Genomic DNA, 48,019 nt, shown 5'->3' with positions numbered 1-48,019 from the left:
GGTGGACAAAGAAAACCCCCCCCACGCCCGGGGGGGGTTCCCTGGCCCACGCCCCCCCCCGCGCCCCCCGCCGTTGCTGCCCGCCCCCCCCGGCCGTGACCTGCGGGGATCATTGCCCCGCAGGTCGGCCGACGGATGGAGGGCCGATCGGCGGGGGAGCGTCAGCGGGGGTCGAGACCCTTGCTCTGGAGCCAGGCCAGCGGGTCGATGTGGGAACCGCCGCCGGGTCGGACCTCGAAGTGGAGGTGCGGGCCGGTGGAGTTGCCCGAGTTGCCCGCGTAGCCGATCACCTCGCCGGCCTTCACCGTGCCGGACCGGATCTTGGCGCTGCTCAGATGGCAGTACCAGGTCTCGGTGCCGTCGGGGGCGGTCAGGATGATCATGTTGCCGTAGGCGCCGTTGTACTGCGTACGGACGGTGCCATCGGTCGCGGCGTACACATTGGTGCCATAGGGCACGGGGAAGTCGATGCCGGTGTGGCGCGCCATCCAGTTGACACCGGACTCGCCGTAGAAGGTGCTCAGCCCCTGGCTGTCCACGGGCACCGCGAACTTGGGGCGCAGCGCCTCACGCTTCTTGGCGTCCTCCTCGCGCTTCTTGCGCTCCGCTTCCTGGCGGACCTTGAGGTCGATCCGCTCCTGGGTACGGGAGGCACGGTCGCCGAAGTCGCGGGCCTCGGCGCTGAGCGCGGCGAGCTGGGTGTCCATCTTGTTGTTGGCGGTGGCGGACTGGGCCACGAGAGCGGCCGTGTCGGCGGCGCTCACCTTGGCCTCGGTCTTCTTGGGGGCCTCGTCACCGGTGAGATTGGAGACGGAGGCGGCGGCGATCCCCGCGACGCCCATCACACAGACGGACGGGACGGCGACGGTGAGCAGCGCCGACCGCTTGGCGGGAGTACGGCGACGGCTGCGGGTGCCACCGCCCGCGGCGCGGCGGGCGGCCCGGGGCGCGGCCGGAGTGGTCGCGGTGAGCGGGGCCAGCTCCGGGCTGTAGGCGTCATAGGCGTCCCCGTCGTCCGTGACGACGGGGAGGGCGGCGGTGTCACTGTGGCCGTGGCCGGTGTCCGGCGCGGCGGCGACGACATCGAGCGGGTCGGGCTGTTCCGCCTCGTGCACCGGATCGGGATCGAGGTCGATGCCGTCCGGGAAGCCGGGGTCGTACGCGTACGGGGCCTGGTAGTCGAACTCCAGGCCGGAGTCGGCGAGTTGCCCGACGGGCGCCGCCTCGGGGAGGGGGTCGGCCGTGAAGTCCGTGCCGAATTCATGCTCGGGGGTGAACTGCCCCGGAATGATGCCGTCCGGGGTTCCGGTGGCGAGGGTGCCGCCATCCGAGTTCCAGGCGGTGGCGTCGTACGCGCCGGTGTCGAAGGAGCCCGCCGCCCACTGGCCGGTGGTGTCGTAGCCGAAGCCGTCGGCGACCGAGGTGAACGCGCCGGTGTCCTGGGGCCGGTTCCAGGCCTCCGCGTCCCACTGGCCGCTGGTGTCGTAGGAGCCGGTGGCGAAGGGCTGCGCCTGCTCGGCGGAGGGGTCCATCGGATAGGCGTCGTGGCCGACGCCCTGGTGCGCGCCGGTGTCCCAGGCGGTGGTGTCGTACTGCCCGCTGTGACCGGCCTCGTAGCCGGCCGAACCGTCGGGAAGGGCACCGAAGAGCGGGTCGGTACCAAAGCTGCCGGTGGTGTAGTCGTCGTGGCCGACGTGCCCGGCGTGGGCGTGCTGGTCGTTCACCAACTTCTCTCTCGCCTCGGCAGCAGGACCTGGAATCCGGGGGCCGCGGAACGGTCGGAACCCGGATGGGGAGCCAGTGGGCGCGACTGTACCCGGCGGTATGCGACGGCCACAATCTTCCCGAGGTTTTGGAGAATCAGGAAAAGGGCATTCGAGCGTCTTTCGGAGGAGTGCGGGCACAGCCTTGGCGCTATGTTCGAAACTCGTTCGACGCCAAGTGACGGCCGTTCGGGTGGTGTTGGCGCCGGGCCGTCGGTCAGGCCACCGAGACGACTCCGGGGGCGGCGCCCGGCCGAGGGGCCTCCAGCGCCTCACGGATGGCCGCCGCGACGGCCGGATGGACCGGCAGTGCCAGATGTCCCACGCCGGTGACCTGCACATTCTCCGTGATCAGATCCGGGTGCTCCAGCTGGGCGGTCTCCACCGGGGCCATCACCCGGTCCAGGTCGCTCCAGAAACTCACGAAACGGGTGCGGCAGCCGGGCGCCGGACGGCGCAACTCCTCGATCACCGCTGATCCGGGGCGCATCTGGCGTACGACGGGGTGGGCGTCGGCCAGCGGGGCCACGGTGGTGCCGGAGTGCGGGGTGCCCAGGGTGACCAGGGTGCGTACCCGGCGGTCACCGCCGAGGCACTGTATGTAGTAGCGGGCGATCAGTCCGCCGAGGCTGTGCCCGACCACATCGACCCGCTCCCGTCCGGTGCGGGCGCAGATCTCCTCGATCCGGCGGCCCAGCGCCTCGGCGGCGGTGGGGATGTCGCAGGTGAGCGGGGAGTGGTTGAGGCATTCGAGGTGGCGCCAGCCGTGCCGGGCCAGTGAGCGGCGCAGCAGGACGAAGACCGAGCGGTTGTCCACGAAGCCATGGAGCAGGACGACCGGGGGGCGGTCGGCTCCGCCTGCGGGGAGGGAGGGGGCGGTCGCTCCCGCCGCTTCCTCCGCTTGACCCGCTCCCTCCGTCCCGGCCGCTTCACCCGGGGGCGCCTCGGCCGCCTCGGCCGCCTCGGCCGTGATTCCCGTGGGGTACAGCAGCAGATGCCCGGCGAGGATCGCCAGCTCCAGGGCGGTGGCCCGGAGCGCGGCGGGGGCCCGCAGATCGCGCAGGCCCGCCAGCCCCCGGACCGCCCAGGGATTCAGGGGGCTCAGCGGGTCGAGCGGGCTCAGCGGGAACCGCCCGGCCGGGCCGAGGCCGAGGGAGCCCAGGGTGAGTGAGCCGAGAGTGATGTTGAGGGAGTGCCGGGTGAGGGGGGTACGGCCGAGAGCGCACAGGCTCGGGTGGAAGCGGGGCAGAACCTTCATGGGCCGACCTCCGTATGACATGCGGAGGGCGCCATCGGCCCCCGTATGTCCTCATGGGGCCTCTTCTGTGCTGCCGGAAGGGTGGTGCGGTGGTGCTTCTCGGGCTCGGGCTCCCTGGTCCGGGCAGGCGGATCGGCGGCAGCGGCGGTGCCGGATCCCCGCGCCGCGCGGCTCCCGGGCACGGCGGATACGGCCCCGAAGGGGCTCCCTTGCGACGCCCCGCGCGGGCGGTGGGCCTCGGACGCGGATGCGACGCCAGCGAACATGTCCCATGTGTGATTTCCCCCTCCGGGCTCCCTGTGAAACGGGCGGGTGCGGGATGCTGGAGATAACGTTCGTTCACTTACGGCTCAGCCGGGTGTGTGGAGGCAGCGATGGGTGTGACGGGGCCGATCCGTGTAGTGGTGGCCAAGCCGGGACTCGACGGGCACGACCGGGGTGCGAAGGTGATCGCCCGGGCGCTGCGGGACGCGGGGATGGAGGTCATCTATACGGGCCTGCACCAGACCCCCGAGCAGATCGTCACCACGGCGATCCAGGAGGACGCGGACGCGATCGGGCTCTCCATTCTCTCGGGGGCCCACAACACGCTGTTCGCCAAGGTGATCCAGTTGCTGAAGGAGCGGGACGCGGAGGACATCAAGGTCTTCGGCGGGGGGATCATCCCGGAGGAGGACATCGCTCCGCTGAAGGAGCTGGGGGTCGCCGAGATCTTCACCCCGGGGGCGACCACCACGGCGATCGTGGCCTGGGTGAGGGCCCATATCCGCCAGCCCGCCGGGGCCTGAGCCGGCCCGGCGCCCATGCCCCTGCGCCACGGGGAGCCGTGACCCCGGGGCCGTGACCCCGGCGTCGGCGCGGTCCGGGCCCGGGGTGCGGACGGGCTGGAGCGCGGGGCGCCAGGTGCGAGGCGCGGGGTGCGGGGTGCCGGGGCAGGGGCGGGTCAGGGTGCGGTGCCGGTCAGCTCCCGGTGCATCGCGTCCCGCAGCCGCAGCGTCGAGACCAGCCGCTGGAACGCCTCTGACCAGTACCCGTCCGCCCCCGGGGAGGTGTCCTCCGACTCGGCGCGGGCCGCCGTCAGCGGCTCCAGCCGGTCCACCGCCGACGGATGCAGACAGCGCTCGGCGAGGCCCATCACCCCACTGAAGCTCCAGGGGTAACTGCCCGCGTCCCTCGCCATGTCCAGCGCGTCCACGACCGCGTGGCCCAGCGGGCGCGACCAGGGCACCGGACAGACCCCCAGCAGCTGGAACGCCTCCGACAGCCCGTGCGCCGCGATGAACTCCGCGACCCAGTGGGCCCGCTCGTCCCCCGGGAGGGCCGCCAGCAGCTCGGCCCGCGCCGCCAGCGAGGGGGTACCGGTGCCGCTCTCCGGCGGGACGCCGGCGGGGCCCAGCAGGGCCCGGGACCAGGGGGCGTCACCCTGCCGGACCGCCGCCCGGCACCAGGCCGTGTGCAGCTCCTCGCGCCAGCCGTCGGCCACCGGCAGGGCGACGATCTCCTCGGGGGAGCGCCCGCCGAACCGATGGGTCCAGGTCGCCAGCGGGGCCGCCGCCACCAGCTGGCCGAGCCACCACGACCGCTTGCCCCGGCCCGCCGGCGGAGTGGCGGCCACACCGTCGCGCTGCATCTCCGCGTCACAGCTGTGCGGCGCCTCCACGGCTATCGCCGCGCCGTCACCCTCGCGGTCCGGGGCGACACAGGAGACGGCCCGCTCCGCCATCCGGGCGGCCAGCGCCGACTCCGGCAGCGCGGCGAGCAGTTCGGCGGCGGTCGCCCGGACATTGCGGCTGCGGTCCCCCAGCGCCGTCTCCAGAAAGGGCTCGTCCGCGCGGGAGAGCCCGGTCCGCAGCGCGTCCAGGAACATCAGCCGGTCCTCGGCCCGTTCGGTACCCCAGGACCCGGTGAGCAGGGCAAGGCCGCCGGCCGGGTCCTGCCCCCGTACGGCGGTCAGCAGCGCCACCCGCTCCGCGAACAGACCCTCCTCCCACAGCGCGCGGACCTTCTCAGGCTCCGACAGCTCGGGCAGTGCGACACCGCCGCCCGAGGCACCGCGCAGCGCGAACCGCCACTCCGGGTTGAACCGCGCCAGCCACAGCGCCCGGGCCCCGGCGAAGGCCAGGGCGTGGGGCCGTAGATCGGTCCGTGCGCGGGCCGCGTCCAGCACGGCGGGCAGCAGCGCCGACGGCGCCCGGTACCCCTGCTCCTGTGCGGTGGTCAGCCACTGCGGCAGCAGCTCCGTCAGATCGGGCGCCACACCCCGGCGGCCCCCGGCGGACGGCGCGGCGCGATCGGCCAGCAGCTGCTCCAGTCGCCGGCGGGCGGCGGCGGGCAGCGGTGGCCGGGGGTCGGCCGGGGCGGGCTCGGGCCGCTCGGCGGCGGGCGCGGGCAGCAGCCCCGCCCGGCGGCGGACCGTGTGCAGCGCCGCCGCGTCGAGCAGCGCGGTCGCCGGGTCCCCGCCGGGGCGCCCCACCGGCGACAGGCCCGCCGGCGGGGTGCGGCGGTCGGTGCCGAGAAGGGCGGTGGTGACCAGCTCCTCCCAGAGCGGGGCGCCGGTGGTGCCGGTGGTCTCGGGGGTGTCGGTCGTGGTCATCACGTCGTCCTCCGTACGGACAGGTTCGGTCGGGTCACGCGGGGCGGACGGGGAGCAGATGCGCGGAAGGAAAGCGAGAAGGGAGCGAGAAGGGAGACAGGGGAGGCGAAGGGCCGGTGCGGGGCGAGGCCGGGGCGGGAACGGAGCACGGGCCCCGGAGCCGGGATCCCGCAGACCCGGGCAGCGGTCCCGGCGCCCGGCGCCCTTCACCACCCGGGCGCGGCGCGGTGCGGCACGGTACGGCGTCGGGTGGCGGGGCCTTCGGAACGTCCCTCAGAGCAGGGGCACCATCCCCTGTCCGCCCGGCGCCCACGCCGCCAGCGGTGTCACCCCCTGGTGGCCGCACTCGCCGAAGACGGTCACCGGATGCCCCCCGGAGACCGCGAGCAGCTTCCACAGCCCCGGGCGGGCCCGCGCCGCCGCCGTGAGCGGCAGCGCCGCCCCGCCGTCCGCGTCCGCCAGCTGCCAGCCGGTGGCGTCCGGCACCGGGACCACCTCCGCCAGCGTCACCGGCCAGGCGTCCAGCCAGGGATCGTCGCGGAGCGCCCGCCCGTACGCGTCGAGCGCCGCCGCCACCGGGCCGCCCGGCGGCGGGCCCCCGATCGGCACCGGCGGCCCGATCGTGCCGCCCAGCTCGGCCCGGAGCTGCCCCGCCCCCGGATACCGCGTCAGCTCCGCCTCGACCTCCGCCCCCAGCGGCAGCGCCAGCTGCGGCGCCCGCCCCGCCGCCCCGAAGGAGAGCAGCAGCGCGGTGTGCCCGGACGCCCGCCCGTGCAGCCATATACGGCGGGTGGTGAGCTTCCCCTCGGGCGAGTCGAACTGGGCGAGGACCATCCAGCGGTCCCGGACGGCCGGGCCCTCCGCGGCGGTGGGCAGGCCCACCCGGGCCCGGACCGTCGCGGCCAGCGGGTCCGGCAGCCGCTCGATCCCCAGCCAGGCCGTGTCCAGCAGATGGGTCAGCGCGCACTCCTCCAGGAGCCGCACCGGCCAGCCGGGCCCCGACCCCGGGAGGGCGCCCAGCTCCCGCACCCGCCCCGCGAGCCCGGGAGCCTGGGCGTCGACCATCCGGGCCGCCGTCTCCTCCCACAGCCCGTACCCCGACTGCCCGGCCGAGGCCAGCCCGCCGCGCACCAGATCCGCCAGCCGCCGCTCCAGCTCCAGGGCGCCCGCCGAGACCCGCGCGGCCCGCCGCTCCGTCCGCCGCCGGGCGGCCTCGGGATCGGCCGGGCCCTGGGCCGCACCCGTACCCCCGACCGCCCGGTCACCGGCCGTCCCGGCACGCCGGGCGCGGCCGTCGAGCCACTCCCGGGCCCATGCGGGGGCCTCGCCGGCGCCCACCCCCTCCTCCTCCCCGGCCGACCAGAGCAGCAACAGCCCCAGCGCGTGCTTGCACGGAAACTTCCGGCTCGGACAACTGCACGTGTACGCGGGCCCGGAGAGGTCCACGACCGTCTGGTACGGGCGGCTGCCGCTGCCCCTGCACAGCCCCCACACCACCCCCGGCCCGCTCGTGCCCGTCCCGGACCACGGCCCGGACACACCGAGCTTGGTCCCCGCCTTGGCCGACGCGGCGTCAGGAGCCAGTGCCCGCACCTGATCCGCCGTCCAGCGCGCCCCCTGCTCCAGGGGGTTCGGGGGCTGTCCCCCGTTCGATCCCAGCATGCAGACGACGGTAGGAGCCACCACTGACAACGGGCCCCGCCGCAGCCTCGCGACGGACCCCCGACGGGTCCCTCGGCCGACCCCTCAACTGGCCCCGGCCGGACCGGAGAACCGGCCCCCGCCTGCACGGACGGGGGATTGTCAGTGGGGTGGTGCACTGTGGAGACCACATCGGGCCCGAACGATGCCGAACGATCCCGAGGGGGATACATGTCTGTGCCCACCATCGCTTCGAGCGCCGGCGCCGAGGCCCTGCGCCCCCATGCGGAGGACGCCTTCGCCGATGAGCTGACGGCGCTCGCCGCCGCCGACGACCGGCCGCGCCCCGTCGGCTGGCGGCTCTCCCCGTGGGCCGTCGCCACCTACCTCCTCGGCGGCGCCCTGCCCGACGGCACCGTGATCACCCCCAAGTACGTGGGACCGCGCCGGATCGTCGAGGTCGCCGTCACCACCCTCGCGACCGACCGCGCCCTGCTCCTCCTCGGCGTGCCCGGCACCGCCAAGACCTGGGTCTCCGAACATCTGGCCGCCGCCGTCAGCGGGGACTCCACCCTGCTCGTCCAGGGCACGGCGGGGACCCCGGAGGAAGCCATCCGCTACGGGTGGAACTACGCCCAGCTGCTCGCCCACGGCCCCAGCCGGGACGCCCTGGTGCCCAGCCCCGTGATGCGGGCCATGGCCGAGGGGATGACCGCCCGGGTCGAGGAGCTGACCCGGATCCCCGCCGATGTGCAGGACACCCTGATCACCATCCTCTCCGAGAAGACGCTCCCCATTCCCGAGCTGGGACAGGAGGTGCAGGCGGTACGCGGGTTCAACATCATCGCCACCGCCAACGACCGCGACCGCGGGGTCAACGACCTCTCCAGCGCCCTGCGCCGCCGCTTCAACACCGTGGTGCTGCCGCTGCCCGCGACCGCCGAGGCCGAGGTCGACATCGTCTCCCGGCGCGTCGGCCAGCTGGGGCGCTCGCTCGATCTGCCCGAGGCCCCGGAGGGCCTGGAGGAGATCCGCCGGGTCGTCACCGTCTTCCGCGAGCTGCGCTCCGGGGTCTCCGACGACGGCCGCACCAAGCTCAAGTCCCCCTCCGGCACCCTCTCCACGGCCGAGGCCATCTCCGTGGTGACCGGCGGGCTCGCCCTCGCCGCCCACTTCGGCGACGGGGTGCTGCGCCCCGGTGATGTCGCCGCCGGAATCCTGGGCGCGGTCGTCCGGGACCCGTCGGCCGACCGGGTCGTCTGGCAGGAGTATCTGGAGACCGTGGTCCGTGAGCGGGACGGCTGGAAGGACTTCTACCGCGCCTGCCGTGAGGTGAGCGCATGACCGGTCCGCTGTTGCTGGGCGTCCGTCACCACGGCCCCGGTTCCGCCCGCGCGGTGCGGGCGGCGCTGGAGGCGACCGTTCCCGACGCCGTGCTGATCGAGGGTCCGCCCGAGGCGGACGCGCTGCTCCCGCTGGCGGCGGAGGAGGGGATGCGCCCTCCGGTCGCCCTGCTCGCGCACGCCGTGGACGACCCGGGCCGGGCCGCGTTCTGGCCGCTGGCCGAGTTCTCCCCGGAGTGGGTGGCGCTCCGCTGGGCGCTGGAGCGGGGTGTTCCGGTCCGCTTCATCGACCTCCCCGCCGCCCACTCGCTGGCCTGGGCCGCCGCCGATGAGGCCGCGGCCGCCGCAGCCGAGACCACTGAAGCCGCAGCCGCAGCCGAAGCCGCTGGAGGCGGCGCGGGCCCGGAGCCGGTGGCCGCCACCCATGCCGCTGTGGCCGCCGTCCGTTCCACCGTGCCCGCCCTCCGTTCCGCCGTGCTCGCCCCGGACCGTCCGGCTCCGCACCCCCTCCGACCGTCCGTCACCGACCCCGAGTGGGACGCCGTCCCCGCTGCCGCGACCCGGCCCCGGCAGCCCGTACCGGCCCCCGCGGCCCGCCGGATCGACCCCGAGTGGGATGTCGTCGCCGCCCTGCGCACCGCCGGCCCCGCCGCCGGGCTGCGGACCGCCGTGCTCGACCGGCCCGGCACCGGCCCGGCCGCCGACGGCGAAGGTGACGCCGACGGCAAGGGCTGCCCCGATGCCGCCGAGGTACGGATCGACCCGCTGGCCGTCCTCGCCCGTACCGCCGGATACGACGACCCCGAGCGCTGGTGGGAGGATGTCGTCGAGCACCGCCACGCCGGTGCCACCGGCGGCGGGGCGGACACCGCCCCCACCGCCCCCACCGACCCCACGGCCCCCTTCGCCGCCCTCGCCGAGGCCATGACCGCCCTCCGCGCCGAGTACGGCCATGGCGGTCATGAGCGCGACCTCGTCCGCGAGGCCCATATGCGCCTCAAGCTCCGTGCCGCGCGCAAGGAGTTCGGGGACTCCGTCGCCGTCGTCTGCGGCGCCTGGCATGTCCCCGCCCTCCAGGAGCGGACCACCGTCACCGCCGACCGGGCCCTGCTCAAGGGCCTGCCCAAGGTGAAGGCCGGGACCACCTGGGTGCCCTGGACCCATCGCCGGCTCGCCCGGCGGAGCGGATACGGCGCCGGAATCGAGTCCCCCGGGTGGTACGCCCATCTCTTCCACGCACCCGACCGCCCGGTCGAACGGTGGCTGACCAAGGCCGCCAGGCTGCTGCGGGACGAGGACCGCATGGTGTCGTCGGCCCATGTCATCGAGGCCGTCCGGCTCGCCGGGACCCTCGCCGTCCTGCGCGGCCGGCCGCTCGCCGGGCTCGGCGAGACCATCGACGCCATCCGGGCGGTGATGTGCGACGGCTCCGACATCCCGCTCGCGCTCATCCAGGAGCGGCTGATCGTCGGGGACGCCCTCGGCCAGGTCCCCGACAGCGCGCCCGCCGTCCCGCTCCAACGCGATCTGACCCGGATCCAGCGCACCTTGCGCCTCGCCCCCGAGGCGCTGGAGCGCGAGGTGGAACTCGACCTCCGCAAGGAGAACGACGCCGCCCGGAGCAGACTTCTGCACCGGCTGCGGCTGCTCTCCATCGGCTGGGGCGAGCCCGTCCAGGGCCGCGCCGGGACCGGCACCTTCCGGGAGAGCTGGCGGCTGCGCTGGGAGCCCGAACTGTCCGTACGGGTCGCCGAGGCCGGGGTCTGGGGCACCACCGTCCGCTCCGCCGCCGTCGCCCGCGCCGAGAGCCGGGCCGCCGACGCCACCGAGCTGGCCGAGGTCACCGCGCTCGCCGAGGACTGTCTGCTCGCCGAGGTCGGCGACGCCCTGCCCGCCGTGATGCGCGCCCTCGCCGAGCGGGCCGCGCTCGACACGGATGTCGGCCATCTCGCCGACGCCCTGCCCGCGCTCGCCCGCTCCCTGCGGTACGGGGATGTCCGCGGCACCGACACGGCCGCCCTCGCCGAGGTCGCCACCGGGCTGGTCGAGCGGATCTGCGTCGGTCTGCCACCGGCCTGCACCGGTCTCGACCGGGACGGCGCCGAGCGGATGCGGGCCCACCTCGACGCGGTGCACACCGCCATCGCCCTGCTGCCCACGGCCGCGGAGCTGTCCGGACGCTGGGGTGCCGTGCTGGACCGGCTGGCCCGGCGGGACACCGTGCCCGGGACGATCCGGGGCCGGGCCGTCCGGCTGCTCCTGGACGACGGGCGGCTCGGCGAGGACGAGGCGGCCCGGCTGATGGGTCTCGCGCTCTCCACCGCGGTGCCGCCCGCCGAGGCGGCCTCCTGGGTCGAGGGCTTCATCGGCGGCGCCTCGGGCGGCGGTCTGCTGCTCGTCCACGACGAGCGGCTGCTCGCCCTGGTCGACAGCTGGCTGACGGGGGTTCCGGCGGAGGCCTTCACCGATGTGCTCCCGCTGCTGCGGCGCACCTTCTCCGCGTATGAGCCGGGGGTCCGGCGCACCCTCGGCGAGCTGGTCGGGAGAGGCCCCGCACCGGCCGGGAGCGGCCGGCGCGGCAGCACCGCGGAGGCCTCGGGCTTCGGCGCGGGCATCGACGAGCGGCGGGCCGACGCCCTGCTGCCGGTGGTCCGTCTCCTCCTGGGCGCCATGGACCCACCGGGCGCCATGGATCCACCGGGCGGTGAGCCATCGGCCGGGGAGGCACCCGGCGGGGACAGGCCGGACGGAGGCATACCGGACGGAGGCATATCGAACGGAGGCGTACCGGATGGGCGCCTCCCCGACACGACACCGACGGGAGCGGGGAGATGAGCGCGACGACACAGGCCCAGGCGCAGGCCCAGCCTCAGGCACCGGCACAGCCCCCGGCACCGGCGCAGGTGCCGGCCCAGCGGGACACCGCCGCCGACGCCGCCGAGCGGGCCCGGCGCTGGCGGCTGGTCCTGGGCGGCGGCCCCGCCGACGGCACCGGCTGCGCCCTCACCGGCACCGACCGGGAGATGGACGCCGCCCTGACCGCCCTCTACGGCTCCCGGGACGGCTCCGGGCGCGCCACCGGCGGGAACCGCGGCGCGGGGCTCGGCTCGTCGGCGCCCTCCGTCGCCCGCTGGCTCGGGGACATCCGCACCTACTTCCCCAGCTCCGTCGTCCAGGTGATGCAGCGCGACGCCATCGACCGGCTGGGGTTGGCGAGCCTGCTGCTGGAGCCGGAGCTGCTGGAGGCGGTCGAGGCCGATGTGCACCTCGTCGGCACCCTGCTCTCGCTCAACCGGGCGCTGCCGGAGACCACCCGGGAGACCGCCCGTGCGGTGGTGCGCAAGGTGGTGGAGGACCTGGAGAAGCGGCTGGCCACCCGTACCCGGTCCACCCTCACCGGGGCGCTCGACCGCTCCGCCCGGATCAACCGCCCGCGCCACCGGGACATCGACTGGGACCGCACCATCCGGGCCAACCTCAAGAACTATCTGCCCGAGCACGGCACGGTGGTCCCCGAGCGGCTGATCGGTTACGGCAGGGCCGCGCAGGGGGTGAAGAAGGAGGTGGTGCTCTGTATCGACCAGTCGGGCTCCATGGCCGCCTCCGTCGTGTACGCCTCGGTCTTCGGCGCCGTCCTGGCGTCGATGCGCTCCCTCGACACCCGGCTGGTCGTCTTCGACACCGCCGTCGTGGACCTCACCGATCAGCTGGACGACCCGGTCGATGTGCTCTTCGGCACCCAGCTCGGCGGCGGCACCGACATCAATCGCGCCCTCGCCTACTGCCAGTCGCGGATCACCCGTCCCGCGGACACCGTCGTCGTCCTCATCAGCGATCTCTACGAGGGCGGCATCCGGGACGGGATGCTGAAGCGGGTGGCCGCGATGAAGGCGTCGGGGGTGCGGTTCGTGACCCTGCTCGCCCTCTCCGACGAAGGGGCACCGGCGTACGACCGGGAGCACGCCGCCGCCCTGGCCGAGCTGGGCGCACCCGCCTTCGCCTGTACGCCCGACCTCTTCCCGGAGGTGATGGCCGCCGCCATCGAGCGGCGCCCGCTGCCGATACCCGAGGCCTGAGCGGACCAGGGCACCCGTACCCCCGACCCCGTACCCCCTCGGGCCGGGGGGCGGGCCCGGCCGCCGGGTCACATCCGTACCTGGGGATCCTTGGTGCACCGGCCCTTCCGGATCTGTGACTGTTATCACCGCTCATGTGTGATCTGCGATTTAGGGAGCCACGGGCCACGGGGATACTCTGCGAGGCGGACATGCCGCGTGCCCGGACACCGTGCGCGCCTCCCTTGTGACATCGCAGTCACGTTGCCCTTCGCGGCACGCCCACGCAGACAACGAACCGCGATCACTCAGAAAAGGGACGGACGCGCGTGGACCTGTTCGAGTACCAGGCGAGGGACCTCTTCGCCAAGCACGGTGTACCGGTGCTGGCCGGTGAAGTCATCGACACGCCTGAGGCGGCGCGCGAGGTGACCGAGCGTCTCGGCGGCCGGTCGGTCGTCAAGGCGCAGGTGAAGGTCGGTGGCCGTGGCAAGGCCGGTGGCGTGAAGCTGGCCTCCAGCCCGGAGGACGCGGTCGAGAAGGCCGGTCAGATCCTGGGCATGGACATCAAGGGCCACACGGTCCACAAGGTGATGCTCGCGGAGACCGCTCCGGAGATCGCCGAGGAGTACTACGTCTCGTACCTCCTCGACCGCACCAACCGCACCTTCCTGGCCATGGCCTCCGTCGAGGGCGGCATGGACATCGAAGAGGTCGCGGCCACCAAGCCCGAGGCCCTGGCGAAGATCCCGGTCGACGCCAATGAGGGCGTCTCCCCGGAGAAGGCGGCCGAGATCGTCGCCGCCGCCAAGTTCCCGGCCGAGGTCGCCGACCAGGTCGCCGACATCCTGGTGACCCTCTGGAAGACCTTCATCGCCGAGGACGCGCTGCTGGTCGAGGTGAACCCGCTGGCCAAGGTCGCCGACGGCCGGGTCATCGCCCTCGACGGCAAGGTCTCCCTGGACGCCAACGCCGACTTCCGCCAGCCCGGCCACGAGGCCCTGGAGGACAAGGCCGCGGCCAACCCGCTGGAGGCCGCCGCCAAGGCCAAGAACCTGAACTACGTCAAGCTCGACGGTCAGGTCGGCATCATCGGCAACGGCGCGGGTCTGGTCATGTCCACCCTCGACGTCGTCGCCTACGCCGGTGAGAACCACGGCGGGGTCAAGCCCGCCAACTTCCTCGACATCGGTGGCGGCGCCTCCGCCGAGGTCATGGCGAACGGCCTGGAGATCATCCTGGGCGACCCGGACGTCAAGTCCGTCTTCGTCAATGTCTTCGGTGGCATCACCGCCTGCGACGAGGTCGCCAACGGCATTGTGCAGGCCCTGGAGCTGCTGAAGTCCAAGGGCGAGGAGGTCACCAAGCCGCTGGTCGTGCGCCTCGACGGCAACAACGCGGAGCTGGGTCGCAAGATCCTTTCCGACGCCAACCACCCGCTGGTGCAGCGTGTGGACACCATGGACGGCGCGGCCGACAAGGCCGCCGAGCTCGCGGCGAAGTAAGGGATTCACACCACCATGGCTATCTTCCTCACCAAGGACAGCAAGGTCATCGTCCAGGGCATGACCGGCGCCACGGGCATGAAGCACACCAAGCTCATGCTGGCCGACGGCACCAACATCGTCGGTGGCGTGAACCCCCGTAAGGCCGGTACCACCGTCGACTTCGACGGTACCGAGGTACCCGTCTTCGGTTCGGTGGCCGAGGCGATGGAGAAGACCGGCGCCGACGTCTCCGTCCTCTTCGTGCCGCCGGCCTTCGCCAAGGCCGCCGTCGTCGAGGCGATCGACGCCGAGATCCCGCTGGCCGTCGTCATCACCGAGGGCATCGCGGTCCACGACTCCGCCGCCTTCTGGGCGTACGCCGTCAGCAAGGGCAACAAGACCCGGATCATCGGCCCGAACTGCCCCGGTCTGATCACCCCGGGCCAGTCCAACGCCGGCATCATCCCGGGCGACATCACCAAGCCCGGCCGTATCGGACTGGTCTCCAAGTCCGGCACGCTGACCTACCAGATGATGTACGAGCTGCGGGACATCGGCTTCACCTCCTGTGTCGGCATCGGTGGCGACCCGGTGGTCGGCACCACGCACATCGACGCCCTGGCGGCCTTCGAGGCCGACCCGGAGACCGAGCTGATCGTGATGATCGGTGAGATCGGTGGCGACGCCGAGGAGCGCGCGGCCGACTACATCAAGGCCAATGTCACCAAGCCGGTCGTCGGCTACGTCGCGGGCTTCACCGCCCCCGAGGGCAAGACGATGGGCCACGCCGGCGCCATCGTGTCGGGCTCCTCCGGCACCGCGCAGGCGAAGAAGGAGGCCCTGGAGGCCGCGGGCGTCAAGGTCGGCAAGACCCCGACCGAGACCGCCAAGCTGGCCCGCGCCATCCTGGAGGGCTGAGGCCGTCCCACCGGGCGCCGTGCGGCGCCCGGCAGCGGTACCACGGTGATGGGCCCGCGCCCCGTGCAGGGGTGCGGGCCCATCCGCGTTCCCGGTCGGGGGCGCTCAGCGGGGCTGGGGGGCCAGCCGTCCCGGGCCCCCGGTGACCTCGGCGCGCAGCCGGTTCCGCAGCAGCTCGTCCTCCTGGCTCAGCCGCTGCGGTCCGGCGTGCGCGGGGACGCCCAGCACCGGCCGGCCCGCCGGAACCCCCGGTTCGTACTGCTGCGGGGCGGTGAGCAGGGTGAACCCGGTCGCCCCGATGATCAGCGCGGTGACCGTCAGGGTGGAGCGGGTCCAGAGCCAGACATGGCGTTCGCTGCCCTCCCGTACCGAGGGCGCGGGGGTCGGCTCCGGCGCCGGGAAGGCGTCGGCCAGCTCCGTCAGCCGCTGGTGCAGCGCGTCGGGGGAGGAGAGCCCGGGGAGTTGTTCCGCGATGGCCTCCCGGGCGTGCAGTACCCGGTTGGCCGTCGCCGGGGTGCTCGCCTCCGTCTCGGCGGCGGTCTCCGGCAGATCGAGCCCGAGGCCGTCGTAGAGCAGCAGGGTGCGGCGGTACGCGGGCGGCAGCGACAACAGCGCCGCCAGCAGCGCCGCCGCCTCGCCGGCCAGCTCCGGGGTGTCGGGGTGCCGATGGGCGGGGCGCAGCCGCTGCCAGGGCGACATCGCGAACTCGTACGCGGCGGCCCGTACCCAGCCCGCCGGATCCCCGTCCCGGGCGACCTCGGGCCAGTGCTGCCAGGCGAGCCGGAAGGCGCGCTCCACGGACTCGTGGGAGAGCCGCTGCCGTCCGGTGAGGAGATACGCCTGGCGTACGAGGGGCACGGCGGAGTGGTCGTACAGGGCGTCGAACACCTCCTCGGGCGTCGGCCGCCCGGCGGGTACGGCCACCCGGTCCGGTGCGTCCGGAACGGGCTCCGCTTCTGGGCCTGGACCTGCTTCCGTTACGGATTCCACTTCTGGTACGGGTACGGGGGTGGCTGCCGGTACGTCCGGCTCGGAGGCCTGTTTCTGGGCGGGTGCTGGGGGCGCATCCGTCATGGGGTCGCGGGTAGCTCTGGATTCCGCTTCGGATTCCTTCACCGCTCCGGATGCCGCTTCCGGTACGAGGACCGCCGCCGCCTCGGGAGCGGTCCCGGGAGCCTCGGCCGAGGCCGCCTCGGGGGCGGTCCCGGGAGTGGTCCCGGGTGACTCCAGCAGCCGTGCGTACGCCGCCCGCCGCCGCCCCCGGGGGTCGCTGCGCCCGGTCTCCCAGGCACGCACCGTCGCCCTGGTGACCCCGAGCGCCGAGGCGACCTCCTGCTCGCTCAGCGATCGGGCCTCGCGCAGCCTGCGCCGTTCCTTGGGGGAGGGGAGCGGGCGGTCCGCCGCGGAGTCGGGCCTGCTCTGGGTCATGAGGGGCTCCCCGCAGCACTGCACCCGGCATGAAAGTACATAAGAGTATTTTGAGCGACACAGCGGGTAATCGCCCGTTACATGGCAAGAGCGCGTGTCGTTGGCAGCATGGCGGCGTGACCCAGACCTCCCAGGACAGCCCCGGTCCGCCCTTCCCCCGGACCCCCGTACCGGTACAGGGCGGCCGCCGCCCCGCGCTCGTGGCCTGTCTGGTGCGCGGGGCCACCGCGGCGGGGCTCGGGCTCGGCACCCTCACCGTCCTGGTGATGCTGGTCTGGATCGGCGCCCCCTACCCCGATGACGGCCCCGGCGGGGCGCTGCACGCGGCCGCCGCGCTCTGGCTGCTCTCCCATGGCACCGAACTGGTCCGCGCGGACACCCTCTCCGGGCAGCCCGCACCCGTCGGTGTGGTCCCGCTGCTGCTGGTGGCGCTGCCCGTGGCACTGATCCACCGGGCCGCGCGGGACGGGCTCAACCCCGACACCCACGGCCGCCGGCCCCGGCCGTCGCCGCTGGGCGCGGTCTGCGCGGTCACCCTGGGGTATCTGCTGGTCGCCCTGCTGATCACGGTGTACGCGGCCGGGGGCTCACCCGGCCCCGACCCCTGGAGCGCGCTCGGGCATCTGCCCCTGGTGGCCGTGGCCGCCGCCCTGGCCGGGGTGTGGACCGCGCGCGGGCGCCCCCGGGGGCCCCTGCCCGGCTGGCTCCCGGAGCCGTTGCGGGTACGGCTCGCACGGACCCGGGTGGCGGTGGCGGCGCGCGCGGCCGTCGCGGGCACGGTGGTGCTGACCGGCGGCGGGGCGCTGCTCGTGGCCGCCGGTCTCGGCTGGCACGCGGAGGCGGCGGGGGAGGCGTTCCGGCAGCTCTCCCCGGGCTGGCCGGGACAGCTCGCCGTCCTGCTGCTCTGTCTCGCCCTGCTGCCGAACGCCGCCGTATGGGGGGCGGCGTACGGGCTGGGACCCGGTTTCGCGCTCGGTACGGGCGCCACGGCCACCCCGCTCGCGGTGACGGGCGAACCGGCGCTGCCGCCCTTCCCGCTGGTCGCGGCGGCCCCCGCGCCGGGGCCGGGGACCCTGCCCAACTGGGTGTGCCTGGCCGTTCCGGTGGTGGCCGGGCTGGTGGTCGCCGCCTTCACGGCGGCCCGTGCCGCACCCCGCTTCCAGGACCGGGGCAGTGCGTGGAGCATCCGGGACACGGCGCTGACCGCACTGCTGGCGGCGGCCGGCTGCGGGGTGCTGACGGCGGTGCTGTCGGCCGCCGCCGGAGGGCCGCTGGGTGCCCGGCGGCTGGCGGAGTTCGGTCCGGGGTGGGCGGCCGGACCCGCCGCGTTCTGCTGGGTCGCGGTGCTCGCGGTTCCGGTCGCGGTGGCGGTACGGATCTGGCGGGTCCTGCTGGCGCGGATCGCGGGGGCCGGGGCGGGGATGGGGGCCACGGGTCTGGTGGGCGCGGTGCGGACCCGGGTACGGAGCCGGTCGCGGGTACGGAGCCGGTCGGGGGTACGGAGCCGGTCGGGGGCGGGCCGTCCCCGGCTGTGGACCCGGCTCCGGACCTGGACGCGGACCTGGACGCGGGAGAGCCTGCGGCCGCGCTCCCGGCCCGGCCCCGCCCCGGCGCCCACCCCGGTGGAGGGGGCGCCGGTCCCCGGCGGCGGGGTCCCGGGTGGACGGTCCGCGCCGGAGGACCGCGCGGGGCCCGGCGCGGCCGAGGGTCCGTCCGGAGCCGGGAGCGCGTCCGGCGACCCGGCGGAGGCCGCCGCCACGGCACCCCCGGAAGAGCACGCCGGACGTACCGACCACATCGGAGGGGCTGGGCAAACCGGAGGGACCGGGCACACCGGTCGCGGGGAGCCCGGCGGTCGCGCCGGTCGTACGGGAAATGCGGCCAAGGCAGCCAAGGCGGCAAGGGAGGCAAGGGAGGCGAAAGCGGGACGCACCGGCCCCGGGGACCGTCACCCGGTGGGGCCTCCCGCGGACTACGACGTACTGCCGGAGCACCCGCTGGTGGTCGACGGGGACGAGAAGGCCGGGAACCGCCTGGCCCCCTGGGCCGCGCCCGCCAGCCCCTGGCCCAAGGCGCCGTCCGGCTGGCCGGAGCCGACCGCTCGGGCCCGGCCCGAGCCTGCCGAGCCCGCCGCGCCCGACCTCGTACCGCGACCGGAGCCGGTGGCCGGAACAGCGGAAACCCCCGGGCCGGAGGGTTCCGGTCCCGGGGGTGGGGCTTCCGCAGGTTCCGCAGGTTCCGCCGGTTCAGCTGGTTCAGGGGCGACCCGCTGACGAGGTCCGGCCCCCGGCAGTGCCGGGGGCCGGACCTCACCGGCCGCGCGGGCCCGCTCGCTCGCGGACGTTTGCTTACTGACGTCCGCTCGCCGCAGGCCCCCGCCGACGTCTACTTGCTGACGCCGAAGACATCCCGCAGCGGCTCCGGCAGCTTCTCGTTGCAGGAGATCTGCCCGTCCTTCGTCAGGGCGTCCCGCTCACAGGTGTAGAAGTCCCGGTAGACGATCTGGGCCGCGTACGCCACCGCCACGATCAGCAGGGCGACACCGCCGAGCACCAGTCCGGTCACCGCGGCCGTCCGCTGGGCGCGCCGGGCCGTCTGCTGCGGTCCGGCCGCGTTCCCGTTTCCGTTCCCCCCGGTGCCGGCGGGGGGTGTGATCGCGTCCGCGCCCGGACGCTTGTTCGCCGTGGCCTTCAGCGAGCTGACGCCCCAGTAGACCGAGAGGGCGCCCAGCAGCAGGGCGATCTCCATGAAGTCGAAGATCGTGAAGAAGAACGCCCACATGCCCGCGAGCAGCGCGTACCGCGCCCGCCGCTGTGAGGGGTCGGTCGGGTCCCAGCGCAGGCCCGGCGGGGTGCCGTCCTTGCCCTGCTGGCCGCCGGGCTTCCCGCCGAAGCCGCCGCCCGAGGAGCGCCCGGGCTGCCGGCTGCTCCACTGGCTGCCCCAGCCGCCCCGCTGGCCGGAGCCCTCGTCGGAGGAGCCGTCGCCGGAGCCCCCCGAACCGCCGGAGCCGCCGGAGCCGGAGGAACCACTGGAATCGCCGCCGGAGGAGCCGGAGCTGCCGGAGCCCCCGCTTCCGGTGGGCTGCCGGGGCTGCCACGGCTGATCCGGCCTCCCCTCCGGCGGCGGGGCGAAGGGATTGTTGCTGTCGTCGGTGGACTGGCGCTCCCGCGGCAACAGGAGGTCCGTACGGCGGCGTCGGTCCGGCATGTGGTGAACGTCTTCCCCTCAGACCCTTTCGCACGCGGGTCTTGTGTCGTGATGTACCCGCCATGGGACGAGTGGTGTCCCCTGACGCTACCTCCCATGACCGCCCCCGTCCCGTGGGGGCCGTCCCGTGTGCCGGTATCGTTGCTGACGGTCGGCCTCTTCGTAGAGTTCCCCGTATGGGGGAGGACGAGTCATTCGTACGACCGTACAAAATCGCACGCGCCGTCCCCGCTCCGGATCCCCGCACGGCCCGGTGGCGTGAGGCCACGGACGCGCCCGCGACAGAACGCCCCGCGACAGACCGGCGATCCGCACGTCCCCGCGTGTGTGATCCGTATGCGAGAAAAGAGACCCGCAGTGGCCTCCCCGCCCTCCTCCGCCCGCCCTCTCCGCCTGGTCGTCCTGGTCTCCGGCTCCGGCACCAACCTCCAGGCCCTCCTCGACGCGAGCGCCGCCGACCCCGAGGGGCTCGGGGCCGAGGTCGTCGCGGTCGGGGCCGATCGCACCGGGATCGCCGGTCTGGAGCGCGCCGAGCGCGCCGGACTGCCGACGTTTGTCTGCCGGGTGAAGGACCACGCCTCGCGTGACGCCTGGGACCGCGCGCTCGCCGAGGCGACCGCCGCGCACCGCCCGGACCTGGTGGTCTCGGCCGGATTCATGAAGATCGTGGGCAAGGAGTTCCTGGCCCTCTTCGGGGGCCGTTACGTCAACACCCACCCCGCCCTGCTGCCCAGTTTCCCCGGTGCCCACGGTGTGCGCGACGCGCTCGCGTACGGCGTGAAGGTCACCGGGTGCACCGTCCACTTCGTCGACGAAGGCGTCGACACCGGCCCGGTCATCGCGCAGCGCGCGGTCGAGGTCCGGGACGAGGACGACGAAGCCGCTCTCCATGAGCGGATCAAGGAAGTCGAGCGTGTGCTGCTCGTCGAGGTCGTCGCACGGCTGGCCCGCGACGGCCATCGCATTGAGGGACGAAAGGTAATTTTCCCGTGACTGTTGACGCCCATGAGGCCACTGTGACCGCCGAGTCCACCGCGACCGCCGAGTCCGCTGTGACCACCGAGGCGGAGCGCCGCCCCGTACGGCGTGCGCTGATCAGCGTGTACGACAAGACGGGCCTTGAGGAGCTGGCGCGCGGGCTGCACCAGGCGGGCGTGGAACTGGTCTCCACCGGCTCGACCGCCGGGCGGATCGCCGCCGCCGGGATCCCGGTCACCCCGGTGGAGGAGCTGACCGGCTTCCCCGAGTGCCTGGACGGCCGGGTCAAGACGCTCCACCCCCGGGTGCACGCCGGCATCCTGGCGGACCTGCGCCTCGACGCCCACCGTGAGCAGCTCGCCGAGCTGGGGATCGACCCCTTCGATCTGGTGGTCGTCAACCTCTACCCGTTCCGGGAGACCGTCGCCTCCGGCGCGGCCCCGGACGAGTGCGTCGAGCAGATCGACATCGGCGGCCCCTCGATGGTCCGCGCCGCCGCCAAGAACCACCCCTCGGTCGCCGTGGTCACCAGCCCGGCGCGGTACGCGGATGTACTCACCGCCGTCGCCGGCGGCGGGTTCGACCTGGTGGCGCGGAAGCGGCTGGCCGCCGAGGCGTTCCAGCACACGGCCGCCTACGACGTGGCCGTCGCCTCCTGGTTCGCCTCCTCCTACGCTCCCGACGGGGCCCCGCTCCCCGACTTCACCGGGGTCGCCTACCGCCGCGACCGGGTGCTCCGCTACGGCGAGAACCCGCACCAGGACGCCGCGCTCTATGTCGACGGCAGCGGTGGCCTCGCCGAGGCGGAGCAGCTGCACGGCAAGGAGATGTCGTACAACAACTACACCGACACCGAGGCCGCCCGGCGGGCCGCGTACGACCACGACGAGCCCTGTGTCGCGATCATCAAGCACGCCAACCCGTGCGGGATCGCGATCGGCGCGGATGTGGCCGAGGCGCACCGCAAGGCGCACGCCTGTGACCCGCTCTCCGCCTTCGGCGGGGTGATCGCGGTCAACCGTCCGGTGACCGTCGCCCTGGCCGAGCAGGTCGCGGAGATCTTCACCGAGGTGATCGTCGCCCCCGGGTACGAGGACGGCGCGGTCGAGGTGCTGGCCCGCAAGAAGAACATCCGGGTGCTGCGCTGCACCGGGGCGCCGGGCGCGGAGGTCGAGACCCGGCCGATCGACGGCGGTGCGCTGGTGCAGATCACCGACCGGCTCCAGGCGGCGGGCGATGCCCCGGCCGACTGGACGCTGGCGACCGGTGAGCCGCTGGACGCGGCCGGTCTGGCCGAGCTGGCCTTCGCCTGGCGGGCGTGTCGGGCGGTCAAGTCCAACGCCATCCTGCTCGCCAAGGACGGTGCCTCTGTCGGCGTCGGCATGGGGCAGGTCAACCGTGTGGACTCGGCCCGGCTGGCCGTGGAGCGGGCGGGTGCGGAGCGGGCCCGGGGGGCGTACGCGGCCTCCGACGCGTTCTTCCCGTTCCCGGACGGGCTGGAAATCCTCACCGGGGCCGGGGTGCGGGCCGTGGTCCAGCCCGGTGGTTCGGTCCGCGACGAGCAGGTGATCGAGGCGGCGCGGAAGGCGGGCGTGACGATGTACTTCACGGGGACCCGGCACTTCTTCCACTGATCACGCCCGACGGCGTGACCGCCCGACCGCGTGACTGCCTGCCTGACTGCCTGACCGCCCGGCCGTATGGCCCGGTGGCGGTGTGACCGTGCGGGGCCCCGGAGCCATGAACCCGGGGCCCCGCACGGTTCAGCAGCTGGGCAGCCACTTCACCGAGCGGACGGTGACCCTTCCGTTCAGATTGCGGCGCTCCAGGGGCTGAAGACAGCCCGCCGACTGCCTGAAGCCGGTGTTCCGGTAAAACCGGGCATGCGGCTGCTCGTCCCGGTCGCCGTTGTTCAGCACCGACTTCGGCGCCCCGAGCAGCCCCCAGACACAGGGGTCGGGCCCCGGCCGCCCGCGGTCCGCGCCCTTTCCGCGGCCCCCGCCCTCGTGCCAGGTGCACATCTCCCCCTGGCCGTCCGGCTCGGTGAAGAAACAGACATCGCCGCGGGCGCAGCGGTCGTACCCGGCCGCCTCCGCGGTCGGCGCGCCCCGCAGCAGCACTCCGGCGAGCACACCCGCCATGGCGACGGAGACCGCCGTGCCCCAGACCGTGGCCGTGCCCCAGGCCGCTGTGGAGCCGCTGCGGGAGCGCGGCCGGAGCAGGGTCTTCCGGGGCAGTGGGGGCGAAGGGGCGGTGCCCGCCGCGGCCTCCACCCGGCGCAGCAGCTCGCCGGTGTCGATCCGGGCGCGTTCCCCGGGGGTGCGGGCCAGACAGTCGCGGACGACATCGGCCCAGGCCGGCGGGAGTCCGGGGGAGAGCAGCAGGTCGCCCTCGCCCCGCGCGTACCGTACGGCGGCGTCCCGCCGGGCGCCGGGGGTGGGGCCGGGGAGCGGCGGCGACCCGGTGAGCACCAGATGGACGAGGACGCCGAAGGCCCAGAGATCGGCGGTGGGTGTCAGCGGCAGAATCCTTTCTCCGCGCGCTGAGCCGGTCGCTGAGCCGGTCCGTCGGCCGGTCCGCGGGCCGCCGCGCGGGCCACCCGGTGCGTCGCCGTGCGGCCGGTCGTGGGACCAGAGGAGTTCGGGCGCGGTGCAGTCGGTGATCCGCAGCGCGGGGGCGTATCCGGAGAGGGCCGACGGGCCGCCCCGGGCGCCGCGCCGGGGCTCGGTCGCCAGATGGAAGTCCCCGAGGCGTACGGTCCCGTCGGGCAGCAGCAGGACATTGCCGGGGTGCAGGGCGCCGTGCACCCAGCCCGCGTGATGGAGCTGGCGCAGCCCGGCGCAGACCTGGGCGAGCAGGGCGGGGCCGGCGGCGGGGCGGGCCGACTGCTGGAGCAGATCGCCGAGGGAGCGCTCGGCCCGTTCCATGACGAGGACGGTGGCGCCGTGCAGCAGGGGTTCGCCGGGGTCGTGGACGGTATGGACCGCGTGGGTACGGATCAGGCGGGGCGCGCCGGTGCGGCGCAGCACCGCCGGCTCCCGCTCGGCGACGGCGCGTAGCTGCCCGAGCTGGTGCTGGGTGCGGGTGCCGGGCGGCAGGAACTTCAGCACGGTGGTGCCGGGGGCACGGACCGGACCGGTGGGTTCCATGGGGCCGATGGGTTCCGCAGGTCCCGTATCGGCGCCGGTGTCCGCCGTCCCGGCCGGTTGGCTCGCCCGGGGGGCGGGTTCGGCGCTGTACACCGTGGAGAACGCGCTGGTCGCGAGGGGTTCGCCGACCTCCCAGGGGCCCACGCGATAGCCCGGGAGGACGGGCAGGGCCAGGGAGTCGAAGTCGAGGCTCACCGCCGACGCCCTGATGCCGGAAACAGAGCCGGAGCCGGAGCCGGAACCGGAACCGGAGCCGGAACCGGAACCGGAGCGGGTACGGGGCCCGGTGTCCCGGGGTCGTGCTTCCGATGGACCGGAGCGGTGCTCACCACGACGTTCGCCACGACACTGTGTTCCACGGCCGACCTCCCTGGACGCTCCCGCTCGCGGGGACAGTGGAACCAGGCTAGGAACCGGCGATAAACGTCTGCACAACGGCGGCGGATCGCACGGGCCGACCTGCGGTGTCCGGTCCTGGAGGGGAGCGGGACCGGTGTCGGACAACCGTTCGCATTCGCGTATGCGGGTGCCCCGCCGGGCGGAGACGGCACCGGAGAAGGCAGGGGAGAAGGCGGGAGCGGCGGCGGGGGAGGGAGCGGGCGGGACGGCGCGGGTGCGAAGGGGCCCGGCGCCGGGCGGGCGGGATTGGAACCCGGGCGGGTCCATCGGCCAGGATGGGGGACATGACCGCCCAGATTCTCGATGGCAAGGCCACCGCAGCCGCGATCAAACTCGATCTGACCGCCCGCGTGGCGGCTCTGAAGGAGAAGGGGGTGACCCCCGGTCTCGGCACCCTGCTGGTCGGCGACGACCCGGGCAGCCGCTGGTACGTCAATGGCAAGCACCGCGACTGTGCGCAGGTCGGCATCGCGTCGATCCAGCGCGAGCTGCCCGCCACCGCCACCCAGGAGGAGATCGAGGCGGTCGTCCGGGAGCTGAACGAGGACCCGGAGTGCACCGGCTACATCGTGCAGCTGCCGCTGCCGGACGGCATCGACGCTCACCGGGTGCTGGAGCTGATGGACCCGGTGAAGGACGCGGACGGTCTGCACCCGATGAGCCTGGGCCGGCTGGTGCTGGGGATCGAGGGCCCGCTGCCCTGTACCCCGTACGGCATCGTGCAGCTGCTCCGCCACCACCAGGTGGAGATCAAGGGCGCGCATGTCGTCGTGGTCGGGCGCGGGATCACCATCGGCCGTCCGATGCCGCTGGTGCTGACCCGCAGGTCCGAGAACGCGACCGTGACCCAGTGCCACACGGGGACGCGGGATCTCGCCGCGCATCTGCGGCAGGCGGACATCATCGTCGCGGCGGCGGGCGTACCGCATCTGATCAAGCCCGAGGATGTGAAGCCGGGCGCCGTGGTGCTGGATGTGGGCGTCAGCCGGGACGAGAACGGGAAGATCGTCGGGGATGTCCACCCCGGTGTGGCCGAGGTCGCGGGCTGGGTGGCCCCGAACCCGGGCGGTGTCGGGCCGATGACCCGGGCACAGCTCCTGGTCAATGTGGTCGAGGCGGCCGAGCGCGCCGCCGGGGCGAACTGACGCTTCCGGCCGGCCCGCCAGGGGAAACCCGGCGGGACACGGGCACGGGACAGGACGGAACACGGGGAATGAGGCGGCCCTGATGGGCGTACGGATGAACGACGACCGAGAGGTGAGGGCGACGGCCGGGACGGAGCCGGACGGCGCCGGTGCCATCGGTCCGGACGGCGTACCCGGCGACCCGGCCCCGGCACACGGCGGGACCCCGGACGGTGGCACCCCGGACAGCGGGGCCTCGGACAGTGGGGCCTCGGACGGCGGCACCCCCGCCGACGGGACCCCGGCCGACGGGAACAAGAGCGGTGACCGGGCCGACGGCGGTGGTACCGGCGACGGCGACGGCGACGCGAGCGGTGGCGGCACCGGCGAGGACGGCACCGGCGACGGGGAATCGGGCGACGGGGACACGGGCGAGCACCCGGCCCCCCGGGCCGCCGGGTCGCGCCGCCCGCCGACCCTCACCACCGACACGGCCCGCCCCGAGGGCGGCGGCCGTGCGGCGCCCGGTGACGCCCCCGCCCCCGCCCGTCAGTGGCCCCTGCTCTCCGTGCTCGGCCTCACCGGCGTCGGGCTGCTGATCGTCGGCCTCGACCTCTTCTCCGAGGCGTTCCGCGTCGGCACGATCCTCATCGGCGTGTCCCTGATCGCGGGCGGGGTGATGCGGCGGATACTCCCGTCGGTCGGCATGCTCGCCGTGCGGTCCCGCTTCACCGACATGATCACGTACGGCCTGCTGGGGGTCGCCATCACCCTGCTGGCGCTGGTGGCACAGCCGGAACCCTGGCTGGAGCTGCCCTTCCTGGAGACGATCGTGCGCTCCCTGGTCGGCCGCTGACCGACCCTCAGGGCCGCCCCGCCGGCCAGGGACCCGGGGCCCGGGTCCCCCGATCCGGAACCCCCGGGAACCGGCAGTTCACCTGATGTTGTCCCCGATGTCGTCCGCTCTTCCCGTCCGGGAGGGGCGGACGCTGTCGTCTGGCGGAGGCCCGGAACCCGGTGGCCGATTCCGGTATTCCGTCGCGGAATACGGGGTCCGCCCCGGTGCGTCCGGTGAGCCGCAGGCGGGTGACGCGAGCGGCGGCCACAGCGGCGCGCACCAGGACCGCGGACCGATTCCGCAAGCCCCCGTGCGCCCCGCCCCCGGGAACTGACATCCTGGCTCCGCGCATCTCATCCACTGATCCCACGAACCGTGTGGGTTCCGGGGAGATGTCCAGGGCGGTCGGTCGCGGGGCTCAAGCACCTACGGTCGGGGGACAGAGGGGGTACAACCACCATGGCTCGTTGGAAGGCGCTTCCGGAGGATCTGGATCCGGAGGTCCGGGAGTTCGCCGAGCAGCTCCGCCGGCTCGTCGACGGCAGCGGGCTGAGTATCGCGGCGGTGTCGGACCGTACGGGGTACAGCAAGACATCCTGGGACCGGTATCTCAACGGCCGCATCCTCGCGCCCAAGGGCGCCGTGGTCGCGCTCGCCGAGGTGACCGGCGCCAGCCCGGTCCATCTCACCACCCTGTGGGAGCTGGCGGAGCGGGCCTGGAGCCGTGCCGAGGCCCGGCACGACCGCACGATGGAGCAGATACGTATATCCCAGGCGCGGGCGGCGCTGGGGGTCCCCGAACCCGCCGGGCGGGACGCCGTGCCACCGGCGGGATCCACCACCGGTTCCACCGCCGGGACAGCCGGGACCGCCGGGGGCCGTACGCCCGGTGGGGACGGCCCGGAGTCCGTCACCGGTCCCGGCCACCGCCGGGCCGCCTCCGCGCAGGGGGCGGGCCGCAAGGACGGCGGCCGCCGCCGCAATGTCATGGTGCTGGCGAGCGTGGCCGGGGTGGTGGCGGTCGTCGCGGCCGCCGTGTTCCTCACCGGAGTCGGCGGGGGCGGCGGCGACCGCACCGAGACGGCGGCCAACACCGCCGCCGAGCCGTCCCTCGCCTCCTCGGCCGGCTCCGCCAAGGGGGCCAAGGGGTCCGCGGGGCCGAGCACCGGCACCGGCACCGGCACCGATGACGACGCCTATGGCGCCGACGATGACGACGACCTCGACGACGACGGCGACGACGCGGACGACGAGGCCGATGACGACGACGCCGCCGAGGCGAAGTGCACCGGGGAGAGCTGTACCGGGGGCAACCCCGAGGCCATGGGCTGCGGCGGCGACCTCGCCACCACCGTCTCCTCGGTGACGGTGGGCGCGGCCGAGGTCGAGGTCCGTTACAGCGAGGTCTGCCGGGCCGCCTGGGCCCGGGTCGCGGACGCGACGCCGGGCGACACGCTGGAGATCAGCACCGACGGCAAGGGCCTCCAGAGCGGGGTGGCCGACGCCGGGGGCAACGCGTACACGGCGATGACCGCGATGCCGGAGGGCACCATGGCGACCGCCTGTGCCACCGTCAAGGCGACCGGCGCGAAGACCTGCACCGAGGAGAACTGACCGGGCGCCACCCCGTACGACCCCGCGCACCCGACGGGCACCGCACCCGTACCGCCTCCCCTTCCTCCCGGGCCCCTCCCGGGGCCGTCCGCGGGGCACCGCACCCGCTGCCCCGTACACCCTTCAGTGGCGTGATCGGCGCCACAAGGACCCGGGGTCGCGGGGTGGACGGGGTCGGATAGCCTGACCGCTGGATGTCTCTTCACATCAAGATTCGTCCGTCCGCGTCACCGGAGGCCCCTGGGCCGTCTCCCCGGTCCGGACGGCACCGCGCGGGAGCGTGACCGGGTGCGAAGGGGCGTCCCCACCCCGGGGCAGGGACCCCCAACGCCAGCTGTCTTACGGAGATCGCCATGACCCGCACTCCCGTCAACGTCACCGTGACCGGCGCGGCCGGCCAGATCGGTTACGCGCTGCTGTTCCGTATCGCCTCCGGCCACCTCCTCGGCCCGGACGTTCCGGTCAAGCTGCGCCTTCTGGAGATCACCCCGGCCCTCGGCGCGGCCCAGGGCACCGCGATGGAGCTGGACGACTGCGCCTTCCCGCTGCTGCGCGGCATCGACATCACCGACGACCCGAACGTCGCCTTCGACGGCGCCAATGTCGCCCTGCTCGTCGGCGCCCGCCCGCGTACCAAGGGCATGGAGCGCGGTGACCTGCTGGAGGCCAACGGCGGCATCTTCAAGCCGCAGGGCAAGGCGATCAACGACCACGCCGCGGACGACATCAAGGTCCTCGTCGTCGGCAACCCGGCCAACACCAACGCCCTGATCGCCCAGGCGGCGGCCCCGGACGTACCGGCCGAGCGCTTCACCGCGATGACCCGCCTCGACCACAACCGCGCCCTGTCGCAGCTGGCCGCGAAGACCGGCTCCACCGTCTCCGACATCAAGCGTCTGACGATCTGGGGCAACCACTCGGCCACCCAGTACCCGGACATCTTCCACGCGGAGATCGCGGGCAAGAACGCCGCCGAGGTCGTGAACGACCAGGACTGGCTGGCCGACACCTTCATCCCGACCGTCGCCAAGCGCGGTGCGGCGATCATCGAGGCGCGGGGCGCGTCCTCCGCCGCCTCCGCCGCCAACGCCGCGATCGACCACGTCCACACCTGGGTCAACGGCACCGCCGAGGGCGACTGGACCTCCATGGGCATCCCGTCCGACGGCTCCTACGGTGTGCCGGAGGGCCTGATCTCCTCCTTCCCGGTCACCACCAAGGACGGCCGCTACGAGATCGTCCAGGGCCTGGACATCAACGAGTTCTCCCGCGCCCGCATCGACGCCTCGGTGGCCGAGCTGGCGGAGGAGCGCGAGGCCGTGCGCGCCCTCGGTCTCCTCTGACCTCTTCTTCCCCGGGCCTTTCCGCCCCGGCGACCCACCCGTGCCGGAGCCCCGGCCGGGTCGGTCATCTGTTCGTCCTTTCCGCCCCCGTCTGCCTTTTCGCTGGCAGCGGGGGCGGAGTGCGTGGGGGCCCGCCGGGTGCCCCCTCCCCGTTCAGGGAATCGGCCCCACCGCGGGCACCCCGATGAGCACACTGAGTACATGAATGAGTACGGTGAGGGAGCACCCGCTTATCTGACCTTCCGGGTGATGCCCCAGCAGGGACCCATCGCCGCCTTCGCCGAGGAGGAGGCGCTGCGGGCGCGGGAGCGCTATCCGGAGCTGATGGGCATGGGGTTGCCCACGTTCTACTTCACCAGGGAGTCCGAGCGGGGCGGCTGGGAGATCCTGAGCGAGGGCGGCACCACCCCGCAGAGCGCCCGGGACGGCCTCGGCACGCACTTCCGCCGGATGGCGGCCGACTCCGACAGCGGAAAGCGCGCCAAGGCGGCGATGGCCGCGGTGGACAAGCTCGAATGGGTCGCCGTGAACGAGATGACGGTGCTCCACCGCCGCTACCGGATCGTCCGCTCCGAACAGTTCATCCGGATGGGCCCCGACGGACCCGAACCGCCCCGCCCCTCCGACCCCGACCCGGGGCGGCGCACCCCGGGCGAGTCCCACGCACTGCCCAGCCGGACCCCCGGCTTCATGATCGACCCGTACACCGGCACCGGGCTCTCCGAGGGGCTGCTCCGCTACGACCTGGCGAACTTCGTCGTCGCCCCCGGCGCCGTCACCGAGGAGGTCTTCCGCGACGCCCAGCGGGCCCGGCACACCCACCCGGGGACGGTGCTGCTCCCCGCCGAGTTCGCCATCGCCGAGCGGGAGGCGGGGCGCTGGCGCTCGTACACCGGCTCGTGTCCCACCCCGCAGGGCGCGCGGGACGCCCTCACCACCCACTTCCGTATCGTCAAGCCCGCCCTCCAGGAGCTGACCGAGACGGCGGAACGGGCCTACGCGGAGGCCGCCGACCGCTTCGACGAGGGGTGCGGTACGGGGGTCTCGGTGCTGGGCCGCCACTTCCGGGTCATCCGTGTCGAACAGGTCGTACGGATCGGTCCGGACGGGCCTGAGCCGCCGCGACCCTCCGACCACGACCCCGAACTGCCCGCCTCCGCGCATATGAAGAAGATGAAGGAGGCGGGTCTGTGGGAGGAGCCCGCCGAGGACGACCCGCCGGTCGAGCTGACCCCGCAGCAGCGGCGGCTGATCACCCTGATGGAACGGGACCGCTCCCGCCGCCGCGCCCGCGCCGAGGCCCGGGAGACCCGGCTGCGGGAGGGGGGCGGCCACCGGCCCGGGGAGGACCGTTCGCCGGAGGCGCCGGAGTAGCGCCCCGCCCCGGTGCCGCCCCGGTCTCAGCGGTCGGTGCGCGGCCGGCCCGGGGTGGGGTGGCCCGGGACCATACGGGTGCTCACCGCGAAGCGGTTCCAGGCGTTGATGACGGTGATGCAGGCGATGAGCCGGGTCAGCTCGGTCTCGTCGAAGAGCGCCGCCGCCCGCGCGTACACCTCGTCCGGGACGAAACCGTCCGTCAGGACGGTCACCGCCTCGGTCAGTTCCAGCGCGGCGGCCTCCCTGGGGGTGTAGAAGTGACGGGACTCCGCCCAGGCCGACAGCTGGACGATCCGCTCCACCGACTCCCCGGCCGCCAGGGCGTCCCGGGTGTGCATCTCCAGACAGAACGCGCACCGGTTGATCTGCGAGGCGCGGATCTTGACCAGCTCCAGCAGGACGGGGTCCACGCCCTGCCGGGCCGCCGCGTCCAGCTGGACCATGGCCCGGTAGACCTCCGGGGCCCGCTCGGTCCAGGCGAGACGGGCGGGGTGTTCGGGATTCCTGGGTGCTCTCTCCGTGCTCATACGGCCAATCTAGAACCGTGGTGGCCTGGCGGTATGGTCCATTCCCATGATGGATTCCCGGTCCACTTCCCCCTGGTCCGGGCCCGGCGCCGACCTCCATCTGGAGCTGCGCGGCACCAGGCTGCGTGCCGGTTCGCACACGGGCCCAGGCACCGGTCCGCGCACCGGGCTGCGGGCCGGGCTGACGGACGCCCTCCGGGAGGCCGTACGCGACGGCCGGCTGGCCCCGGGCACCCGGCTGCCGTCCTCCCGCTCCCTCGCGGCCGATCTGGGCGTCGCGCGCAACACCGTCGTGGACGCCTACGCCGAACTCGTCGCCGAGGGCTGGCTCACCGCCCGCCAGGGCTCGGGCACCCGGGTCGCCGCCCAGGCCGTCACCCTGGCAGCGCCCCGTACCGCCCGTACCGCCCATCCCGCCCGTACCGCCGACACGGGCCGGACCGGGCCCGGCACCCCCCGGTACAGCCTGGTCCCGGGCTCGCCCGATCTCTCCTCCTTCCCCCGGACCGCCTGGCTCCGGGCCGCCCGCCGTGCCCTCACCGACGCCCCGAACGAGGCGTTCGGCTATGGCGACCCGCGCGGTCGCGTCGAACTCCGTACCGCCCTCGCGGGCTATCTGGCCCGGACCCGGGGGGTCCGCTGCGACCCGGACCGGATCGTGGTCTGCGCGGGCTTCGCCCACGGCCTGACCCTGCTGGCGGGGCTGCTGCGGGCCCGGGGCGCGGACGCGGTGGCCGTCGAGTCCCATGGCCTCGATCTGCACCGCGCCCTCCTGGCCGAGCGGGGGCTGCGGCTGCCGCCCCTGCCCTTCGACGCCCGGGGCACGGTGACCGGGGCCGGGGTGACCCCGCCGGGGACGGCGGCGGTGCTGCTCACCCCCGCCCACCAGTTCCCGCTGGGCAGCCCGCTCCACCCGGACCGGCGCACGGCCGTCGTGGACTGGGCCCGCTCGACCGGCGGTCTGATCGTGGAGGACGACTACGACGGCGAGTTCCGGTACGACCGCAGACCCGTGGGCGCGCTCCAGGGGCTCGACCCCGACCGGGTGGTCTACTGCGGTACGGCGAGCAAGGCCCTGGCGCCGGGGCTGCGGCTCGGCTGGCTGGTGCTCCCGGCGCGGCTGGTGGACGAGGTGCTCGCGCTCAAGGGGGGCGTACGGGCGAGCGACTGGGCGCTGAGCACCCCCGACCAGCTCACTCTCGCCGGGTTCATCGGCTCGGGCGCGTACGACCGGCAGGTCCGGGCGATGCGGCAGCGCTATCGGAGGCGCCGGGACGAACTGGTCGCCGCCCTCGCCGAGCGCGCCCCGGGGGTCGGGGTCAGGGGGATCGCGGCGGGGCTGCACGCGGTGCTCGACCTCCCGCCGGGCACGGAGGACGCCGTCGTACGGGCCGCCGCCCGGCGGGGGCTGGCGCTGGAGGGGCTGTCCGGCTTCCGCCACCCGGAGGTGCCCGCCACCGGTGACGCGCTGGTGGTCGGGTACGGCGGCCCCTCGGACAGCGCCTGGCCGGGGACGCTGGACGCCCTCTGCCGCGTCCTGCCGACAGATGACAGGTGACAGGTGAGGCGGTACGGCAAAGGGGGCGAAAGGTGTGATGTTCCTACCGGTGGACGGTGAACGGAGCGCCGCCCACTAGTCTGTCGGGCGATCCGGCATATGCGGACGGCGGGACACGACCGCCGGCCCGCCATGGAGCGGATCGGCGGACAGTGGCGAGCGACGGGGGCGGGGACCGCATGGCGGGGCGCAGACTGAGGTCGAGCACGGTGGTACTCGGCGGTATGGGGGTACTCGCGCTGACGATCACCTCCTGCGGTGGTTCCGAGCCCGACCGGCGCTGTGCCGACCCCCTGACCCAGGCCCAGCTGCCCAGCTACGAGTGCGGCACCTCCACCGGGTCCGGCAGCTACTACTACGGCGGCGATGTCACCGGCGGCACCGTCCAGGGCGGCTCCTTCACCAAGAGCGCGGTCGAGCGCGACGGTTTCGGCTGCTCCGGCTCCGGCGGCGGCTGAAACGTCACGGCACGGACAGGACCGCTACCCCGATGAGACGCCACACCATCGAGCCCCGCCCCGGCTGGCAGCAGATCGTGGAGGAGCAGGGCTGCGTCTATCCGCTGACCCGCTTCCCCGACGGCTCGCTCCGCCCGTACTGGGACGAGAGCGCCTACTACAGCTTCTCGCTGCCCGAGATCGAGGCGCTGGAGGAGGTGGTCGAGGAACTCCACGCGATGTCCCTGGCCGCCGCCGGGCACATCGTGGCCCGGGACCGCTTCGCCGAACTCGGCATCACCGACCCCCGGCTGGCCGCCCTGGTGGCCGAGTCCTGGCACCGCAGGGCGGAACTCCCCTCGCTCTACGGCCGGTTCGATCTGCGCTACGACGGCACCGGGCCCGCCACCCTCCTGGAGTACAACGCCGACACCCCCACCTCGCTGGTCGAGGCGGCCAGCCCGCAGTGGTTCTGGATGGAGGAACGATTCCCCGGCGCCGACCAGTGGAACTCCCTCCATGAGCGGCTGGTCGACGCCTGGCGGCGGCAGGCCGCGCTGCTGCCCCCGGGGCCGCTGCACTTCGCCCACTCCGCCGGGGACGAGCTGGGCGAGGACCTGATGACCGTCGCCTATCTGCGCGAGACCGCCCAGCAGGCCGGTCTGGAGACCGAGGCGCTGCCGGTGGAGCGGATCGGCTGGGACCGGATCTCCGGACGGTTCGTGGACGAGAAGCTGCGGTTCATCCGCTCCTGCTTCAAGCTCTACCCCTGGGAGTGGCTGACCACGGACCGGTTCGGTCCGCATGTCCTCGACACCCTCGACAACGGCGGCGGCACCGGTTCCACCTGCTGGATCGAGCCTGCCTGGAAGATGCTCCTCTCCAACAAGGCGCTGCTCGCGATCCTCTGGGAGCTGAACCCGGGCCATCCCCATCTCGTCCCCGCCTATCTCGACGGGCCCCGGGAGCTGGCGGAGCGGGGCGGCTGGGCGGCCAAGCCGCTGCTGGGCCGTGAGGGCGCGGGCGTCACCCTGCATCCGCCCGGCGCCGACCCCGTCGTCCGGGACGAGCCCTGCTGCTACCAGGCCCTGGCCCCGCTCCCCGACTTCGACGGCAACCGGGTCGTCCTCGGCGCCTGGGTGGTCGAGAACGAGGCCGCCGGGCTCGGTATCCGGGAGTCCGCAGGACCGGTCACCGACGGCTATGCCCGCTTCCTCCCGCATGTGATCCTCTGACACCCCCGGGCACCCCGACCGACACCCCGGGTGCTCCGAACGGCCCCCGGTGCTGCCGGGCTCACCCCGAGAGCACCGCCCTCAGCTGCTCAAGACCCCAGTCCAGATCCTCCTTCCCGATCACCAGGGGCGGCGCGAGCCGGATGGTCGAGCCATGGGTGTCCTTCGCCAGCACCCCCCGCTCCATCAGCCGCTCCGAGATCTCCCGGCCGGTGCCCAGCGCGGGGTCGATGTCGACCCCGGCCCAGAGCCCCCGGCCCCGTACCGAGGTCACCGCACCGGTACCGGTGAGCAGCCCCAGCTCCCGGTGGAGGTGCTCACCCAGCTCGGTGGCGCGCCGCTGGTACTCGCCGGTGCGCAGCATCGCGATCACCTCCAGGGCGACGGCGCAGGCCAGCGGGTTGCCGCCGAAGGTGGACCCGTGTTCGCCGGGGCGGAAGACCCCCAGCACCTCCCGGGACGAGACCACCGCCGAGACCGGGACCACCCCGCCGCCGAGCGCCTTGCCGAGCACATAGACATCGGGGACCACCCCCTCGTGCTCACAGGCGAAGGTCCGGCCGGTGCGCCCCAGGCCCGACTGGATCTCGTCCGCGACAAAGAGCACATTCCGCTCGCGGGTGATCCGGCGGACGCCCTCCAGATAGCCCGGGGGCGGCACCACGACCCCCGCCTCGCCCTGGATCGGCTCCAGCAGCACCGCCACGGTGTTCTCCGCGGTGACCGCGGTGTCCATCGCGGTGAGGTCGCCATAGGGGACGATCTCGAAGCCGGGGGTGTACGGGCCGTAGTCCGCGCGGGCCTCCGGATCGGTGGAGAAGCTGATCACGGTGGTGGTCCGGCCGTGGAAGTTCCCGGCGGCCACGACGATCTTGGCCAGGTTCTCGGGGACGCCCTTCACCCGGTACCCCCATTTACGGGCGGTCTTCACGGCCGTCTCGACCGCCTCCGCGCCCGTGTTCATCGGCAGCACCATCTCCATCCCGCACAGCTCCGCCAGCCCCGTACAGAACTCGGCGAACCGGTCGTGGTGGAAGGCGCGGGAGGTGAGGGTGAGCCGGTCGAGCTGGGCTCTGGCGGCGTCGAGCAGTCGGGGGTTGCCGTGTCCGAAGTTCAGCGCCGAGTAGCCGGCGAGCATGTCGAGGAAGCGCCGCCCCTCGACATCGGTCATCCAGGCCCCCTCGGCCGACGCGATGACGACGGGGAGCGGATGGTAGTTGTGTGCGCTGTGGGCCTCGGCCGCGATGATCGCACGCTCGGATGCAGACACAGGATCTCCTCATCTCGCAGAGACAGGGCGCCCGGCATGGGCGGGATGTCCCGCCCCTGGTTCTATCGTCGCTCGCATCCCGGAGACGGAAACCTCGCGGGACAGGCGCGTCCGCGGTGTGTTCCCCGGTGCGTCCGCGATGCGTTCCCCGGTGTGTTCCTCGTCTCATCGGGGCCGGCCCCGGACGGCCGGGACCTCCGGCTCCGCCACCGGCCGTCCCCACCGTCCCCGCCGCCCCCGCACCGGCGAACGGCGATCTCCTCCCCACCTGAGAGAATGCGGGGCATGGCCCAAGACCACCCGCCCGTCACCCAGCCCGTGCCCCCGCGCAGTGACGCCGCGCCGCACTCCCGCCCCCGGGCTCTCTCGGGTATCCAGCCCACCTCGGGCTCGTTCCACCTCGGCAACTACCTCGGGGCGATCCGCCAGTACGTGGCGCTCCAGGAGACCCACGACGCGTTCTACATGGTCGTCGACCTGCACGCGATCACGGTCCCCCAGGACCCCGCCGATCTGCGCGCCAACACCCGGCTCGCCGCCGCCCAGCTGCTCGCCGCCGGTCTCGACCCCGAGCGCTGCACCCTCTTCATCCAGAGCCATGTCCCCGAGCACGCACAGCTCGGCTGGGTCATGAACTGCCTCACCGGCTTCGGCGAGGCGTCCCGGATGACCCAGTTCAAGGACAAGTCGGCCAAGCAGGGTGCCGACCGGGCCACCGTCGGCCTCTTCACCTACCCGATCCTCCAGATCGCGGACATCCTCCTCTACCAGGCCGACGCGGTCCCGGTCGGCGAGGACCAGCGCCAGCACATCGAGCTGACCCGCGACCTCGCCGAGCGCTTCAACACCCGCTTCGGCTCGACCTTCACGGTGCCCGCCCCGTACATCGTCAAGGAGGTCGCGAAGATCTACGACCTCCAGGACCCGGCGGTCAAGATGAGCAAGTCGGCGTCGACGCCGAAGGGCCTGATCAACCTTCTGGACGAGCCGAAGGCGACCGCGAAGAAGGTGAAGAGCGCCGTCACCGACACCGACACGGTGATCCGCTTCGACCCGGTGGAGAAGCCCGGTGTGAGCAATCTGCTCACCATCTACTCCACCCTCACCGGACGGTCGATCGAGGCCCTGGTGAAGGAGTACGAGGGCAAGATGTACGGGGCCCTGAAGACCGATCTCGCCGAGGTCATGGTGGAGTTCGTCACCCCGTTCCGGGCCCGTACCCAGGAGTACCTGGACGACCCGGCGGAGCTGGACGCGGTGCTCGCCAAGGGAGCGGAGAAGGCCCGCGCCGTCGCCGCCACCACCCTGGCCACGGCGTACGACCGGGTCGGCTTCCTGCCGCCCGCGCGCTGAGGCCCCGCCGCACACCACGGCCGGCCCTCCGCCCGGACCGGGGCGCGGGGGCCGGGCCAGGGCCGGCCGGACCTCCCCACTGTGTCCAACGCCTCTGGCCACATCCGCCGTACAGCCGCCACACTGGCGGCTGTACGACCACCACGCGGTGGTGACCACCGTTCCATGGGCGCGCCCACGCCCATCGGATGACTGAAGGAGAACGACGTGGGGACCGTAACGCTCGGCGTTTCGATCGCGGTCCCGGAGCCCTACGGCAGCCTGCTCCAGGAGCGGCGCGCGGGCTTCGGTGATCCCGCCGCGTACGGCATTCCCACCCATGTCACGCTGCTCCCGCCCACCGAGGCCGACCCCGCGCTGCTGCCCGCCGTGGAGGCGCATCTGACCGAGGTGGCGGCCATGGCGGCGGCGTTCCCGATGCGGCTGCGCGGGACCGGGACCTTCCGTCCGGTGTCACCCGTGGTCTTCGTCAAGGTGGTCGAGGGCGCGGCGGCCTGCTCCTGGCTCCAGAAGCAGGTCCGTGACGCCGCCGGCCCGCTCCGGCGCGAGCTGCAGTTCTCGTACCACCCGCATGTCACCGTCGCTCATGCCATCGCCGACGAGGCCATGGACCGGGCCCATGAGGAGCTGGCCTCCTTCGAGGCGGCCTGGAGCTGTGCGTCGTTCGCCCTGTACGAGCAGGGGCCGGACGGGGTCTGGCGGAAGCTGCGCGAGTACGCCTTCGGGGGCGGCATCGGGTCGGTCCCGGTCCAGGGCTCACCGGTGGACGAGCCCGCGCCCTCCGCCCCCTGACGGCCCCGGCGCGCTCAGGCCTCCAGCCGGCGGAAGAGCGCCCTCGGGACATGGCGCAGCGCCGCCATCACCACCCTCAGTGACCCGGGCACCCAGACCAGTTCGGAGCGCCGCCGCAGCCCCCGCTCCACCGCCAGGGCCACCTCCTCCGGGGTGGTGGCGAACGGCGCCTCGGGCAGCCCTGCGGTCATCCGGGTCCGCACAAAACCGGGTCGTACCACCATCACATGGACACCGGTGCCATAGAGCGCGTCCCCCAGCCCCTGGGCGAAGGCGTCCAGCCCCGCCTTGCTGGAGCCATAGATGAAGTTGTCGCGGCGGGCCCGCTCGCCCGCCACCGAGGAGAGCACCACCAGGGAGCCGTGGCCCTGGTTCTGGAGCGCCGCCGCGCAGACCAGCCCGGCCGAGACGGCGCCCGTGTAGTTGGTCTGCGCCACCCGGACGGCGGCGGACGGATCCCCCTCGTCGTTGGCCTGGTCGCCGAGGATCCCGAAGGCGAGCAGCACCATGTCGAGGTCGCCCTCCGCGAAGACCTTTCCCAGGGTCTCCTCGTGCGAGGCCGGATCGAGGGCGTCGAAGGCGACGGTACGGACCTCCGCGCCCAGGGCGCGCAGCCCGGCCGCCGCGCCGTCCAGCTCGGCCGAGGGGCGGCCGGCGAGCCAGACGGTACGGGTGCGGCGGGTGATCAGCCGGCGGGCGACGGCCAGGCCGATCTCCGAGGTGCCGCCGAGGACGAGCAGGGACTGCGGGGTGCCGAAGGCGTCCTTCATGGCTGCTGCTCCTAGGGTGATCAGGGGGTCGGGGCGTCGGTGCTTCGGTGCGAGGGCGGGGCGCCGGTCAGAGGTCGAGGCGCCGGGCCAGGTCCGAGGTGAAGACACCCCGGGGGTCCAGCGAGGCCCGCAGTGCGCGGAAGTCGCCGAGCCGGGGGTACATCCCGGCGAGCAGCTCCGGCCGCAGCCGGGAGTCCTTGGCGAGATAGACCCGCCCGCCGGCCGCCGCGACCTCCTCGTCCAGCTCGTCCAGGAAGGGCCCGAGGTCGGTGAGCCCGGCGGGGATGTCCAGGGCCAGGGTCCAGCCGGGGAGCGGGAAGGAGAGCCAGCCGGGATCGCCCTCGCCGAAACGCTTGAGGACGGCGAGGAAGGAGGGGCAGCGGCGGCGGGCGATCCGCTCCACGATCCGCCGCAGGGTCTCCTCCTGGCCGTGTCCGACCACGAACTGGTACTGGACGAAGCCGTCCCGGCCGTAGACGCGGTTCCAGTGCGGGACGGTGTCCAGGGGGTGGAAGAAGGCGGCCAGTGACTGGAGTCCGCCGGTCCGCGTACGGGGGGCGGCGCGGTACCAGACCTCGTTGAACAGCCGCACCGTGGTCCGGCCGAGCAGCCCCCGGGGGAGGAGCGGCGGGGGCGCGGGCAGCCGTCCGGGGCGGAAGGCGAGGGGGGTGCGCCGGGCGCGCGCGTCCAGCGCGTCCAGGGGGGCGTGCTCCCCCCGGCTGAGCACCGAGCGCCCCAGCGCCCTTCCCCGGGCGAGCAGATCGATCCAGGCGACGGAGTAGCGATAGCGGTGGTCGGTGGCGGCGAGCCGGGCCATCAACGCGTCCAGATCGGTGGCGCGTTCGGTGTCGACGCACATCAGTGAGGTCTCCACGGGGTGCAGCCGGAGGGTGGCGGAGAGGATCACCCCGGTGAGCCCCATGCCCCCGGTGGTCGCGTCGAAGAGGTCCGTACCGGGTTCGAGGGTGTGGATCCGGCCATCGGCGGTGAGGAGTTCGAGCTGTCGCACATGGCGCGAGAACGCGCCGCTGATGTGGTGGTTCTTCCCGTGGATGTCGGCGGCGACCGCCCCGCCGACGGTGATGTGGCGGGTCCCGGGGGTCACCGGGACGAACCAGCCGAGCGGGAGCAGTACTTCCATCAGCCGGTGGAGGCTGATCCCGGCGTCGCAGACCACGGTCCCGGACACCGCGTCGATGGAGCGGACCCGGTGGAGGGCGGTCATGTCGAGCACCGTGCCGCCCGCGTTCTGCGCGGCGTCGCCGTAGGCCCGGCCGAGTCCCCGGGCGATGCCGCCCCGTGCGCCCCAGGCGCGTACCGCCTCGGCGGCCTCCTCGGGGGAGCGGGGGCGGACGACGGAGGCGGTGGTGGGGGCGGTGCGGCCCCAGCCGGAGACGGTGACGAAGGGGTCGCCGGGGTCCGCCGGGGGGAGGGCGGCGGGGTCGGGGCGGTGGTCGACAGCAGCCATAGACGCGACCGTATCGCCGCTTATGCCCACATTTTTGTAGTGATCGGTGGACTCGCCGAAATGGGTGATTAAACGAGTGTCATCAAAGAATGGCGTGAATTGTCGGTGGGTGGCCCAGAAGAGTCGGGCCGGGCGTCCGTCAGGGTCACAGGAAGGGGTGGCGGATGAGGTACGGGAACTGGGCGGCGGCCGACCGGGGAGTGCTGGCCCTCGCGGTCCGCGCCGGTGCGGCCCTGCCCGCCGTCGGCACCGCCGCCCGCGGGCTCTCCCTCGCGGGCGAGCACGGGGCGCTCTGGCTGACGACGGGGCTCGCGGGCGCGGCGGCCGACCGCCCCCGCCGGGACGCCTGGCTCCGCGCCACCGCGGTGGTGGCCGCGGCCCATCTCACCGGCGTGGCCCTCAAACGCGCGACCCGCCGCCCCCGCCCCCCGGGCGCGGGTTCCCCTGCCGGCCCTTCGCCCGCCGGTGACCGGTCGCCGTCCCTGGACCCGGGTCCCCCCGGCCGGGGCGACCGGCCACCGCCCGCCGGGCCCCTGCCCTGGGGCTCCGGTACTTCGCCCCGGCCCGGTGATCCCCGGCCTTCGGGTGCCGACGGTGGGCCGCTGTCCCCGGAGGGCCGGGGCTTCGATGTGGGCGGGGTGGTGGCGTCTCCCGCAGTGTTCCGGGGCGCGAGCCCAGGGTGGTCGGCGCGGGGTGGCCACCGGCCCTCGGGCCCGGTGGGCCGGTGGCTGGCCGGTGTCTTCCGGCATCCGGGTGCCGGTGGCGCGTCGCTGGCCCCGGGGGAGCGGGCCCCCGGCGTGGACCGGTCGGCATCGTTCCCCGGGGTGCCGCGCGGCGTGGGCACGTGGGCCGGGCTCGGGCGGTACTCGTTTCCCAGTGCGCATGCCGCGTCCGCCACCGCCGCGGCCGTCGCCTTCGGGGCGCTGCTGCCCGCCCGGGGGGCCGCCCTCGGCTGGCTCGCCGCCGGGATGTGCCTCTCCCGGCTGGTCATCGGGGTCCACTACCCCACCGATATCGCGGCCGGAGCCGCCCTCGGCGCCCTCGCCGCCCGCCGGGGCGAGCGCTGGGTGCACGGCCGGAGGCCGTCATGACCGAGCACGGGGCCGCCCTGCTCGACCGGCCGGAGCGCCCCCGCCGCCCCCGCCGCTCCCGTCGGCTGCCGCCGCCCCGTGCCCGGGGCCTGCCCGCCGGGCTCCTGCGGACCGCCCGCCCCCGCCAGTGGGTGAAGAACCTCCTGGTCGCCGCCGCCCCCGCCGCCGCCGGGCAGCTGGACTCCCTGGCCAACCTCGCCCGGCTCGCACTGCTCTTCGCCCTCTTCACCGCCGCTGCGGGCGCCGTCTATCTGGTCAACGACGCCCGCGACGCCGAGGCCGACCGCGCCCACCCGTCCAAGTGCCGGCGGCCCGTCGCCGCCGGAGAGGTGTCCCCGGCCGCCGCGTACACCACCGGCGGGCTCCTCGCCGCCCTCGCCGTCCTCGGCGCCGCCACCCTCTGCAACACCCTGACCGGGGTGCTGATCGTCGGATACCTCGCCCTCCAGCTCGCCTACTGCGTCCGGCTCAAGCATGTGCTGGTCGTCGACATGGCCGTGGTCACCACCGGCTTTCTGACCCGGGCGATGATCGGCGGGGTCGCCCTCGGCATCCCGCTCTCCCGCTGGTTCCTGATCACCACCGGCTTCGGCGCGCTCTTCATGGTCGCGGCGAAGCGGTACTCCGAGGCCGTGCGGATGGCGGACGGCAAGGGGGAGACCCGGGCGCTGCTCACCGAGTACACCACCGGCTATCTCCGCTTCGTCTGGCAGCTCGCCGCCGGGGTCGCGGTGCTCGGCTACTGCCTCTGGGCCCTGGAGGCGGAGGCCGCCGGAGCCGGGTGGATGCCCTGGCGGCAGCTGTCGATGATCGCGTTCATCCTGGCCGTGCTGCGGTACGCGGTCTTCGCCGACCGGGGAACGGCGGGTGAGCCCGAGGAGGTGGTGCTGCGGGACCGGCCCCTCGCGGTGATCGGGCTGGTGTGGGCGGCGATGTACGCCTGCGCGGTCGCGGGCCTGTGAATCTCTCCAGAGCAGCCCGTGAGCTGCGAACTTCCCGGGGTAGGCGTACGCCATGGACTGGCTGACCAAGGTACCCGGGATGGCGCGCCTGATGCGGACGCACGCCTGGCGCAGTTACGAGACGCTGGAGCGGGTGCACTGGGCCCGGCTGGCCGCCGCCATCACCTTCCTCAGCTTTCTGGCGCTCTTCCCGCTGGTCACCGTCGCCGCCGCGGTGGCCGCCGGGCTGATCGGGAAGGAGCGGCTGGCCGACTTCGAGCAGCGGATCGCGGAGCAGGTGCCGGGCATCTCCGAACAGCTGGACCTCGGTTCGCTGGTCGCCAACGCCGGTACGGTCGGTCTGGTCGCGGGCGCCCTGCTGCTGGTCACCGGTGTCGGCTGGGTCGGCTCCATGCGGGACTGCCTGCGGGCGGTCTGGGACCGGGACGGCGAGGAGCAGGGGAACTTCCTGCTCCGCAAGGTCAAGGACGCGGGGATCCTCCTCGGCCTCGGCGGCACCGCGCTGGCCTCGCTCACCGCCTCCGCCCTGGGCACCTCGGCCGTCGGCTGGGGCGCCGAGCGGCTCGGCATCGACCGGGGCGGGGCGGGCGGCGTCCTGCTGGCGGTCGCGGCGCTCGCGGTGGCCGCCGTCGCCGGGTTCCTGATGCTGCTCTATCTGCTCACCCTGCTGCCCGGGGTCCGGCCGCGGCGCTCCCGTCTGCTGGTCGCCGGGGTGATCGGCGCGGTCGGGTTCGAGCTGCTGAAGCTGCTGCTCAGCGGATATATGCAGGAGGTCGCCTCGAAGAGCATGTACGGGGCGTTCGGGGTGCCGGTCGCACTGCTGCTCTGGATCAACTTCACGGCGAAGCTGCTGCTCTACTGCGCCGCGTGGACGGCGACCCCCGACGCCGACGCTTCCGACGCCCCCGACGCTCCCGCGTCCGAGCCCGTATCCGAGCCCGCGTCCGAGCCCGCGTCCGGGCCGGTGTCCGGGCCGGTGTCCGGGCCCGGCAAGGGTCCGGGGCCCGTCAGCCCCGGTGCGTCGGCCAGCGGCGGTTGACCACGAACACCCCGCCCGCCAGCGCCACCAGCACCCCGCCCGCGATGGCCAGCGCCGTCCCCATTCCGCCGGAGGGCTCCTCCGCCGACGCCGAGGCCGCCGCTGCCGCCCCCGCCGGCCGCCCCGCCGCGGGTGACGCGCTCGCACCCTGGGACGGACCCGCGCCACCGCTCTCCGCCGACTTCGGCGGGACCAGCTCACCCACCGGGGTCACCTTGCCCGTCGCCGCGAAGCCCCAGTCCAGCAGCCGCTCGGTCTCCTTGTAGACGGCGTTGTTCTCCTCGGACTCCGGGTTCATCACGGTGACCAGCAGGACCCTGCCGTTCCGCTCGGCGACCCCGGTGAAGGTCGCCCCCGCGTGGGTGGTGTTGCCGTTCTTGACCCCCGCCAGACCCTTGTACGGGGCGAGCCCGAAGTCCCCCGTCAGCAGCCGGTTGGTGTTCACGATCTCGCCCTCGCCGGGGAAGTCCGCCCGTACCGTCGAGGCGTACTCCCGGAAGTCCTTCTTCTGGAGCCCGCTGCGGGCGATCAGGGTGAGGTCGTACGCGGAGGAGACCTGGCCCGCCGCGTCGTAGCCGTCGGGGGAGACCACCTGGGTGTCCAGCGCCTGGAGCTCCTCGGCGTGCGACTGCATGTCCCGGACGGTGAGGTCCATACCGCCGTTCAGCCCCGCCAGGACATGGACCGCGTCGTTCCCCGAACGGAGGAAGACCCCGAGCCACAGATCGTGGATGGAGTACGTCCCGCCCTCCTTGACCCCGACCACACTGCTGCCGGGGCCCACGTTCTCCAGTTCCTCCGGCGAGACCTTGTGGGTGGTCGCCTTCGGCAGCTTGGGCAGCAGGGTGTCGGCGAAGAGCATCTTGAGGGTGGAGGCCGGGGGCAGCCGCCAGTGCGAGTTGTGGGCGGCCAGGACCTCCCCGCTCTCGGCGTCGGCGACGATCCAGGACCGCGCCGTCAGATCCTTGGGCAGGACCGGGGCGCCCGTGCCCAGGCTGACCTGGGTGCCCGCCATGCCCAGCCGGGCACCGCCCACCGTCGACATGGCCGTCGGGGGAGCCGGCTGCTTGCGCGCGCTGCCGGACTTGCCCTTGGGCTTGTCGTCATGGGTGTCCGCGGCGGCGGGAGCGACGGCCAGCACCGGGAGCAGCGAGGCGGTGGCGACCACCAGGGCGGCCCTTCCCGCGCTCCTTCGCAGCCTCCCTCCCCCACTCGTCCCCCCACTCGTCGTCACCTTCGTCCTCACGCGGCTCCTCGCGGTGTTCTTCAGGGCGGACACGCAGGTGAACGTACAGGGAAGCATGGAAAATATGCTTATCGGGTTCAGGACTCGCCGGGGGGACCGCTGAGTCAGCCCACCCGGACGGACGCGACCGATGACCTCATCCGGACGGACGCGACCGGTGACCCCGTCCGGACCGGCCCGACCGATGACCCCGTCCGGGCGGACAGGACCGGTGGCCCCACCCGGAGGGACCGGCTCCGCCACCGCCCGGGATACTGGGCGCATGAAGCTCAGCCGCCCCGTCTCCTGGTTCCTGCTCGCCTTCGGGGTGTGGAGCTGGGTCATCTGGATCACTTTCGTCAAGAACCTCTGGCAGGACGGCAGCGGATTGGCGTTCGATGAGGCCAACGAGCCGACCGGCTACTTCTGGGTTCATCTGATCCTCGCTGTCACATCCCTGATTCTGGGGACGGCCGTCGGAGTCATCGGGTTGCGCGGGGTTCGTGCTCTGCGGCGTGAAGAATAAGGGAGCTGTCTGTGATTGCCGTCGTCTTACTGGTGATGGTCGCTGTGCTGGCCCTGGTGGTGGGGGCGCACTGGTATGTGTGGCGCAGAGTCGTCCGGGACACGACCGAAGGACCGGGGCCGGCCCGCCGCATCGGCACGGTGGCGGTCATCGTGCTGCCGGTGCTGTCGGTGGGCGCGGTGCTGTCCAGCCGGGCGGAGGCGCCCTTCTGGCTCCAGCGGCTCATCGCCTGGCCGGGGTACATGTGGATGGCGGTGCTGCTCTATCTGGTGATGGCGCTGCTGGTCGGCGAGGCGGTCCGGGCTATCTGGCTGCGGAGCGACCGGAAGTCCGCCGCGCCGGGGACCGCCGAGGCCGTCCCGGTGCCCGGGACGGCGACGGTCACCCCGGCCACCGCCCCGGCCATGGCCTCACCGGCCGCCGACCCCTCCGTACCCCCGCCCGCCGACTCCTCCGTACCTCCGGCCGGTGACGCGTCCGTACCCCCGGCCGCCGACCTCTCCGTACCCCCGGCCGGTGACACGCCCGCCGGCCTCCTGGAGACCAAGCCCGCCCCGGAGCCCTCGGCCGCCGTCTCCCGACGGCTCTTCGTCTCCCGGGTCGTCGGAGCGGGCGCCGCCGTCGCCGCCGTCGGCATCGTCGGGAACGGCACCCGGGGAGTCCTGAACGGGCCCACGCTGAAGCGGGTCACCGTCACCCTCGACAAGCTGCCGCGCTCCGCCCACGGCTTCAAGATCGCCCTGGTCGGTGACATCCACCTCGGCTCCTTCCTGAGCCGGTCCCACACCCAGCGGGTCGTGGACACCATCAACGCCGCCCGGCCCGATCTGATCGGTATGGTCGGCGACCTGGTCGACGGTGATGTCTCGCAACTCGGCCCGGAGGCCGAACCCCTCGCCCAGCTGCGCGCCCCCCATGGCTCCTTCTATGTGGTCGGCAACCACGAGTACTACTCCCACGCGGGGGAGTGGGTGGACCGGGTCCGCGAACTCGGCCTCACCCCGCTGGAGAACGAGCGGGTCGAGATCGCCGCCGGATTCGATCTCGTCGGGGTCAACGACGTCCAGGGCGAGTCCGTGGGACACGGACCCGATTTCGCCAAGGCCCTCCGCGGCCGGGACCGCTCCCGTGCCTCCGTCCTTCTGGCGCACCAGCCCATCCTGGTCCACGACGCCGATGAGCACGGCATCGACCTCCAGCTCTCCGGCCATACCCACGGTGGACAGCTGTGGCCCGGCAACTATGTCGCCGAACTGGCCAACCCCACGGTGTACGGACTGGAGCGCCACGGCGACACCCAGCTCTATGTCACCCGGGGCGCGGGCGCCTGGGGTCCGCCGGTGCGCGTCGGAGCAGAGTCGGACGTCACGATTGTCCAGCTCGCATCCCGCCAACCCTAGTCATCCCGACACGCGTTGTGAATGGCCCATTTCGGCTCTGGGCATCCTGGAGCCGCAGTGGTTTCATCCCCTATTCCTGCCCGAGTGGCTTGAAGGGGACTACCGATCATGCACTGGACGCGTCCGCGCGTATGGATCACAAGCGCGGTGGTGGTGCCCGCCGTGGCCGTCGGCGGCTGGCTGACGTTGGCGCCGGGGGAGGGGAGCGAGGGGCCGATCACCGTCGGCACCAGTGATGTGATCACCTCCCTCGACCCGGCGGGCGCCTATGACGCGGGCTCCTGGGCGCTCTACAGCAATGTCTTCCAGTCACTGCTGACCTTCCGGGCCGGGAGCCCGACGCCCGTCCCGGACGCCGCCGAGAAGTGCGCCTTCACCGGCGGCGGGCTGAAGAGTTACCGGTGCGAACTCCGTCCGGGACTGCGCTTCGCGGGCGGCGGCGAGGTCACCGCGGCCGATGTGGAGTACTCCTTCGAGCGGATGCTGCGGATCAAGTCGAAGCAGGGTCCCGCCGGGCTCTTCGCCAATCTGAAGAGCGTCTCGGCCCAGGGCCGGAAGGTGACCTTCCAGCTCCATAAGGGGGATGCCACCTTCCCCCAGAAACTGGCCACCGGAGCCGGTTCCATCGTGGACAGCGACGACTATCCCGAGGACCGGCTCCGCAAGGGCACCTCGGTCACCGGCTCCGGCCCCTATCTCCTCAAGCGGTACGAGCAGGGCAAGCGCGCCCGGCTGGAGCCCAACCCCGACTACCGGGGCGCGGTCAGAAAGACCGGCGGCCCCGTCGAGGTGCGCTACCACCCCACCTCCGACGCCCTCGCCAAGGCATGGAAGTCCGGCGGGCTGGACGTCATCCACCGGCAGCTCCCGGCGGACACCCTCGCGGAGCTGAACCCCAGCGATCCCGATCTGCGGGTGAGCGAGGCCCGGAGCCCGGAGATCCGCAATCTCGTCTTCAGCCTGAAACCCGGGAAACCGACGGCGGAGACCGCCGTGCGCCAGGCCATCGCCACCGTGGTCGACCGGGGCACGCTGGCCCGCCGGGTCCACCGCTCCACCGTGCAGCCGCTGTACTCGCTGATCCCCCAGGGGGTCCTCGCCCACAGCAACCCGTTCTTCGACACCTATCCCGAGGGGAACATCGACCGGGCCCGGAAGATCCTCCAGGAGGCGAACATCGAGACCCCGGTGAAGATCACCCTGGGGTACTGGGAGGACACCTCGCCCGCCAAGGAGGCGGCCGAGGTGAAGCGGCAGCTGGAGGCGAGCCGGCTCTTCGAGGTCCGTACCGCCTCCGCCGAGTGGACCACGTACCAGCGCCGTTTCACCGACGGCCGGTACGACGCCTTCCTCATCGGCTGGTTCTCCGATTTCAACGACCCGGACAGCTTCACCCAGCCCCTCGTCGGCCGGAACTCCGTCCTCCACAACGGTTATCGCAATGACACCGTCGACCGGCTGATCGCCCGGACCCAGCAGTACGAACGGCGCTCGCGCGCCACCTCGGCCTTCAAGGAGATGCAGCGCGAGATCGCCAAGGATGTGCCGATGCTGCCGCTCTGGCAGCGGACCGAGTACGTCCTGAGCAACCGGGGTGTCGGGGGCTCGCAGTATCTGACCGACGGCACCGGCGTCTGGCGCCTCTGGGAGCTGAACCGGCTCTAGTGACCTGAGTCGGAGAGCCCGGACACCGGAGGCCGGGCCCGACCCCCGTCCGGGCCCGACCCCCGGCCGGGTGTCGGCCGGGCATCGGCTCTAGGTCGTGTCTTCAAAGTCCCGTCTGCCGGCCGAGCCCTGGCACGCACACTCGCGATGTTGTCGTCGGTCGCCGATGCTCCGCATGGACTCCCT

At 73.7% G+C, this 48,019-nt stretch carries 37 protein-coding genes; 25 read left to right on the top strand and 12 right to left on the bottom strand.

Annotated elements, in window-relative coordinates; all coding sequences use genetic code 11:
• Positions 1–161: 161 nt before the first annotated feature.
• Together ABT354_RS35525 and ABT354_RS35520 are read right to left on the bottom strand one after the other, a co-directional pair.
• A complete protein-coding gene (locus ABT354_RS35525) occupies positions 162–1,724 on the bottom strand; it encodes a M23 family metallopeptidase (RefSeq protein ID WP_351501661.1) in 1,563 nt (520 codons plus the stop codon).
• Positions 1,725–1,980: 256 nt separating this feature from the next.
• Positions 1,981–3,021 (bottom strand): esterase/lipase family protein, encoded by a 1,041-nt coding sequence (locus ABT354_RS35520; RefSeq protein ID WP_351501659.1) that lies wholly within the window; start codon positions 3,019–3,021, stop codon positions 1,981–1,983.
• Between the two features lie 374 nt (positions 3,022–3,395).
• Here ABT354_RS35520 and icmB point away from each other — a divergent pair, with 374 nt between their 5' ends.
• The gene (icmB, locus tag ABT354_RS35515) at positions 3,396–3,809 is read left to right on the top strand and encodes a coenzyme B12-dependent isobutyryl CoA mutase small subunit (protein ID WP_351501656.1); all 414 of its coding nucleotides are present in this window, start codon (positions 3,396–3,398) and stop codon (positions 3,807–3,809) included.
• A 155-nt stretch (positions 3,810–3,964) separates the two neighbouring features.
• Here icmB and ABT354_RS35510 read toward each other — a convergent pair whose 3' ends face one another.
• Entirely contained in the window at positions 3,965–5,614 is a 1,650-nt protein-coding gene (locus ABT354_RS35510) for a DUF5691 domain-containing protein (RefSeq protein WP_351501654.1), read from the bottom strand.
• A gap of 273 nt (positions 5,615–5,887) precedes the next feature.
• Positions 5,888–7,276 carry an SWIM zinc finger family protein gene (locus ABT354_RS35505; RefSeq protein WP_351501653.1) on the bottom strand — a complete coding sequence of 463 codons (1,389 nt, stop codon included), beginning with the start codon at positions 7,274–7,276 and terminating at the stop codon, positions 5,888–5,890.
• Between the two features lie 210 nt (positions 7,277–7,486).
• On the opposite strand from ABT354_RS35505, the gene ABT354_RS35500 reads away from it, so the two are divergent.
• The 5 genes from ABT354_RS35500 (at position 7,487) to sucD (ending at position 15,058) form a co-directional block, all read left to right on the top strand.
• Entirely contained in the window at positions 7,487–8,599 is a 1,113-nt protein-coding gene (locus ABT354_RS35500; RefSeq protein WP_351501651.1) for an ATP-binding protein, read from the top strand.
• On the top strand, positions 8,596–11,433 hold the full coding sequence (locus ABT354_RS35495) for a DUF5682 family protein (RefSeq protein ID WP_351501650.1): 2,838 nt from the start codon (positions 8,596–8,598) through the stop codon (positions 11,431–11,433). The genes ABT354_RS35500 and ABT354_RS35495 overlap by 4 nt, the downstream gene beginning before the upstream one ends.
• Positions 11,430–12,674 carry a vWA domain-containing protein gene (locus ABT354_RS35490; RefSeq protein WP_351501648.1) on the top strand — a complete coding sequence of 415 codons (1,245 nt, stop codon included), beginning with the start codon at positions 11,430–11,432 and terminating at the stop codon, positions 12,672–12,674. Before ABT354_RS35495 ends, ABT354_RS35490 begins: the two co-directional genes overlap by 4 nt.
• Before the next feature lie 308 nt (positions 12,675–12,982).
• A complete protein-coding gene (sucC, locus tag ABT354_RS35485) occupies positions 12,983–14,158 on the top strand; it encodes an ADP-forming succinate--CoA ligase subunit beta (protein WP_351501646.1) in 1,176 nt (391 codons plus the stop codon).
• A gap of 15 nt (positions 14,159–14,173) precedes the next feature.
• Positions 14,174–15,058 carry a succinate--CoA ligase subunit alpha gene (gene sucD, locus ABT354_RS35480; RefSeq protein ID WP_351501644.1) on the top strand — a complete coding sequence of 295 codons (885 nt, stop codon included), beginning with the start codon at positions 14,174–14,176 and terminating at the stop codon, positions 15,056–15,058.
• A 105-nt stretch (positions 15,059–15,163) separates the two neighbouring features.
• Here the strand turns inward: sucD and ABT354_RS35475 are convergent, their stop codons facing one another.
• Entirely contained in the window at positions 15,164–16,486 is a 1,323-nt protein-coding gene (locus ABT354_RS35475; protein ID WP_351501642.1) for a sigma factor-like helix-turn-helix DNA-binding protein, read from the bottom strand.
• Positions 16,487–16,602: 116 nt separating this feature from the next.
• Here ABT354_RS35475 and ABT354_RS35470 point away from each other — a divergent pair, with 116 nt between their 5' ends.
• Positions 16,603–18,759: a cell division protein PerM gene (locus ABT354_RS35470; protein ID WP_351501640.1), complete on the top strand. Its 2,157-nt coding sequence runs from the start codon at positions 16,603–16,605 to the stop codon at positions 18,757–18,759.
• A gap of 112 nt (positions 18,760–18,871) precedes the next feature.
• Here the strand turns inward: ABT354_RS35470 and ABT354_RS35465 are convergent, their stop codons facing one another.
• Positions 18,872–19,693, bottom strand: coding sequence for a hypothetical protein (locus tag ABT354_RS35465; protein WP_351501638.1), 822 nt, complete (start codon positions 19,691–19,693; stop codon positions 18,872–18,874).
• 336 nt (positions 19,694–20,029) lie between these two features.
• Between ABT354_RS35465 and purN the strand changes: the two genes are divergently transcribed.
• Entirely contained in the window at positions 20,030–20,686 is a 657-nt protein-coding gene (gene purN / locus ABT354_RS35460) for a phosphoribosylglycinamide formyltransferase (protein WP_351501636.1), read from the top strand.
• 23 nt (positions 20,687–20,709) lie between these two features.
• Positions 20,710–22,305, top strand: coding sequence for a bifunctional phosphoribosylaminoimidazolecarboxamide formyltransferase/IMP cyclohydrolase (gene purH, locus ABT354_RS35455; RefSeq protein ID WP_502983565.1), 1,596 nt, complete (start codon positions 20,710–20,712; stop codon positions 22,303–22,305).
• Positions 22,306–22,434: 129 nt separating this feature from the next.
• On the opposite strand, the gene ABT354_RS35450 is transcribed toward purH, so the two are convergent.
• Positions 22,435–24,015, bottom strand: a complete 1,581-nt coding sequence (locus tag ABT354_RS35450; RefSeq protein WP_351501633.1) for a serine/threonine protein kinase — start codon at positions 24,013–24,015, stop codon at positions 22,435–22,437.
• Positions 24,016–24,503: 488 nt separating this feature from the next.
• Between ABT354_RS35450 and ABT354_RS35445 the strand changes: the two genes are divergently transcribed.
• From ABT354_RS35445 to ABT354_RS35425, 5 genes are all read left to right on the top strand, one after another.
• Positions 24,504–25,364 (top strand): bifunctional methylenetetrahydrofolate dehydrogenase/methenyltetrahydrofolate cyclohydrolase, encoded by an 861-nt coding sequence (locus ABT354_RS35445; RefSeq protein WP_351501631.1) that lies wholly within the window; start codon positions 24,504–24,506, stop codon positions 25,362–25,364.
• A gap of 94 nt (positions 25,365–25,458) precedes the next feature.
• Positions 25,459–26,199 carry a DUF3017 domain-containing protein gene (locus tag ABT354_RS35440; RefSeq protein ID WP_351501629.1) on the top strand — a complete coding sequence of 247 codons (741 nt, stop codon included), beginning with the start codon at positions 25,459–25,461 and terminating at the stop codon, positions 26,197–26,199.
• A gap of 441 nt (positions 26,200–26,640) precedes the next feature.
• On the top strand, positions 26,641–27,795 hold the full coding sequence (locus ABT354_RS35435) for a helix-turn-helix domain-containing protein (protein ID WP_351501627.1): 1,155 nt from the start codon (positions 26,641–26,643) through the stop codon (positions 27,793–27,795).
• A 353-nt stretch (positions 27,796–28,148) separates the two neighbouring features.
• Positions 28,149–29,138, top strand: a complete 990-nt coding sequence (locus ABT354_RS35430) for a malate dehydrogenase (RefSeq protein ID WP_351501625.1) — start codon at positions 28,149–28,151, stop codon at positions 29,136–29,138.
• 201 nt (positions 29,139–29,339) lie between these two features.
• On the top strand, positions 29,340–30,512 hold the full coding sequence (locus tag ABT354_RS35425) for a DUF5954 family protein (RefSeq protein ID WP_351501623.1): 1,173 nt from the start codon (positions 29,340–29,342) through the stop codon (positions 30,510–30,512).
• Between the two features lie 26 nt (positions 30,513–30,538).
• On the opposite strand, the gene ABT354_RS35420 is transcribed toward ABT354_RS35425, so the two are convergent.
• Complete coding sequence (locus tag ABT354_RS35420) at positions 30,539–31,042, bottom strand: carboxymuconolactone decarboxylase family protein (protein WP_351501620.1); 504 nt, start codon at positions 31,040–31,042, stop codon at positions 30,539–30,541.
• A gap of 46 nt (positions 31,043–31,088) precedes the next feature.
• Between ABT354_RS35420 and pdxR the strand changes: the two genes are divergently transcribed.
• The 3 genes from pdxR (at position 31,089) to ABT354_RS35405 (ending at position 34,272) form a co-directional block, all read left to right on the top strand.
• The gene (gene pdxR / locus ABT354_RS35415; RefSeq protein WP_351501618.1) at positions 31,089–32,600 is read left to right on the top strand and encodes a MocR-like pyridoxine biosynthesis transcription factor PdxR; all 1,512 of its coding nucleotides are present in this window, start codon (positions 31,089–31,091) and stop codon (positions 32,598–32,600) included.
• 179 nt (positions 32,601–32,779) lie between these two features.
• Complete coding sequence (locus ABT354_RS35410) at positions 32,780–33,058, top strand: hypothetical protein (RefSeq protein WP_351501616.1); 279 nt, start codon at positions 32,780–32,782, stop codon at positions 33,056–33,058.
• A 32-nt stretch (positions 33,059–33,090) separates the two neighbouring features.
• The gene (locus tag ABT354_RS35405) at positions 33,091–34,272 is read left to right on the top strand and encodes a glutathionylspermidine synthase family protein (protein WP_351501614.1); all 1,182 of its coding nucleotides are present in this window, start codon (positions 33,091–33,093) and stop codon (positions 34,270–34,272) included.
• Between the two features lie 61 nt (positions 34,273–34,333).
• Here ABT354_RS35405 and rocD read toward each other — a convergent pair whose 3' ends face one another.
• Positions 34,334–35,542 carry an ornithine--oxo-acid transaminase gene (gene rocD, locus ABT354_RS35400; protein ID WP_351501612.1) on the bottom strand — a complete coding sequence of 403 codons (1,209 nt, stop codon included), beginning with the start codon at positions 35,540–35,542 and terminating at the stop codon, positions 34,334–34,336.
• Between the two features lie 276 nt (positions 35,543–35,818).
• Between rocD and trpS the strand changes: the two genes are divergently transcribed.
• Together trpS and ABT354_RS35390 are read left to right on the top strand one after the other, a co-directional pair.
• Positions 35,819–36,895, top strand: a complete 1,077-nt coding sequence (trpS, locus tag ABT354_RS35395; protein ID WP_502983564.1) for a tryptophan--tRNA ligase — start codon at positions 35,819–35,821, stop codon at positions 36,893–36,895.
• A gap of 207 nt (positions 36,896–37,102) precedes the next feature.
• On the top strand, positions 37,103–37,687 hold the full coding sequence (locus ABT354_RS35390) for a 2'-5' RNA ligase family protein (RefSeq protein WP_351501608.1): 585 nt from the start codon (positions 37,103–37,105) through the stop codon (positions 37,685–37,687).
• A 14-nt stretch (positions 37,688–37,701) separates the two neighbouring features.
• Here ABT354_RS35390 and dprE2 read toward each other — a convergent pair whose 3' ends face one another.
• Positions 37,702–38,457, bottom strand: a complete 756-nt coding sequence (dprE2, locus tag ABT354_RS35385; RefSeq protein WP_351501606.1) for a decaprenylphospho-beta-D-erythro-pentofuranosid-2-ulose 2-reductase — start codon at positions 38,455–38,457, stop codon at positions 37,702–37,704.
• 67 nt (positions 38,458–38,524) lie between these two features.
• Positions 38,525–39,925, bottom strand: coding sequence for a decaprenylphosphoryl-beta-D-ribose oxidase (dprE1, locus tag ABT354_RS35380; RefSeq protein WP_351501604.1), 1,401 nt, complete (start codon positions 39,923–39,925; stop codon positions 38,525–38,527).
• Positions 39,926–40,089: 164 nt separating this feature from the next.
• Here dprE1 and ABT354_RS38155 point away from each other — a divergent pair, with 164 nt between their 5' ends.
• From ABT354_RS38155 to ABT354_RS35365, 3 genes are read left to right on the top strand one after another with little or no spacing between them, the layout of a single operon-like run.
• Positions 40,090–41,016: a phosphatase PAP2 family protein gene (locus ABT354_RS38155; protein WP_502983563.1), complete on the top strand. Its 927-nt coding sequence runs from the start codon at positions 40,090–40,092 to the stop codon at positions 41,014–41,016.
• Positions 41,013–41,978, top strand: coding sequence for a decaprenyl-phosphate phosphoribosyltransferase (locus ABT354_RS35370; RefSeq protein ID WP_351501602.1), 966 nt, complete (start codon positions 41,013–41,015; stop codon positions 41,976–41,978). Before ABT354_RS38155 ends, ABT354_RS35370 begins: the two co-directional genes overlap by 4 nt.
• A gap of 52 nt (positions 41,979–42,030) precedes the next feature.
• A complete protein-coding gene (locus tag ABT354_RS35365) occupies positions 42,031–43,017 on the top strand; it encodes a YihY/virulence factor BrkB family protein (protein ID WP_351501599.1) in 987 nt (328 codons plus the stop codon).
• On the opposite strand, the gene ABT354_RS35360 is transcribed toward ABT354_RS35365, so the two are convergent.
• Positions 42,986–44,185, bottom strand: coding sequence for a D-alanyl-D-alanine carboxypeptidase family protein (locus tag ABT354_RS35360; protein ID WP_502983562.1), 1,200 nt, complete (start codon positions 44,183–44,185; stop codon positions 42,986–42,988). The genes ABT354_RS35365 and ABT354_RS35360 overlap by 32 nt on opposite strands.
• 340 nt (positions 44,186–44,525) lie before the next feature.
• Here ABT354_RS35360 and ABT354_RS35355 point away from each other — a divergent pair, with 340 nt between their 5' ends.
• The 3 genes from ABT354_RS35355 (at position 44,526) to ABT354_RS35345 (ending at position 47,833) form a co-directional block, all read left to right on the top strand.
• Positions 44,526–44,768 carry an SCO4848 family membrane protein gene (locus ABT354_RS35355; RefSeq protein ID WP_351501597.1) on the top strand — a complete coding sequence of 81 codons (243 nt, stop codon included), beginning with the start codon at positions 44,526–44,528 and terminating at the stop codon, positions 44,766–44,768.
• Between the two features lie 11 nt (positions 44,769–44,779).
• Positions 44,780–46,168, top strand: coding sequence for a metallophosphoesterase (locus ABT354_RS35350; protein ID WP_351501595.1), 1,389 nt, complete (start codon positions 44,780–44,782; stop codon positions 46,166–46,168).
• A gap of 108 nt (positions 46,169–46,276) precedes the next feature.
• Complete coding sequence (locus tag ABT354_RS35345; RefSeq protein ID WP_351501593.1) at positions 46,277–47,833, top strand: ABC transporter substrate-binding protein; 1,557 nt, start codon at positions 46,277–46,279, stop codon at positions 47,831–47,833.
• Positions 47,834–48,019 lie beyond the last annotated feature (186 nt).

The organism is Streptomyces sp. NPDC000594 (assembly GCF_040299965.1).
In the GTDB taxonomy this organism is placed as follows: domain Bacteria; phylum Actinomycetota; class Actinomycetes; order Streptomycetales; family Streptomycetaceae; genus Streptomyces.
This window is presented reverse-complemented; position numbering and strand designations above follow the sequence as displayed.

Excerpts from the sequence above, each read along its gene's own strand:
- ABT354_RS35520 (WP_351501659.1), bottom strand. The coding sequence starts at position 3,021 with ATGAAGGTTCTGCCCCGCTTCCACCCGAGCCTGTGCGCTCTCGGCCGT.
- icmB (WP_351501656.1), top strand. The coding sequence starts at position 3,396 with ATGGGTGTGACGGGGCCGATCCGTGTAGTGGTGGCCAAGCCGGGACTC.
- ABT354_RS35510 (WP_351501654.1), bottom strand. The coding sequence starts at position 5,614 with ATGACCACGACCGACACCCCCGAGACCACCGGCACCACCGGCGCCCCG.
- ABT354_RS35505 (WP_351501653.1), bottom strand. The coding sequence starts at position 7,276 with ATGCTGGGATCGAACGGGGGACAGCCCCCGAACCCCCTGGAGCAGGGG.
- ABT354_RS35500 (WP_351501651.1), top strand. The coding sequence starts at position 7,487 with ATGTCTGTGCCCACCATCGCTTCGAGCGCCGGCGCCGAGGCCCTGCGC.
- ABT354_RS35495 (WP_351501650.1), top strand. The coding sequence starts at position 8,596 with ATGACCGGTCCGCTGTTGCTGGGCGTCCGTCACCACGGCCCCGGTTCC.
- ABT354_RS35490 (WP_351501648.1), top strand. The coding sequence starts at position 11,430 with ATGAGCGCGACGACACAGGCCCAGGCGCAGGCCCAGCCTCAGGCACCG.
- sucD (WP_351501644.1), top strand. The coding sequence starts at position 14,174 with ATGGCTATCTTCCTCACCAAGGACAGCAAGGTCATCGTCCAGGGCATG.
- ABT354_RS35475 (WP_351501642.1), bottom strand. The coding sequence starts at position 16,486 with ATGACCCAGAGCAGGCCCGACTCCGCGGCGGACCGCCCGCTCCCCTCC.
- ABT354_RS35465 (WP_351501638.1), bottom strand. The coding sequence starts at position 19,693 with ATGCCGGACCGACGCCGCCGTACGGACCTCCTGTTGCCGCGGGAGCGC.
- purN (WP_351501636.1), top strand. The coding sequence starts at position 20,030 with ATGCGAGAAAAGAGACCCGCAGTGGCCTCCCCGCCCTCCTCCGCCCGC.
- ABT354_RS35445 (WP_351501631.1), top strand. The coding sequence starts at position 24,504 with ATGACCGCCCAGATTCTCGATGGCAAGGCCACCGCAGCCGCGATCAAA.
- ABT354_RS35440 (WP_351501629.1), top strand. The coding sequence starts at position 25,459 with ATGAACGACGACCGAGAGGTGAGGGCGACGGCCGGGACGGAGCCGGAC.
- ABT354_RS35435 (WP_351501627.1), top strand. The coding sequence starts at position 26,641 with ATGGCTCGTTGGAAGGCGCTTCCGGAGGATCTGGATCCGGAGGTCCGG.
- ABT354_RS35430 (WP_351501625.1), top strand. The coding sequence starts at position 28,149 with ATGACCCGCACTCCCGTCAACGTCACCGTGACCGGCGCGGCCGGCCAG.
- ABT354_RS35425 (WP_351501623.1), top strand. The coding sequence starts at position 29,340 with ATGAATGAGTACGGTGAGGGAGCACCCGCTTATCTGACCTTCCGGGTG.
- ABT354_RS35420 (WP_351501620.1), bottom strand. The coding sequence starts at position 31,042 with ATGAGCACGGAGAGAGCACCCAGGAATCCCGAACACCCCGCCCGTCTC.
- pdxR (WP_351501618.1), top strand. The coding sequence starts at position 31,089 with ATGATGGATTCCCGGTCCACTTCCCCCTGGTCCGGGCCCGGCGCCGAC.
- ABT354_RS35410 (WP_351501616.1), top strand. The coding sequence starts at position 32,780 with ATGGCGGGGCGCAGACTGAGGTCGAGCACGGTGGTACTCGGCGGTATG.
- ABT354_RS35405 (WP_351501614.1), top strand. The coding sequence starts at position 33,091 with ATGAGACGCCACACCATCGAGCCCCGCCCCGGCTGGCAGCAGATCGTG.
- trpS (WP_502983564.1), top strand. The coding sequence starts at position 35,819 with ATGCGGGGCATGGCCCAAGACCACCCGCCCGTCACCCAGCCCGTGCCC.
- dprE2 (WP_351501606.1), bottom strand. The coding sequence starts at position 38,457 with ATGAAGGACGCCTTCGGCACCCCGCAGTCCCTGCTCGTCCTCGGCGGC.
- dprE1 (WP_351501604.1), bottom strand. The coding sequence starts at position 39,925 with ATGGCTGCTGTCGACCACCGCCCCGACCCCGCCGCCCTCCCCCCGGCG.
- ABT354_RS38155 (WP_502983563.1), top strand. The coding sequence starts at position 40,090 with ATGAGGTACGGGAACTGGGCGGCGGCCGACCGGGGAGTGCTGGCCCTC.
- ABT354_RS35370 (WP_351501602.1), top strand. The coding sequence starts at position 41,013 with ATGACCGAGCACGGGGCCGCCCTGCTCGACCGGCCGGAGCGCCCCCGC.
- ABT354_RS35365 (WP_351501599.1), top strand. The coding sequence starts at position 42,031 with ATGGACTGGCTGACCAAGGTACCCGGGATGGCGCGCCTGATGCGGACG.
- ABT354_RS35355 (WP_351501597.1), top strand. The coding sequence starts at position 44,526 with ATGAAGCTCAGCCGCCCCGTCTCCTGGTTCCTGCTCGCCTTCGGGGTG.
- ABT354_RS35345 (WP_351501593.1), top strand. The coding sequence starts at position 46,277 with ATGCACTGGACGCGTCCGCGCGTATGGATCACAAGCGCGGTGGTGGTG.